The sequence below is a fragment of the Streptomyces sp. GQ60 genome (assembly GCF_059758875.1).
Genome location: NZ_JCAXEG010000025.1, coordinates 1 through 55,935, shown reverse-complemented (window position 1 = coordinate 55,935; position 55,935 = coordinate 1). Strand labels below are relative to the sequence as shown.

Genomic DNA, 55,935 nt, shown 5'->3' with positions numbered 1-55,935 from the left:
GCCTTCGGGGAGGCTGAGGACCCAGTCGAGCAGGCCGGCATGGCGCAGCGCCTCGCGGATCTCGGCGTCGGTGGCGGCGGGGCGGGCGGGCCGCAGGTTGTTGCGGACGGAGGTGTGGAAGACGTGCGCGTCCTGGAGGGAGCCGCTGATGGTGCGCCGCAGGGTGGACTCCGGTACGCGGGAGAGGATTTCGCCGTCGAGGGTGATGCCACCCTTGACGGGGACGACGAGTCGGGCGATCGCCGCGAGCAGCGTCGACTTTCCGGAGCCGCTGGCGCCGATGACGGCGATTCTGCGGCCGGGGGGCAGGTCGAGGCTGACGCCGCGCAGGGCGGGCGGGGCGTCGGGGCGGTAGCGGACGTGGAGGTCGCGGACGGTGAGGTGCGCGGTCTCCGGCGCGGCGTCCGGAGAGGGGGACACCCCGGACGCCGCGGTCGTGAGTGCGAGGTGGAGGGGCGCGCGCCGCACGTCTTTTGAGAAGCCGTCGGTGCTCGCGGAGTCCTTGAGCGGGGCCGGATGCGGGGCCGGATCACGCAGGAGCTCGTGGACGCGGCGGGCGCTGGTCGTCAGGCCCGAGAGCAGCTGGGCGGCCGCCGGCAGCGGCGTCAGCACCTCGAAGGAGGCCAGGGCGAGGAGGGGCAGGGCCACGGCCCATACGGGGGACGCCGAGCCGGCGCACAGGAGGGCCACGAAGAGGGTGGTGGCGCCCTGTACGACGGTCAGGGCGGCGACGGAGACGGCGGAGAGGAGGGCGGCGCCGCGGTCGTGGGCGCGCAGCCGGTGCGCGGTGCGGACGGCTCGGTCGGTCTCCCGGCCGGCCGCGCCGAACACGGCGAGGTCCTCGGCGCCGTCCAGCAGGTCGACGGTGTGTACGGCGAGTTCCGCGCGGAGGTCGGCGCTGCGGCGGTCCGCCCGGGTGGCGGCGAGGGCGGTGAGCGCGGGCAGGAGCACCCCGCCGGCGGCCAGGCCGAGGGCGAGGACGAGGGCGGCGGACGGGGAGACGAACGCGGCGCCGCAGATCGCGGCGGCCGAGACGAGGACGGCGGACAGGGCGGGCAGCGCGACGCGCAGCAGGGCGTCCTGGACGAGGTCGACGTCGGCGACGAGCCGGGAGACGGTGTCGGCGTCCCGTACCGTACGGGCGTCCTCGTGGGCGGGCCGCCGCGCGAGCGAGCCGAACACCCGCCGCCGCAGCACGGCCACGGCGCGCAGCGCGGCGTCGTGCCCGGCGAGCCGCTCCCCGTACCGGAACAGCCCGCGGGTGACGGCGAGCGCCCGTACGGCGACGATGGCGACGGACAGGACCCCCATGGCGGGCTGCTCGGCGGCGCGGGCGATGAGCCAGGCGGCGAGCGTCATCAGAGCGACCCCGGCGAGATCGGCGGCCAGTCCGAGCCCGGCGGCGGGTGCGAGGGTCCGCAGCGGCCCGGCGGTGCGCAGCACGAAGAGCAGCGCCTTGAGAGGCCCGACGGCCGGCGCGCCCGGCGGCGCGGCGCGGTCCGCCGGCGCCGCGCCCGTGGGTACGGCGCCTGCCGGTGCGGGGCCCGGCGCCGGGGCGGTTCCTGCCGGGGCCGACGGCGGCGGGGCGGTGGCGTCGGTCGGGCCGGGGGTCATCGGGGCACCTCGCGTTCCCTGAGGGTTCCGTCGGATACGTGGAAACGGCGGTCGGCGCCGCGCAGGAGGCGCGGGCGGTGCGCGACCACGAGGACCGTGCGGCCCGCGATCAGGCGTTCGCTCGCGGCCAGGACGGCCTCCTCGCTTTCCGCGTCGAGTCCGGCCGTCGGCTCGTCGAGCAGGACGAGGGGCGCGTCGCGCAGGAACGCCCGGGCGAGCGCGACGCGTTGGCGCTGGCCCGCGGAGAGTCCCGTACCGCGGGCGCCGAGGCGGGTCGCGTAGCCGTCGGGCAGGGCGCTGATGAAGCCGTCCGCGGCGGCCGCCCGGGCGGCCCGTTCGACCTCCTCGTCCGTGGCCCCGGGGTCGCCGAGCCTGATGTTGTCCGCGACCGTCCGGTCGAAGAGGTACGGCCGCTGCGGCACCCAGCCGATCCGGCGCCGCCAGTCGTCCCAGCCGTCCGGGTCCAGTTCGGCCAGGTCCCGGCCGCCGGCGAGGATCCGGCCCTCGTCCGGCCGCACGAGCCCGAGGAGCAGGGCGAGCAGCGTGGACTTGCCGGCGCCGCTGGGGCCCGTGAGCGCGACCCGCTCGCCGGGGGCGATGACGAACGAGACCTTGGACAGGACGGGCCGGGGGCGTCCGGGGAGGCGGAGCGTGACCCCTTCGAAGGCGATGGGCCGCTCGGCCGGGGCGGTCCGGGTGGCTGCCGGGAGCGCCGCCGCGCGTGCGGACGCGGGGACCGGGGCGGGCCGGCCGGCGGCCGCGGGCGGCTCGGCGGCGTCCAGTTCGGCCAGCGCCTCCCTGGCCACCGTCATGCCCTCCGTCGCCGCGTGGAAGCGGTTGCCCAGGGACCGCAGGGGGAGGTAGGCCTCGGGGGCCAGGAGGAGGACGGTCAACGCCGTGGTGAGGTCCAGGGAGCCGCCCAGGAGGCGGAGGCCCACCGGGACCGCGATCAGGGCCACCGACAGGGTGGCGACCGTGTCCAGGACCAGCGTGGACAGGAACGCGATGCGCAGCGTGCCCATCGTGGCCTTGCGGTGCTGCTCGGCGACCTCGCCGACGATGGCCTCCTGGGCCTCCGCCCGGCCGAACGTGCGCAGGGTCGTCAGCCCGCGCAGGGCGTCCAGGAAGTGCCCGCCGAGCCGGGCCAGCGCCGCCCACTGACGCTCCGTGGCGTCCCTGGTGTGCAGGCCGACCAGTGCGCCGAAGACGGGGATGAGGGGGAGGGTGATGAGGAGGATCACCCCGCTGAGCGGGTCGTGCAGCGCCATCGTGACGACGATCGTGGTCGGTACGAGCGCGGCGGCGAGCATCTGCGGCAGGTAGCCGACGAGGTACGGGTCGAGGGCGTCGAGGCCCCGGGTGACCAGGGTGCTGGTCTCTCCCGTGCGCCGGTCCGCGGCCTGGTAGGAGACCCTGCGCGCGGCTGCCGCCAGCAGCCCTGTCCGCAGCCGGAGCTTGATCTCCGCGGCGGCCCGCTGCGCGGCGGTGGCCTGGAGCCATCCGGCGGCGCCGCGGAGGGCGACGGCCGCCGCGACGCACAGCGCGGTGGCGAGCGTCGGCCCGGCGGAGGAGAAGGCCTCGCCCAGGAGCACGGCGAGGGCGAGGGCCTGGCCGATGACTCCGGCGGCGCCGAGGGCGACGGCGGTGAGGACCAGCAGTCCGGCGGACCGGGTGTTCCCGGCCAGCCCGAGCAGGCGGGCGCGTACGTCCCGGTCGGTCGGCTGCTGACGCGGTGAAGCCGCCGGGCGTTCGGCCCGGCGGCTCGCCTCCGTACGGACGCGTCCCATCAGAAGTACGCCGGGGAGCGGTCGTCGGCCTTGGCCCGGAAGGCCCACCACTGCATGGCCTGGAAGGCGAGCAGTACGGGGAAGACCAGCAGCACCACGGGCCCGACGACGCTGAGCGTGGACGGATCGGCGGCGGCCTCCGCGACCGAGACGTGCTCCGCGGAGCCCGCACTGCTCACGACGGCCTGCGGGTAGTGCGCGACGGCGAGCAGCAGCACCGGGGACAGGGCGGCGAAACCGCTGACGGCCGGGGCCTTCCAGCCCCCGCCGGCGATCAGGCGCGGGGCCAGCCACAGCGCCGCGACGCCGACGGCGAGGACGAGTGCGGCGGAGACCGGGTTGAGGAGCCCGTCGCGGGAGGTGCCGAACGCGGTGGCCGCGACCGCGGTGAGCACGGCGAGGACGATCGCGACGGGCGCCAGCTTCGCGGCGAGCTCCGCGGCCCGGCCGGAGACCGGCCCTTCGGTGCGTACGGCGAGGAACACCGCGGCGTGCAGGGCGAAGACGGCGACGGCGGTCAGCGCGGCCAGGATCGGCAGCGGCTGGAACAGCACGCCCAGGTCGACGCGGAGTTCACCGTTCTGGACCGGTACCGCGCCGAGCACGGCGCCGCCCAGCGCGCCCCACATGAGGGCGAGGACCAGGCAGGCGACGTGGACGAGGGCGTCCCAGCGGCGCCGCCAGCCGGCGCCGGACAGGCGGCGCCGGAACTGCATGGCGGCCTCCCGTACGAGCAGGCTCGCGACGGCGAAGACGATGACCGGGTACATCCCGGCGATGACGGTGGATTCCAGGCCGGGGAACCCGCCGAGCATGATGCCGCCCGCCGCGACCAGCCAGACCTCGTTGCCGAGGAAGAAGGGTCCGGTCGCCGCGGCGACCGTGTGCCGGTCGCGGTCGTCCTTGGCGAGCCAGCGGCCGATGATTCCGGTGCCGATGGTGATGCCGTCCAGGGCGAGGTAGCCCGCGACGAGCAGCCCCAGCAGCGCGTACCAGATGTTGTGCCACACGTTGAGACTCCCAGCGCTGTCAGAAGGTCGGGGCGGAGTTCTCGGAGACCCGTTCCGCGCCGGCGCCGGAGCCGGAAGCGACGGGCACGGACTTGTCGCCGGGGATGAGGCCGAGCTGCGCTCCGTCGGGGCCGCGCCGGGCGAAGCGCAGGAGCAGCGCCCAGTCGGTGAAGAGCAGGATGACGACGAGGGTGCCGAAGACCAGCAGCGAGGTGAGGACGGTGCCGGAGGTGAGCCCCGGGGTGAGCGCGTCCTCGGTCTTGAGGAGTCCGTAGACGGCCCAGGGTTGGCGGCCGACCTCCCGGAAGATCCAGCCCGAGATCATGGAGACGTACGGGAGGATCAGGCCCGCGGTCAGGAACCAGAGCAGCACCTTGCGGCGCATCAGGTTCCGCTTGATCATGAACGGGATGGCGAGGACCGCCACCAGCATCATGAACAGCGCCGGGATGATCATCACGAACTCGGCGGTCTGCGCGAAGCCCGGCGGGTAGTAGTTGTCGGGGCCGAACTTCTGGGTGAAGGTCTCCACCAGCGCCTGGGCCCGTTCGGAGCGCGTCCCGTACTTGGTCGGCGTCTGCCTGACCGAGTAGCCGATCTGCAGTCCGCCGAGCGCGGCGGTCGCCAGGGCGAGGACGGGGATGGGCGGCAGGGCGAGCTTCATCGAGGACCAGAAGAACTGCTCGTGGCCGGTCTTCCTGCGCAGGTGCCAGGCGCTGACGGCGACGATGAAGAAGGATCCGGTGAGCATCGCGGCGGCCACGATGTGGAGCGAGGCGGAGAAGGCGTTGTTGTTGGAGAGCAGGGCCCCGAAGTCGGTGAGGACCGCCTTGCCGTCCTTCATCGCGTAGCCGACGGGGTGCTGAAGGAATCCGTTGGCGGTGAGCACGAAGAACACCGAGGAGTACGCGGTGAGCGCCACCAGCCACAGCATCGCGGTGTGCAGCTTGCGCCCCATCCGGTTCCAGCCGAAGATCCACAGGCCCAGGAAGGTCGACTCGGCGAAGAACGCCACCAGGGTCTCGATCGCGAGCGGCGCGCCGAAGACGTTGCCGACGAAATGCGTCAGCCCGCTCCAGCTGAGCCCGAACTGGAACTCCATCACTATGCCGGTGCCGATGCCCAGCGCGTAGTTGATGACGTAGAGCTGTCCCCAGAACCGGGTCTGCCTGCGGTGTTCTTCCTTGCCTGTGATCGCCCAGCGTGTCTGCATCACCACGAGGTAGGCGACAAGCCCGAGCGTCAGGGAGACGAACAGGAAGTGCGCGATCGCGGTGATGGCGAACTGGAGCCGTGCGAGTTCTAGCACGTCCACGATGGTTCCCCTCGGTCGGCTGTGCAGCCGTCTGTCTGTTGGTCGCTGTGGTCAGGAATGGAAAGACGGCCTTTCCACTTCAGCCGAGGACAGTGGAGTACCGCTCGGTCCTCGGTGGAGGCGCGGTGGAGCCGGGGCACGGGAACCGGTGGCTGCGGCCGCCCGCCCTCATCGGGCGGCCGCAGCGCTTCTCGGGAATGGCGGCAGGAACCGGTGGCCCGGCTCAGGAGTGGCTGGCGTAGGCGAGCTCGTCGTGCTCGATCGCCATCTCGTCCGTGTAGACGAGGTCGAGGTAACGCTCTCCCCGGTCGGCCAGCAGCGTCAGGATCCGGCTGGGCCTCGGCAGCTCCGGCAGGAGCTCCTCGATGGCCGCCACCACGGAACCGGAGGATCCGCCGGCGAAGATCGCCTCGTGTCTCAGCAGCCGGTGGCAGCCGTGGATGGCGGCCGCGTCGTCGATGTGCACGACCTGGTCGATCTCGCCGGGGGTGAGGAGTTCGGGGACCCGGCTGGAGCCGACTCCCGGGAGCATCCGCGGGCCCGGCGGGGCGCCGAAGATGACCGAGCCGACGGCGTCGACGGCCACCACCTTCAGGCCCGGCCATTCGCGGCGCAGTCCGCGGGCGAGACCGTGCAGGGTGCCGGTGGTGCTGACGGCGGCGACGAGGACGTCCACGGGTTCCGGGCAGTCCTCGATGACCTCGCGCGCGGTGGTGACGGCGTGCGTCTCCCAGTTGAGCTCGTTGGCGTACTGGTTGATCCAGACCGCGTCCGAGTCGTCGGCCAGCAGGTCCTGCACCCGGGCCAGCCGGGTGTGCAGGTAGCCGCCCGCGTGGTCGGGCTCGCTGACCATCTCGATCTCGGCGCCGTACTGGCGCAGGATGCGCAGGTTGGTGCGGGAGGCGTTGGGGTCGACGACGGCCGTGAACCGCAGCCCGTAGCGGATGGCCACCATGGCCAGCGCGACGCCGAAGTTGCCCGAGGTGCTCTCGACGATCCGGGTGCCGCGGCGGATCATGCCGTCCCGGATGCCCCGTTCGACGATGTAGCGCGCGGATCGGTCCTTGACGCTGCCGCCCGGGTTGAGCATTTCGAGCTTGGCGAGGACCTCTATGCCGGGCTGCGGGAAGAGTCGGCCGAGCCGGACCAGCGGGGTTCCGCCGATGCAGTCGGTGATGGAGTTGTGGATCACGCCGGCTCCCGGGGTGCGGAGGAGTGGTCGGGTGCGGTGGCACCGAACAGGCCGCGGCAGAACTCGAGTCCGTGGATCTCGGTCGGGACCTCGGCGGCGGCACTCAGCTCCCACTGGTCGCGGGTGAGTCGCCAGCGGGTGAGCACCGTGGGCTTGCCCTGGCGCTCGGTGAGTTCGATGCCGTCCGGCTGGTAGCCGAACTTCTTGTTGACTGCGATCGCGGCGGCGCCGTCCTCGTAGACGGCCGAGGTGGCGTGTCCCGCGCCCAGGCCCTCGAAGGCCAGGCGCAGCGCCGCCGCGCGCATCTCGGTGCCCAGGCCCCGGCCTTGGAAGCCGCGGGCCAGCCAGCTCTCGGAGGCGACCTCGCGCAGCTGGGGGAACCGCCTGGCCTGGAGGCCCTGGACCCCGACGGGCCGGCCGTCGAGGAAGGCGACGAGACCGAGGTTCCAGTAGTCGGGACGGCTGAGCGCGAGCCCCTTCCAGAGGTATTGCAGGACGCGGCCGGCGACGACCTGCTGGGGCACGTCGCTCCAGCCGCCCTGGAAGGGCACGGTGCCGCGGTCGTGGATGCCGTGCTCGGCGACGGTTTCGGCGAGTGCGCGCAGGTCGCTCTCGTCGGCCACTCGGAACTCCAGCCTCGGGGTGGTCAGCCGCAGCCGGAGCTGCGGAATCCAGGCCGCGATCGCCGTACGGTCGTTTCCGGGCTTGCTCCCGGGTGTGGTGTCAGGGGTGTTCTCTGCCATGAGGGGATGCTCCGCAGGCGGTCTCAACGGGCGGTGGAAGACGTCTCGACCGTCGGACGGTCGGCCACCAGCCGGACGGTGGGGGGCTGGACGGACACGGGTCGTCCGGGTGCGCGCTCTTCGGGTACGGCCTCCGGGGCGGCCTGCCGGCCCCGCGCGCCCCGGGTGAACCGCACGACGCCGGTCACCAGGCCCGTCAGGATGACCACGGGCCATAGCGCGTCGGGGATGGCCCCGACCACTGCGCCCAGGCCCAGCAGGAGGAAGGCCCCGGCACGCAGCCGGCGTATCCGAGCCGGTCCCTTGAAGGGCACCGCCATCAGCGCTGCGGCGACGAGGACCAGGGCGCCGGCTACCGGGGCGAGGCCCTCGAGCGCGGCCATGGCCTCGCCGAACGAGCCGTTCATGGCGGCCAGCGGTGGCACGATCCAGAAGAAGCCGAGCCCGGTGATCGCGAGCAGTCCGCCGGCCTGCGAAGCCGGTCCGTACCGGCGCCCGCGCATGCCCCGCTCGGCGAGGTCGATGGCGTTGAACGGGCCGTACAGCACCGGCCGGAAGCCGAGCACCAGCGTCGGCAGGACGGCCAGCTCCAGTCCGCCGTAGCCGATCAGGCCCGCGAAGAGCACGGAGAACTCGGTGTAGAGCGCGACGCCCAGGGCGGCCGCGTCCGGGAGCACGCCGATCGGGTAGATCAGCATCGGCAGGAGCAGCAGCGCACCGCCCGGCCAGCCCGACAGGCCGCGGGAGATGCCCTGGGTGAGCCGGGGCTTGAGCAGGGCGAGAGCGGCCGTGAAGGCGACGGCGATGCCGACCGCGGTGGTGAGCGAGACCAGGTTCTCGCCGGTGCCCCGCTCGGCGGCCTTGGTGGTGACCAGATGGGTCAGCGCCGCGGCCCCCGCGAGGACGCGGACGATCCGGCCCGCCGTACCCGCGTCCCGGCCCAGGACGGGCCCGCCCCTGCGGGCGGTCCGCGCCCCGGAGGGGGCGGCGGCCATCAGAGCTCCACCCGCACGCCGTAGCGGCGCAGCCAGTCGTTGAGGCCGAGCAGCATTTCGACGTTGGCGCGGGCGACCCAGGCGCGCATACCGCTGTCGAGCACCGACGGGTCCTCGATGAGGGCCTTGATGCCGGCCGCGTTGGCGAGCGGACCGGCCGGCGCGGTCGGGTCGGCGAGCAGCGCCGCCATGCCCTCGCACAGGGCGTGGCCGTAGGCCGGGTCCTGGGTGACCGGGTAGGGGCTCTTGGCCCGGTTGATGACGTCGTCCGGGAGCAGGTCGGCGACGGAGGCGCGCAGCAGGGACTTCTCGCGGCCGTCGAAGCTCTTGAGCGCCCACGGCACGTTGTAGGCGTACTGCACCAGCCGCCAGTCGCAGAACGGCATCCGGGTGCCGAGCCCGGCCACGGCGCCCAGGGACTCGTCGTGGCTGAGCAGGGTCTCCAGCCAGCGGGTGAGGTGGAAGTAGGTGATCTCCCGCATCCGCAGGGTCAGGCCGTCCTCGCCTTCGAGGCGCGGGACCTCGGCCATGCTGGCGTCGTAGGCGCCGCCGCAGTAGCCGTTGAGGTCGAGCTTCTCCAGCAGGGCCGGGTCGAGGAGGTCGCCGCCGAGGCCGTGCTTGCCGCCGCCGAAACGGGCCATGGCCACCCACGGCAGGGTCGGCGATTCGACGAGTTCCTTGTTGTGCACCCAGGCGAAGCCGCCGAAGACGGCGTCGGCGATCTCGCCGGAGAGCACCGAGCCGACGTGCTCGCGGACGGCGCCGGTGAGCAGGTACAGCGAGGTGTTCATGTTGCCGAGCGGGCTCGGCACGTCCTTGGCGCGCAGGACGGCGGCCCGGACGGCGGGGTCGATGATGTCCGCGGTGTCGAGCACCAGGTCGGTGTGCTCGGTGCCGAGGTGGCGGACGACGGACTGGACGAACGGTGCGTCGGGGCTGCCCCAGATCTCGTCCTCCTTGAACTCCCCGGCGTTGTCGAAGGAGACCGTGAAGGTGCGGACCGGGCCTTCGCCGCGCTCGGCGAGCGCCTCGTGGGCGAGCGCGGTGACCGCGCTGGAGTCGATGCCTCCGGAGAGCAGGACGCCGGGGACGGCGCCCGCGCCGAGGTTGCGGCGGACCGAGTCGGCCAGCAGCTTGCGGATGTGGGCGACGGTCTGCGCCTGGTCGTGCGTGTGCTCTTCGGCGGTGAGCTGCCAGTAGCGGTACGAGGTCTCGCCCTCGCGGTTCAGCCGCAGCACGTGGGCGGCCGGAACCTGGCGGAAGCCCTTGAGGATGCCGTGGCCGGCGGTGCCCGCGTAGGAGAACAGCTCGCGCAGGCCGTCGGCCGTGATGACCGGGTCGACGCCGGGGTGCGCGAGGATCGCCTTGCGCTCGGTGCCGAACAGCACGCCGTCGCCGTGCCGGTAGTAGAACAGCTGCTGGTTGCCCATGCGGTCGCGGGCCACCACCAGTTCTCGGGTGCGCGCGTCCCACACGACGACGGCGAAGGCGCCGTCGAGGTGCTCGGCGAAACGCTCGCCCCATCGCAGGTACGCGCGGCCGGCGAGTTCCGCGTCGGTCGCGGGCCCGGTCACGCCGAGCTCGGCCCGCACTACCTCGGGCTCCAGCAATATGCCGGTGACGGCGGCGGTGACGACCGTGCGTCCGTCTTCTTCGAACACCCAGGGCTGCTCCGGGGCGCCGTTGCCGGCTACGTCGGACCAGCGGGTCCCGATCGCGGCGGTCTCGGACACCCAGAGGCGCTCCCCGAGCGGGCCGCGCTGGGCGAGGGCCGCGGTCATGGCGACCAGGGTCGGCCGTTCCCGCCGCAGGTCGCGCTCGTAGTCGATCCATCCTGCTATTCCGGACACCGCAGGGACTCCCTTCGACAGTGGAGCCCCAGGCTGACCGGGTCACCTCAAGGTTCCCTGGACAGCCTCTCCAGTAGCGGCGCCGACCATCGGTCAGCCGGATCCGTACCGGGTCCCGGTTTGGAACCTGAAGGGAGCGCTGCCGTGGGCAAGGAGCCCGAGGAGCTGACGGACGTTCTGATCGTGGGCGGAGGGATCACCGGACTGAGCTGTGCGCTGTTCCTCCGGCACCACGGGGTGCGGGCCGTGCTGGTGGAACGGCACGCCTCGACCTCGATCCACCCCCGGGCCTGGGGGTGGTACCCGCGGACCCTGGAGGCGTTCAGGTCCGCGGGCCTGGAGGAGACGGTGCTGGAGGCCGCCGCGGGGTACGCGGGACACCGGCGCCAGGCGACCGTGGAGTCGCTCAGGGGCAAGGAGCTGAAGGCGGTGATGCTGCCGGAGCCCGGCGACCTGAGCTCCCTGACCCCGTCGCGGCAGATCTCGCTGGGCCAGGACCGCATGGAGCCGCTGGTGCGCGAGGCGGCGGACCGCGCCGGCGCGGATCTGCGCTACGGGACCGAGCTGGTCTCCTTCGAGCGGCCCGAGGGGCCGGGAGGGCCGGTCGTCGCCACCCTGAAGGACCGTGCGACGGACGAGGTGCGCCGGCTCGGGGCCCGCTGGCTGGTGGCCGCGGACGGCGGGCGCAGCCCGGTCCGCGAGGCGCTGGGGATCGGGCGCACCGGCCGCGGCACCCTCCAGCACCAGGTGAGCATCCTGTTCCGCGCGGACCTCGAAGGACCGCTGGACGGACGCCGGTTCTCCATCTGCCAGATCGAGAACGACGAGATGAACGGGGCCGTCCTGGGCCACGACGACACCCTGGGACGCGGCACCCTGATCCTCCAGTACCACCCCGAGAACGGGGTGACGCCGGACGATTTCACCACCGAGGAGAGCGTGCGGCTGGTCCGTTCCGCGATCGGCGACCCCGAGGCCGACGTCGACATCATCGGCGTGCTGCCCTGGGAGCTGGCGGCCCTGTCGGCCGAGCGGTTCAGGGACGGCTCCGCGTTCCTGATCGGGGACGCCGCGCACGTCGTCCCGCCGATCGGCGGCTACGGCGCCAACACCGGTGTCCACGACGCGCACAACCTGGCGTGGAAGCTGGCGGCGGTGCTGCGCGGCGAGGCGGGCGAGGGCCTCCTGGACACGTACGACGCCGAGCGCAGGCCCGTCGCGGAGGCGACGATCGCGCAGGCGCAGCTGCGGCTGATGGTGCGCTCCGGGCGGGCGACGGAGGAGCAGCGCAAGGCCACGGTGGAAGTGCTGACCGTGATGCTCGGGCACGCCTATCCGTCGGTGGCGCCCGAGGCGGGCCTGCCGCAGTTCCGGGAGCCGGAGAAGCTGAGCGGCGAGCCCGGCACCCGGGCCCCGCACGTGCCGGTGCTGCTGCGCGCGGGCGGCGCGGCGGGCGGGTCGGGCGCGGAGCGCAGCGGTTCGGTGCTGGACGCGTACGGCTCCTCGTTCGTCCTGCTCACCGGGGCGGACGACGCCGGCTGGCGGGCGGCCGCCGATCGGGCGGCGGAGCGGACCGGGGTGCCGCTGGCCACGGCCGGTTTCGGCACGGAGCTCGAGGACCTCTCCGACCGCGGCTGGTACGAGCGGTACGGGGTGACGGCGGACGGGGCGGTACTGGTCCGCCCCGACGGGTTCGTGGCCTGGCGCTCGCCCGGCGTCCCCGAGGGGGCGCGGGAGCGTGCGGAGGCCGTGGCGCTGGCGCTGCGCACGGCGGTGGCGCGGGTCGGCTGAGACCCGCGGGGCACACCACGTGGGGCCGCTGATCCGGAAGGATCAGCGGCCCCACGTGGTGTGCCTGCTGCGTGAATGCTGTGCGGCGGATGCCTCGGAAGGGCTAGGTCACGTTGAAGTTGGCCATCATCGCCATGTCCTCGTGTTCGAGGTTGTGGCAGTGGAAGACGAACTTGCCGGCGTAGTCGTCGAAGCGCACGACGAGGCTGAGCTTCTCGTTCGGCTGCATCCGCGCCGTGTCCTTCCAGCCCACGTCCTCCGGCTGGACCGTGGTCGAGCTTCCGCGCTTCCAGACCTGGAAGGGCGAGAGGTGCAGATGGATCGGGTGGTGGGTGGTGGAGGTGAACTCCCAGATCTCGATGTCCCCGCGCCGCACGTCGGCCCAGCTGCGGTCGGTGCTGAACGGGAAACCGTTGATCTTGTAGACGTTCTGGGAGTCGCGGGCCAGCTGGAAGGACCGGGTACGCACGGCCTTCGTCGGGTCGAGCCGCTGGATGGTGGAGAGCGTCGCGGGGACGCTCGTGGTGTCGGTGATCTTGGCGCCGACGACGAACTGCATGATCTCGTTGGTCGTCCCGCTGTCGCCCAGGCTGTTCATGAGGGTGACCTTGGTGCCCGGCGCGTACTTGGCGAAGTCGACGATCACGTCGAAGCGCTCGCCCGGGACCATGTAGATCGAGTCCATTTCCCGCGGCTTGTCGAGCAGACCGCCGTCGCTGCCGATCAGCGTGAACGCGTCGGAGCCGGAGGGCTCCGGGCTCAGCTTGACGCGGTAGCGGCGGGAGTTGGAGGCGTTGAGCAGCCGCAGCCGGTACCGGGCGCCCTGGACCTCCAGCTTCGGCCACGGCACGCCGTTGACGAGGATGACATCGCCGGTCATGCCGTTGTGCGCGGCGCCGACGACGCCCGGGGTGGTCGTGAGCGTCGGGTCCACGGAGGGGTAGGACAGCGTGCCGTCCGCGTTGAACGCCCTGTCCATGATCATGACGGGGAGGTCGCGGGTGCCCTTGGGCAGCGGCAGGGCCTCCTCCTCGTCGTCCCGGACTATGTAGAAGCCGGCCAGGCCGCGCCATACCTGCGGTCCCGTGAAGTCCATCCGGTGGTCGTGGTACCAGAGGGTGGAGGCCCGCTGGGCGTTCGGGTACGTGTAGTCCCGGGTGCCGTTGGTGGTCTCGCCCTCCATCACCATGCCGGCCGCCGTGTGATGGCCGGCGCCCGTGTGCGCGGTCCAGCCCGCGGTGGGCAGGATGAGGTCGGTCGGATAGCCGTCGCTCTCGGCGGGCGTCTTCCCGCCGTGCAGGTGGGTGACGATGGGCACCGGCAGGTCGTTCCGGGTCCGCACCACGGCGGTACGGCCCTTGCGGACACTGAACGTCGGCCCGGGGAAGGTCCCGTTGTAGCTGAAGATAGGCGTCTGCACACCGGGCAGGATCTGCGCGGTGGTGGCGTACGCCCGTACGTCGAAGTAGTCGGTGGTGCCTTCCGACGAGGTCGGCTGGATCACCTGGGGCGTCCTGAACGGCAGGGTGAAGTGGGCCGGGATCGCCGCCGCCGACGAGGACTCGAGGGTCTCGCCCTCGCCGCCGTCGCTGTCACGGCCGATGACGAAGGGGAGCGCGAGTCCGGCGGAGGTGACGCCGACGGCGCCCAGGAACCCGCGTCGTGAGAGAGGAGACATGGAACCTTCCTAATCGATGACGGTGAGGGAGCGGTCCAGCGTGGTCAGGAGCCGGTTACCGCCCGATCCGACGACGAACGGGTCCTCTACGTGAACGCCGCCCAGGCCGAACTCGTAGTAAGGCGTCTCCGAGTTGACGACGGTTCCCTCTTCGATCACGTCCGTGTTCCCCGGCGTGATGAGGACGGGTTCGTAGATCTCCGCGCCGATGCCGTGCCCGACGTGCTGACGGCGGTAGTGCGGCACCCCGGCGGCGCGGACGGCGTCGACGGTGAGGTCGAACAGTTCCCCTCCGGTCATCCCGGGCTTGGCGCCCTCCAGGGCGGCCTGCTCGCCGGCCAGCATGGCCGCGTACACCGAGACCAGCCGCGCCGAGGGCTCGCCGAAGCTGAAGGTCCGCGCGATGTCGGACCAGTAGCCGCGGTGCGTGCAGCCCACGTCGAACCAGATGGACTCGCCGTGGCGCAGCGGGGCGTCGGAGGGCCGGGTCTGGCCCAGGACGGCCTCCCGGCCGAACTTGATCAGGGTGAAGCGGGGACGGCCGCCCGCACGGGCGACCGCCGTCTCGAACTCCCTGACCATGTCCCGCTCGGTGACGCCCTCCGCGGCGATGCCGGTCGCCGCCCGGATGCCCGCCTCCGCGATCGCCGCGGATTCGGCGATCCGCTGCAGCTCGGACTCGGTCTTGACCTTGCGCACCTGCTGGAGCAGGGCGCCCGCCGGGCTGACGGTGCTGCCCCGCAGTTCCTCGCCGAGCCGGTCGAGGAAGCCGAGCGGGGCCGCGTTCTCGTCGATCCCGATCCTGGCCCCGGCCAGGCCCGCGCCGGTGAGGACGCCCGCGAGGGCGGCCAGGGCGTTCGCCGGCGGTTCGGCGTCGTGCCCGACCTCCTTGAACCGCGTTTCCCGCTCGGTGAGCTCGACGCCCTCGGGCAGCTCGCGGAAGAAGGTGCCGTAGCCGACGACCCCGCTGAGCGCGGTCGTCGCGTCGAGGAACTGGTCCACGTCGCTGCGCGAGCTGAGGTAGTACGGCGCGTCCGGGCGCTCGCGCGTCACGACGGCGAGCGCCCGGCTGCTGTACGGGTGGTTCTGGCCGCCGACGCTGGAGATCCCGGTCAGGTACAGGACGTTCTCGGCGGACGTCGCGACGAGCGCGTCGAGCCCGGCCTCGTCCATGTGGCGGGCCAGCCGCTCCACGCGCGAGGTCACAGCGCCAGCCTCACCCGGTAGTGGTCCAGCCAGTTGTTGAGCTGGAGCATCAGCTCGATGTCCGCGCGGGCCATCCGGTCCTTGGTGAGCCGCTCCAGGCTGGCCGCGATCACGGAAGCCGCCTCGACGTCCATGATCTGGCGCACCGGCGCCTGCGGGTCGGCGAGCACCGCCTTGATGGCGCGCTGGAGCCCCGCGGGGTAGTCGGGGTGGTTGGAGACCGGGGACGCGCTGCGGTGCCGGTCGAGGACCGACTCGGGCATCAGGTCGGCGACGGCCGCCCGCAGGATGCCCTTCTCGATGCCGCGGCGGTTGTGCATCTCGTTGGGGATGTTGTACGCGTACTGCACCAGCTCGGGGTGGTTGATCGGCGTACGGAGCTGGAGTCCCGCGGCGGAGTACGAGCCCGCGTCGATGCCGAAGCGGGTGTTCATCAGGTAGGCCACGCGCCGCATGTGGCGCTGCCACTCGTCCTCTTCCGGCAGGTATTCGACCTCGGCGACGGCGGTCGCGTAGACGTCCTTGTAGTACGTCTGGAAGTCGAGCGCGGCCAGCGCCTCCTGGTTGAACAGCCCGGTGCCGAAGCCGTTGGCGGCGCCGTGCTTCTGGGCGAGCGCGAGCCACGGGAAGGTGCCGGAAACCACGAGGTCCTTGTGCGTGTACCAGGTGGCGCCCTGGAAGTACTTGTCGCCGCCGTAGCCGGCGAAGACGACCTTGCAGCCCTCCTGCGCGGCGCGCTGCACCGTCAGGTACTGGGCGGTGTCCATGTCGTACTGGCGGGTCGGGAAGTCCTTCGACTTCAGCATGCCCAGCCGGACGATCGGGTCGAGGATGTCGCCGGTGTCGAGCTCGACGAGGGTGTGGTTCGCGCCGATGTGGCCGGCGACCTCCTCGGCGAACGGGGTGTCGTGGGTGCTGCGCATGACGTCGGCCTGGAAGTCGCTGCGCTGGAAGCCGATGGTGAAGGTGCGCAGCGCGCCCTTGCCGGCGCGCCCCAGCGAATCGGCGGCGAGGCCCGCGACGGCGGAGGAGTCGATGCCGCCGGAGAGCATCACCAGCAGCTGCGAGGGGTCGTCGGTGAGGTTGTCCTCGACGCTGCGCGTGAGGATCTCGCGGACCTTGGCGACCGTGGTGTCGTAGTCGTCGGTGTGCGGCTGGGTGCTGATGCCCCAGAACTTGCCGCGCTGCCAGCCGCCGCGCCCGAAGCGGGCTATCTCGGCGGCGCCGATCCGGTCGAAGCCGGAGAAGATGCCGCCGTGCGGCAGGGCCTGGGAGACCGCCTCGCGCAGACCGGCCGCGTCGACGACCGGGTCCACCTCCGGGTGGGCCAGCAGCACCTTGCGCTCGGAGCCGAACACCACGCCGGTGGCGGTGCGGGTCCAGTACAGCGGCTGGCCGCCGAGGTGGTCGCGGGAGAGGACCACTTCCTCGGTGCGGCCGTCCCAGATCGCCACCGCCCAGGAGCCGTTCAGACGGGCCAGGAAGTCCGCGCCCCACTCCCGGTAGGCGTACGCCACCAGGGCGGCGGGGCCGGTGTCCCCGGGCAGCGCGATGCCGGCCGTGGCCAGCTCCGCGCGGATGGCCGCGGTGCCGGTCGGCCAGCCCGTGACGACGGCGACGATCTCGTGCTCGCCCGCGCGCACGACGTACGGCTGCTCGTCCTTGACGCCGTCCACGGTGAGCAGGCGGGCACCGAGCGCGGCGTGCTGCCCGACCCACACGGCCTCGCCGTCCGGTCCGCGCTGCGCCAACGTGGAAGCGAGCGCCGTGACAACCGGCCGGTGTCGGCGCAGGTCCCTGTCGAAGTCGATCCAGCCAACGAGACCGGACACGTTGCCACCTCTCCTCATGTGTCGGTTCTGGTACGTGGCCAGCATCCTGCGGCACAGTCGCGCGGCGACCGCGCGGCACTTGAGGGACGGTCGATCCCGCGGGCCGCGGGCGGGGCCCGAACGATCCTCGAGCGGTCTTGTGTGCCCGGACCCGAGAGTGCGCCGAGGCGTGCACGACCCGCAACCCCGCACCCGTACCCGTACCCAGAGAAGGGCGACATCCGTGTCCGGACCCCCGACAGGCGCGAACAGCGCTGTACCGCGCAGCTCCTGGCTCGCGCTCGGTGCGGTACTGCTCGCAGGATTCCTGCACACCTTCGACATGACCGTGGTGAGCATCGCGGCGCCTTCCATCCAGGACGGGCTCGGCGCCTCGGACTCGGCCGTGCAGTGGATGCTCGCCGGGTACAGCCTGGCCTTCGCCCTGCTGCTGGTCACCGCGGGCCGGCTCGGCGATGCCTACGGGCGGCGGCCGCTGGTGCTGTGGGGCATCGTCGCCTTCACCGCCGCCTCCGCGCTGTGCGCGGCGGCCCCGGGCACCGGCACGCTCATCGCGGCCCGTGTGGTGCAGGGGCTCTCCGCGGCGCTCCTCGCCCCGCAGATCGCCCCGGTGATCATGCTGCTGTTCCCGAAGGAACGGCGCGGCCCGGCCTTCGGCGTGCAGGCCGCCGTCATCGCGGCGGCAACCTGCGGCGGTCCCGTGGTGGGCGGACTGCTCGCGCACGCGGATCTGTTCGGCCTCGGCTGGCGTGCGGTGTTCCTCGTCAACCTGCCCGTCGGCGTGCTCGCGCTGGTGCTCGCGGCGCGCTGGCTGCCCGTGGAGCGGGCGGCGAAGGGTGCGCGGCTGGACCTGGTGGGGATGGCCGTGGCCACCGCCGGTCTGCTCCTGCTGCTCGTCCCGCTGGTGCAGGGGCGGGAGGCCGGCTGGCCACTGTGGCTGATCCCGCTGTTCGTCGCGGGTGCGGTGCTGCTGGGGCTGCTCGCGCCGCTGCAGCGGCGGGCGCAGCGGGCCGGGCGTACGCCGCTGCTCGCGCCCGAGCTGTTCCGGGGGCGTGCGTTTCCGGCCGGTGCGGCGGTGAACTTCCTGGTCATGGGCGCGGTCGCGTCCTTCTTCCTGGTGTTCGTGGTGCACCTGCAGGACGGACTCGGCTTCAGCGCGAAGGAAGCGGGGTTCACCCTGCTGCCGTTCGCGCTGTCCGCGGCCTTCGCCTCCGGGGCCTCCGTCCCGCTGACCGGCAAGCTGGGCCGCCCGATGCTGGAGTTCGGCGCGCTGCTGATGGCGTCGGGCACGGGCGTGCTGATCTGGCTGACCGTCACGCGGGGCACGGATCTGCGCCCGCTGCACGTCCTGCCGGGGCTGGTCCTGTGCGGCGCGGGCATGGGCCTGCTGAGCCCTCCGCTGTACAACATCACGCTGTCCGCCATGTCCCGCGGCGGGATCGGCTCGGCGAGCGGGGTGTTCTCCACGTTCGGCCAGGTCGGCAGTGCCACCGGTGTCGCGCTCGTCGGCACGGTCTTCTACGGGATCGCGGGCGGGGCGGGGTACTCGCGGTCCGCGATCGCCTGGGCGCTGGCGGCCCAGCTGACCATGTACGTCCTGGCCCTGGCGCTCCTGCGCTTCGCCCTCCCCCGCCCCCGCCCGGCCGGCCGGGCCGCGGGCCCGGACGCGTCCTTCGACCGCCCGTCGGAATCGAAGGAGACGGCGCTGCGGTAGTGCCGCGCGGCCCGTGCGCGGCCCCGCGAACCACGAAGACAGAGGCGCGTGCCGGTCGTCCTGACACGACCGGCACGCGCCTCTGTCTTTGGGGTTCGCCGCGGGAGTCTTGCCCGGGCAGGCCGGGCTACGCCCCCGCCGGGACCCCGTCGCGGCTCGAGAACTGGACCACCGTCGTCAGCAGGCTGCGCTGGAAGGTCGCCACGAAGCCCTCCGGGGTCTGCGTCTGCCGCGGGCGGCTCAGATACGGCTTGATCTTCGCCTCGAAGTCGAGCACGCCCGGCTGCATCGCCATGTGACGTGCGACCGCGTCCAGTTCGCCCGTGTACTCGATGACGCGCACCAGCGTGTCCCCGCGCAGGAACACCGCCGTCGCCAGCAGGGTGCCGGCCTGCTGCCCGGACTCGTCCTTGACCTGGTTTCCCTTCACCCTCTTGAAGTCCTGGAAGATCGCCGTGAGCTCCTTCTCGTAGCCCGGCTTGATGTCGTACGTGATCGCCGCGAATGCCATGGCAAGGTCCTCCGCCGTCGTGAGTCGGTCCGCGGCAGGGGACCCGCCTCGACTCGCGGCTGGCTCGAACTCGCCCCACCAGCACGGCTGGAGGGGAAGCCGAGCCGCCCTCCAGTTCGCGGTGAGACCTTTCCTCGCAACCACCGACCCCTTCGGGAGGGACCACCGTGCATCGCACTCTGATCGTCGCCAAGCTGCGGCCGGAGAAGACGGACGACATCGCGAAGATCTTCGGCGAGTCGGACGAATCCGAGCTGCCGCACATGATCGGCGTCTCCCGCCGCACTCTCTTCAAGTTCCACGGCCTGTACTTCCACCTGGTCGAGGCGGACGAGGACATCAACGCGAACCTCTACCGGGCCCGCAGCCACCCGCTCTACGACGACATCAACACCCGTCTCGCGGAGTGCGTCGAGCCGTACGACCCGAACTGGAAAGAGCCGAAGGACGCGATGGCAGACCCCTTCTACATCTGGACCAAGACCGAAGGACGGATCAAGTGACCACCGCCATTTCCCGCACCGTGAAGGTGGCTTCCGACGAGGTCGAGGCCAACACCAAGCGCGGCGGTGATATCCGTGTCACCCTCAGCCCCAAGACCGTGGGCTGCACCTCCGGCTTCGGCGGGGTCATGACCCTCGATCCGGCCGACTGGATCACCGAGCACTACCACCCGTACTCCGAGGAGTTCCTGCACGTCATCGACGGCACGCTGGAGATGACGCTCGACGGGCAGAAGATCACCCTCGGCGCCGGCGAGTCGCTGCTGGTCCCGATCGGCGTGCGCCACCGCCTGGTCAACGTGGGCGAGACCACGGCCCGCTGCGCCTTCCACCTCTCGCCGCTCGCGCCGAGCCCCGAGTACGGCCACGTCGACACCGAGGTCGCCCAGCGTCCCGAGCAGGCCAACCCGGATGTCGGCGGTGCCAAGTGACCCGACGGGCCGTCATCACCGGCATCGGCACGGTCGTGCCGGGCGGGGTGGGCCGTGAGGCGTTCTGGGGAACGCTGTCCGGGGGACGCACCGCCACCCGGCGGATCTCCCTGTTCGACGCGGGCGCGTTCCGCTCGCAGGTCGCGGCCGAGGTCGACTTCGACCCGGCCGCCTCGGGGCTGACCCCGCGCCAGATCCGCCGGATGGACCGCGCCGCGCAGTTCGCCGTCGTCTCCGCCCGGGAGGCGGTGGCGGACAGCGGGATCGAGCTCTCCGCGCTGGCCCCCGAGCGGCTCACCGTCTCCATCGGCTCGGCCGTGGGCTGCACGATGGGCCTGGAGGAGGAGTACGTCACCCTCTCCGACAGCGGCCGCAAGTGGCTCGTCGACCACGAGTACGGCGTCCCGCACCTGTACGGCTACATGATCCCCTCCACCTTGGCGGCCGAGGTCGCCTGGGAGGTCGGGGCCGAGGGCCCGGTCGCGCTGGTCTCCACGGGCTGCACCTCGGGCCTGGACTCCATCGGGCACGCCGTCCAGCTCATCGAGGAGGGCTCGGCGGACGTCGCCATCGCCGGCGCCACCGACGCGCCGATCTCGCCGATCACCTCGGCCTGTTTCGACGCGATCAAGGCGACCACGGCGAACAACGACGACCCGGCGCACGCGTCGCGACCCTTCGACGGGACGCGCGACGGCTTCGTGCTCGCCGAGGGCTCCGCCGTCATGGTCATCGAGGAGCGCGAGGCGGCCATCGCCCGCGGCGCCCGCATCTACGCCGAGATCGTCGGCTTCGCCGGACGCAGCAACGCGTACCACATGACCGGTCTCAAGCCCGACGGGCGGGAGATGGCCGAGGCCATCAGCGTGGCCCTGAACCAGGCCAAGATCGACCCGACGGCCGTGGGCTACATCAACGCCCACGGCTCCGGCACCCTGCAGAACGACCGGCACGAGACCGCCGCGTTCAAGCGGAGCCTGGGCAACCACGCCTACGACATCCCGGTCAGCTCCATCAAGTCGATGGTCGGCCACTCGCTGGGCGCCATCGGCTCCATCGAGGTCGCGGCCAGCGCCCTGGCGCTCGAACGGCAGGTGGTCCCGCCGACCGCCAACCTGACGACCAAGGACCCGCTCTGCGATCTGGACTACGTCCCGATCACGGCCCGCGACCACTCCATGGACGTCGTTCTCAGCGTCGGCAGCGGCTTCGGCGGCTTCCAGACGGCCATGCTGCTCGCGCGCCCCGGCTCCGCCGCGGCCGCGGCCGGAAGGAGCTGATGATGGCCCCCTCCCCCGACCACCGCCCCCCGGTGATCACCGGCCTCGGGATCTTCGCTCCCACCGGCGTCGGCGTCGAGGCCCACTGGGCCTCGGTGCTCGCCGGCAAATCGGGGATCGGGCGCATCGGCCGGTTCGACCCGTCGAGCTACCCGGTCCAGCACGCCGGACAGGTACCGGGCTTCACCGCCCAGGAGTCCGTCAAGCCGAACCGGCTCATCTCGCAGACCGACCACTGGACCCATCTCGCGCTGGCCGCCTCCGAGGCGGCGCTCGAGGACTCGGGCGCCGACCTGGAGGCCATCCCCGAGTACGAGATGGCCGTCGTCACCTCCTCGTCCTCCGGCGGCACGGAGTTCGGGCAGAAGGAGATGACCGCGCTCTACCAGAACGACCCGAGCTGGGTCGGCGCCTACCAGTCGATCGCCTGGTTCTACGCGGCGACCACCGGCCAGGTGTCCATCAAGCACAAGATGCGCGGACCGTGCGGGGTCCTCGCGGGCGAGCAGGCCGGCGGGCTCGACGCCATCGGCCAGGCCCGGCGCCTGACCCGCAAGGGCTCCCGGCTCGTGGTCACCGGCGGTACGGACGCCTCGCTGTGCCCGTACGCCCTGACCGCGCAGCTGACCAACGGGAAGCTCTCCACGGTCCCCGACCCCGAGCGCGCCTACGTGCCGTTCGACGCGGAGGCTTCCGGGTACCTGCCCGGCGAGGGAGGCGCGATCCTCGTGCTGGAGAGCGCCGAGGCCGCCGACGAGCGGGGCGCGCGCACCTACGGGCGGGTCCTGGGCTACGCCTCGGGCTTCGACCCGGCGCCCGAGTCCGAGCGGCCGCGCGCGCTGCGCCGTACCGCCGAGGCCGCCATCGCCGACGCCGGGCTCACCCCGGCCGACATCGACGTCGTCTTCGCCGATGCCGCGGGCGTTCCCGCGGACGACCGCGACGAGGCGCGGACCATCACCGAGATCTTCGGCCCCCGGGGCGTCCCGGTCACCGCGCCGAAGACGCTCACCGGCCGGCTGTACGGCGGAGGCGCGCCACTCGACGTCGCCACCGCCCTGCTGTCGCTGCGCGAGGGCGTGATCCCCCACACCCCCCACATCCGCGCGCTCGCACCCGGCTTCGAGATCGACCTGGTCACCGGCGCCCCCCGGGAGCAGTCCCTGCGCCACGCACTGGTCCTGGCCCGCGGTCACGGAGGTTTCACCTCCGCTCTCGTCCTCGGTCGCTGACCCCGCCGCACTTCCCCCCACACCGCCGACACGGCTGAAGACACGAACCGAGCCGACACCCAGAGGAGCACGGACACCGTGGCTGGACACACCGACAACTTCATCGTCATCGACGCCCCCATGGACGTCGTCTGGGACATCACCAACGACGTCCCGAACTGGCCGAACCTGTTCAGCGAGTACGCCACCGCCGAGGTCATCGAGGAGGAGGACGACACCGTCGTCTTCCGCCTCACCATGCACCCCGACGAGGACGGCAACGTCTGGAGCTGGGTCTCGCGCCGCACCCGCGACGCCGCGGCCCGCACGGTTTCGGCCCAGCGGGTGGAGACCGGGCCGTTCGACTACATGCACATCAAGTGGGAGTACACGCAGGAGCCCTCGGGCGGTGTGCGGATGCGCTGGATCCAGGACTTCCACATGAAGCCCGGGGCCCCGGCCACGGACGACGCCATGACGGAGTACCTGAACCTCAACACCAAGATCCAGATGGAACTCATCAAGAACCGGGTCGAGGCGCAGGCCCGCACCCTCGTTCGCTGAGCGGCCCGCGGTGCTGACCTTCGTCGCTCCGCTGGTCCTGCTGGTCAACGGGCTGGCCGCCGGAGTCCTCTTCGGCACCCAGCTCGGCGGATTCCCGTACCTGGCCTCGCTGCCCGCCGACCGCTACGTCAACGCGCACGCGTTCTTCGGGACCCGCTACGACCCGGCGATGCCCATCTGCCTGCTGGGCACGATCGCCGGTGACGTGGTGCTGGCGATCGGCGCACCGCAGGACGGGGCCCGGACCCTGTTCGCCGTGGCCGCGCTCCTCGCGCTGTTCACGGCCGCCATCTCCGTCGTCAAGAACGTCCCGGTCAACCGGTGGATGCGCACCCTCGACCCGGACGACCTGCCCAGTGACTTCGCCGAGCGCGACCCCCGCAAGGTGTGGGGCGCGTGGAACCGCCGGCGCAGCTGGCTGACCATCGCCGCGCTCGCCGTCAACTGCACGGCACTGGGCTTCCTTCTCTGAGCGGCCGCCCGGCCGCGCCACCGCTTTCCCTCGAACCGCAACTTCACGGAGGAACACCCATGGACCTCGAACTCCGGGGCAAGAAGGCCCTGGTCACCGGCGGCACCCGCGGTGTCGGTCGCGGCGTCGTACTGGCGCTCGCCAAGGCCGGTGTCGACGTCATCACCTGCTACCAGCGCGACAGCGACTTCGTCACCTCCCTGGAGAGCGAGCTGAAGGAGATCGGCGGCAACCACCACGTGCTGCGCGCCGACCTCTCCCAGCCCGAGGAGATCGCGGGCCTGCTCGAGCAGGTCGGCGAGCTGACCGGCGGCCGCCTCGACCTCCTGGTCAACAACGCCGGCGCGATCAGCCACGTCCCGTACAAGGACCTGCCGCTCGACGAGTGGAACCGGATCCTCGCCACCAACATCACCGGCGCCCACCTGGTCATCCAGAACGCGCTGCCGCTGCTCGGCGAGGGCTCCTCGGTCGTCTCGATCGGCTCCCGCGCCGTCGACGCCGGCATCCCGCTGCGCGCGCACTACACCACGACGAAGGCCGCGCTCGTGGGCCTGAACCGCTCGCTGGCCAAGGAGTTCGGCTCGCAGGGCATCCGCTTCAACGTGGTCGCGCTCGGTGTCATCGAGACCGAGAACTTCTTCGCGATGCCGCCGGAGCAGCAGAAGCTGATGTCGGAGCGGTACGGCGCGAAGACCGCGCTCGGCCGGCTCGGCACCCCCGACGAGGTGGCCGGCGCCATCCTGTGGCTCGCCAGCGACCTGTCCCGCTACGTCACCGGCAACACGATCGGTGTCGACGGAGGTATCTCCTGATGGCCTTCCGCGTGATGCTCCGCATGGAGATCGAGCCCGGCAAGGAAGCCGATTTCGAGAAGGCCTGGCACGAGGGCACCGAGGCGGTCACCGGTCACCCGGCGAACCTCGGCCAGTCCCTCGCCCGCGAGGACGCCCGCACGGCCGGCGACAAGACCATCTTCGTGATCATCAGCGACTGGACGGACGAGCCGCGCTTCCGCGAGTTCGAGGACAGCCCCGCGCACCTCGAACACCGGGCGACCCTGCACCCCTTCCGCAAGGGCGGCTCCTTCCACGTCATGGAGGTGCTCACCACCATCGAGGGCAAGGCGGCCGCCGATGCCCGGTGAGGTGAGGGTCCTGGTGTACCAGGCGGCCTACGACGAGGAGCAGCTGGCCGCCGTACGGGACGCCTACCACCTGGTCAGCAAGCGGCTCGCGGCGGTCCCCGGCATGCTCGGCAACGAGCTGCTGCGGTCCCCGAGCGATCCGACCGCGCTCGTCGTGGTCAGCCGCTGGGAGTCCATGGCGGCCTTCCAGGTCTGGGAGGAGGGGGCGGACCACCGCGAGGACACCACCCCGCTGCGACCGTTCCGCGACACCCGCACGGGCACCCCCTTCGCCCTCTACGAGGTCGACGCGGCGTACTGACGGCCCCAGGACCCGCCCTCGATGCCGCTCGCCCCGGACTCCCGAACCGGCAGCCCGGCCCCGGAAACGAAAGAGAACTTCCCATGACCAAGCGACAGTTGGCCTTCATCGGCCTGGGCAACATGGGCGGCGGCATGGCCGGCCGCCTGGTGGAGTCCGGGTACGCCCTGACCGTCTACAACCGGACCGCCTCCAAGGCGGCCGGACTCGTCGAGGCGGGGGCGAAGCTCGCCGACGCCCCCGAGCGCGCCGCCGCCGGCCACGACCTCGTCGTGCTGAGCCTCTCCGACGAGAAGGCGGTCGAGGAGATCCTGTTCGGCCGGGTGGTACCCGTACTGGCCCCCGGCACCATCATCGTCGACACCTCGACCGTCTCGCCGGGCTACGCCCGCGAGGCCGCCGACCGCCTGGCGACCAAGGGCCTGAGCCGCGTCGAGGCCTGTGTCGTCGGCAACCCGCTCCAGGCCCGCAAGGGCCAGCTGCGCGTGTACGTCTCCGGCGACCCGGCGGACCTCTACGACGCCCGCCCGGTCCTGGAGGCGATAGGCAGCGAGGTCACGCATGTCGGCGCCCCCGGCAACGCGGCCGCCATGAAACTGATCCTCAACCTGCTGCTCGGCGCCCAGGTCGCCTCGCTCGCCGAAGCCGTCGCCTACGGCACCTCCGCCGGACTCGACCGCGACCAGCTCATCGGCGTCGTGTCGCAGAGCGGATTCAGCTCCATGGTCATGCGCTTCCGCGCCGACCTGATGCTCAAGCGCAGCTACGAACCGGCCTTCTTCCGGTCGGAGCTGATGGAGAAGGACATCCGCATCGCCCTGGAGGCGGCCGCCGAGTACGGCACCCGGATGCCCGTCCTGGACCTCGTACGCGAGCAGTTCGCCTCGATCGTGGCGGCGGGCGACGGCGACAAGGACGCGTCCGTGCTCGTGGAACACCAACCGCAGCAGGGAGTGTGAGGCTGTGCTGAGTACCACCCGGAGCACGCTCCGGAACGCCGATGTCCTCGTGGTCGGCGGGGGGCTCGCAGGGTTGTCCACCGCCGTCTTCCTCGCCCAGCAGGGGGTGGACTGCCTGCTCATCGAGCGGCAGCCCGAGCTCTCCGGGCATCCGCGCGCCCGCGGGGTCCATCCGCGGGCCATGGAGCTGATGCGCTCGGCCGGTGTCGAGCAGGAGATCAGGGCCACCCCCTCGGCCCGCCTGCTCGCCGAGAACTCCGGTGTGGTGACGGCCCGTTCACTGGCCGGGCCGGAACTCGGCACGCTCGACGAGAAGTACGTCATGGACGTGCGGGCCGACATCGGCCTGCTGTCGCCGACCGGCTGGGCCCTGTGCCATCAGGGCGAGCTGGAGGACGTCCTGCGGGGACGCGCCGAACGGCTCGGCGTGGCCCTGCGGTTCAACACCGAGCTGCTCTCCCTCGACCAGGAGGGACCCGAGGGCGAGGAGGTCACCGCGTACGTCAGGGACCGCACCACCGGCGTCGAGCGGGAGATCAAGTCCCGCTACCTCGTCGCGGCGGACGGCGCGCACAGCGTGGTCCGGCAGTCCCTGGGGATCCCCTTCGACGGGGAGGTGCTCGGCCATTACGTGAACGTGCACTTCCGCGCCGACCTGACCGAGCAGCTCGCCGGCCGCCGGTTCCTGATGTGCTACACGTTCAACGAGCAGGTCCGGGGCGCGCTGATGCCCCTCAACAACGCCGACGAGTGGCTGCTGCACATCGTCCACGACCCGGAGTCGGAGCCGCTGGCGTCCTTCACCGCGCAGCGGTGCGCGGCGCTGGTCCGCGCGGCGGCCGGGGTCCCCGACCTCGCACCCGAGATCCTCTCCGTCTCCCCCTGGGAGAGCGCGGCCCGCACGGCCTCCTCGTTCCGCGGTGGCCGGGTCTTCCTGGCCGGGGACGCGGCGCACGTGATGCCGCCCAGCGGCGGTTTCGGTTCCAGTACGGGCATCCAGGACGCGCACAACCTGGCCTGGAAGCTCTCCGCCGTCATCGACGGCTGGGCGGACCCGGCCCTGTTGGACAGCTACGACGAGGAACGCCGCCCGGTCTCCGCCGCGACGGTCGAGCAGGCGGTGCTGCGCTCGAAGGACCGGGTGCGCCTGGACGGCCGCGAACGGGAGCCCGCCCACCCCGACATCGTCGAGGACCCCATGGTCTGGCTGTCCTGGCGGTACAGCTCCTCCGCGGTGACGCACTGGGACGAGGGCATGCTGTCGGGGCACGGAGTGTGGTCCGCGGAGAACTACGGCCGGCCGGGCAGCCGGGCCCCGCACCTGCGCCTGCTGAAGGGCGGCTCGGAGATCTCCGCCCTGGACCTGTTCGGGGACCAGATGGTGCTGCTCACGGGCGCCGACAACCGCCCGTGGCTGGACGCGGCCCGCACGGTCTCGCACGAACTGGGCGTACGGCTGGCGGTGTACGGAGTCGGCTCGGAACTGACCGACCTGGACGACCGCTGGCCGGAGCTGTACGGGGTGACCGCCCAGGGCGCGGTCCTGGTACGGCCCGACGGGGTGGTCGCCTGGCGTTGCGGCGACGCCCCGGTGTTCACCCGCAACACACTGCGCTCCGCCCTGGAGCGCCTGCTGGGAAGGCATGAGGAGAGATGACCCACCGAGTGATCCTGCGCATGGAGATCTTCCCCGAGCTGGTCCGGGACTTCGAGCAGACCTGGTCGGAGATCGGCGAGTCGATCTCCCGCGAGCCGGCGAACCTCGGCCAGACGCTGGTGCGCGACACGGAGGAGGAGGGCGTCTACTGGGTCCTCACGGACTGGGAGGACGAACCGCGCTTCCGTGCCTTCGAGTTGAGCGCCCGCCATGTCGTCCACCGCCAGCGTCTGAAGCCGTACCGCAAGGGCGGCGGCATGAACGTGACGGAGATAGTCCGCCACATCGCCCCCGCCTCGGCAGCCTGACGGCGGTCGTGTCCGGAGTGCCGGCGCCGCGCGGCGTCGGCACTCCGGCGTCTTCCGGCTCGGTGCCCGGCAGCTTCGGGCGGCTGCTCCTGCCGGACCTTCGCGGTGTCGCGAGTCGCCACATGGGCACCGCACTGTTCGGCGTGGGCCCTATCCGGGCGGGGACCTCGAAACCGTTGACTGTGCCGAGCCCCCGCGCGAAGAGGCAGGGCTGCCACAGCCGCACCGGCCTGCTGTGGCGATCGCGTCACCCGGCCCGCACACGCCGACACCGGGAGGCCGGCCCCCTAGGTACGGGGGCCGGCCTCCCGGCGGTGCGCCGAGCGGCGCGGCGGGACGCAGCCGGTCAGAGTGTTGCCACCCCGGCCGACGTGACGAGCAGCGCCAGGACCGCCAGGGCCGTCCGCAGGTGGTGGTAGCGGCGCCACAGCGGGCGCGGGTCCTCCCAGTCCGAGGGGATCGCGGACTCGTCGGTGATCGACTTGACCCGGCGGTTGATCGGCACGTTGCAGAGGTGGGAAACCCCCGAAACCCCCAGTAGCAGCACGGCCGCGGCCCCGAAGAGCAGCCGCGCCGAGCCGTCCGCCAGCACCGCCAGCACACCGTTCACCAGGGTGCTGGCGAGCACGATGACCGGCATCGTGGGATCCCAGTTCCGGCCCAGCAGCTTGTGTGCGTAGATGTACGTACCGGCCGGCATCGCGAAGAGCGCCGGGACGATGCTCAGCGCGACGGCGAACAGCACTCCCGCGGTGACGCCGCTGCCGAGCAGGGCCGCCACACCCAGCACCTCGGTCATGACGCCGGGGCACCCACGGGGTGGGTGTCCACGGTCAGCTGCTGGACACTGCGCATGATCGCGTTGCGGAAGTACTCCGCGAAGGCCCCCGGCGAGGCGGTGTCCCGCTGCTCCGCGAGGAACGGCGCCAGCTTCCCCTCCAGGATGTGGACGCCCTTCTGCGTGGCCATGTGCCGGCCGACCGCCGCGAAGTCGCCCTCGTAGTGGATGACCCGGACGATGTTCTCGTCCTTGACGAACACCGCGGTGCCGAGCAGCCGGCCCTCCGTCTCCCCGGTCTCCCCCGCGAAATCGGGTGTGTCGACCCGCTCGAACGCCGCGAAGATCTCCGCGATCTCGTCCTCGTGGCCGGGCTTCACCTTGTACGTGATGGCTGCGTAGGGCATCAGATTCCTCCGTCGACTTCGATCGTGGTGCCGGTGACGTACGAGGCCGAGTCCCCGGCGAGGTAGAGCACCGCCCCCGCCACGTCCTCCGGCTGCCCGAGGCGCCCCAGGGCCGTCAGCGCCGTGAGCTTGGCGGCGAGCTGCGGAGGCAGTCCGCCGCCCGGCTCCGTCTCGGTGACTCCGGGCGCGACCAGGTTGACCCTGATCCCGCGCGGCCCGAGCTCCTTGGCGAGCGCGCGCGTGAAGCCGACCAGGGCGGCCTTGGAGGTGCTGTAGTGGACGCCGAGCGGCCGGCCCCGCAGGGCCACCGAGGCGCCGATGTTCACGATCGCACCGCCCTCGCCCGTGTCCCCCATGGTCTCCAGCACCGCCTGCGTGACCAGGTACGCCGACGTGGCGTTGTGGTCCAGCACCCGGTGCCACTCCGCCTCGGAGAGCTTGGCGAAGGGAACGTGCCCGTCGACCCCGAGGTTGTTGACCAGCACGTCGACCCCGCCGAGCCGCTCACCGGCCGTCGCGGCCAGCGCCGTGGCGCCTTCGCGCGTGGTCAGATCGGCCTGGACGAGCTCGAACTCCGCGCCGAGCTCATCGAGTTCGGCGCCCAGCGCCTTGGCCTGCTCGCCGTCGTTGCGGTACGAGACGACGAGCCGGGCACCGGACCGGGCGAAGGCGAGAGCCGTCGCCCGGCCGATGCCGCGGGTGCCGCCGGTGACGACGACCCGCTTGCCGGCGAAACCGGCAGGACCCGCGAGACCGTCGGTCACCGTACGGCCCCGGCCCGCGGAGCCGTACGGATCAGGTTGAGCAGCAGCCGGGGGGTCTCCGCCTCCGCGACCGCGTCGTCGTTCAGCACGATGCCGTACGTACGGTTGATCACGCTCGTGACCTGCAGCAGGGCTAGGGAGTCGTAGCCGAAGTCGAGGAACGGGGTGTCCAGGGCCTCGTCGCCCTCGAACGCCATTCCCTCCTCCGGCGCTCCGACGCACTCGAGCAGCAGCTCACCGAGTTCGGACAGGGTTATGTCGCTCACGATGATTCCTCTCAGGAGAATCAGTTGGCCCTCGCCAGCAGCGGAATTCCCGAGGCGCCGGACAGCGTCCGGGTCCCCTCCAGGTCGAGCTGCGGCGAAGAGTCGAGGACCGCTCGGTGCAGGTACTCGATGCTGTGTGAGGGGTCGAGCCCCAGACTCTGGTTGAGGGAGGCGCGCAGCTGCCGGTAGACGACCAGGGAGTCACTGCGCCGCCCGGCCCGGTACAGCGCGAGCATCAGCTGCTCGTGCAGGGCCTCGTGCAGGGGGTGCCGGGCGGTGAGCCCGGACAGTTCGCCGATGAGTTCATGGTGGCGGCCCAGCCTCAAATCCGCCTCGATTCGGCGGTGAAGCACGCTCATGCGCGACTCGTCCAGGCGGGTGGCCTCGACTTCGAGGTACACCCCGCACTGGACGTCGGCCAGCGCCCGCCCGTGCCACAGGGAGAGGGCGCGTCCGAAGTACGCGGAGGCCTGCTGCCAGTCCCCGTGGTCGAGGGCGCGGTGGCCCGCGGAGGACAGCGCGTCGAACTCCTGCGCGTCGATGAGCCCGCCCTGGGTGTCCAGCCGGTAGCCGCCCGGCTCGGTGACCAGGACGCTCTTGGCCCCGCGGGGCAGTCCGGCACCGGCCGGCTCCTCGGACAGCGCGGCGCCGATGAGGTGGCGGATCTGAAGGATGTAGGTCTGCAGGGTGGTCTGCACACTGCGCGGCGGGCTCTCTCCCCATACCTCCTCCACCAGCGAGGCCACCGAGACGACCTCGTCGGCCTGGAGGGCGAGCAGCGCGAAGACCTTGCGCGGCTTGACGGCGGTCAGGTGAAGGGGAACACCGGACTGAGTGGCTCGGAATGGACCGAGCACGCTGATGTCCATACCTTGAACAGCTCCTCGTGGTTGGGGGTGGGGATCGCCTCGGTGATGCGTCTCGGTGAGGGGCCGCACGGCTGCGCCCCGGTGAGCGGCTCAGCTCGCCGCGGCCGGAAGCGGCGGAGCTTCGGCGAGCACCGATTCGGGGTGCAGCGCCTCCCCGACGAGACGGGGCAGTTCCTCGCCGCGTACGAAGAAGTGGTGGGCACCGGGCAGGGTCCACATGCGGAACCCCGCTGTCGTGCAGTGGGCCCAGGCGCTGACCTCGGCCGGGGAGACCAGCGGGTCCTCCGATCCCGCGAAGGCCCTGACGGGGCAGGGCAACGGAACGACCGGCGCGGACCGCAGACTGCGGGCCAGCAGCAGATCGGCCCGCAGGGTGTCCAGGGTGAGTCTGAGCCAGCCGGGCCGCGCGAGCAGCTCCCGCGGCAGGCTGTCCTCGTCCCCGAGGGCCCTGATCAGCTCTTCGTCCGGGGCCTCGGGCCGCAGGGCGCGGGCGCCGTCGAGCAGGGCGGAGGGCAGCTGGGGTGCGGGGCTGGCGCCGGCCAGCAGCATCAGTGGCGGGCGCCGGCCGGTGCGCACGAGGTGGGTGGCGAACCGGTACGCGACCATCGCGCCCAGGCTGTGCCCGTAGAAGGCGTAGGGTTCCGGCTCGTCCAGGAGCTCCCCGAGGTCTTCGGTGAGCGACTGGACCAGTTGGTCGCCGTCGGTGATGCGGGGCTCCCGCACCCGGGACTCCCGGCCGGGTAGCCGTACCGGCAGTACGGAGACTTCGGGCCCGACGGCCCGCTTCCACCCGGCGAAGGTCATGGCGCCGGCGCCCGCGTGGTGGAAGCAGAACAGCCGGATTCCAGCCGGACCGGCCGGCGGACGGACCGCGAGGAAACGAGGCATCCGGGCTCCCCTTCCGAAACTCACCGGTCCGCGGTTGACATCTGGCCAACTGCGGGATCAGAGAGTCACCGCCGGTCCTCGCCCCCCGCTCAACTGGCGCTGGAGCGGGGGTCAGTGAGGACTGGAAGCAGGGGCAGCACTCCGGAGGATCGGCGCCGGGCTTCGAATCCGGGGTCGTAGAGGGCGGCGCTGACCGTGTAGGAGTCGGCCGCCTGCCAGCTGTGGAAGGACCATTCCCAGCCGGTTCCCGGCGTCCCGTCGGGCCGGAGCATCCGTACCGCCTGGTCGTGCCGGCCGAAGCCGAACTCGGTGAAGCGGAAGCGCAGCCCCTGGCCGATGGCCTTGCTGTAGGCCTCCTTGAGGGTCCACAGGCGCACCAGCTCCCGGTTGCGCTGCTCCAGCGGCACCTCCTCCAGCGCTTCCAGCTCGTACGGGGTGCAGACCTGCCGTTCCGTGCCGAGGCCGAGCATCCTGCGGTCCGTGAACTCGGTGTCCACGCCGATCCGGCCGAACCGGGTCAGGCCCACGACGAGCAGGTCATCGGTATGGCTGAGGCTGACGTCGAGCTGGTCGATCCCGCGCAGGTGCGGGCGTCCGCCGATCTTGTACGCGAGTTCCAGCTCGCTGGGCCGCGTGCCCAGTACGGCGCTGGCCGCCGATTTCACCAGCAGCCTGGAGGCGACGAACCGGGACCGGTTCTGGGCATGGGTCATCCGCCGCATCCGTCGGTGGTCGGAGCCGAGGTCGGCGGCCAGAGCGGGCGCGTCCAGGTCCCGCGGCAGCCAGTCCCCGACGGCCGCGTAGACGACACAGCTGCCGCGGGTGGCCACCTCGCTGCACACCGGCTGCCAGGAGTCCGCGGGCCCCCGCTGCCGCAGCGGACGCATCACCGAATGCGCGGGGCCGTCCGCCGGGCGGTCCATCACGCCACCGTGAGCCGTGTGGGGCGCCCGACGCGGCGGGCGGGGTCGGCGACGGGCCGGCTGGGCCGCGGGGAAAGCGGACTCCCCGGCACCCGTCCGATCTCATCCCACACCGCTTGCGCCACCGCTGAGTTGCTCATCGTCGTACCTCCAGGGTTGTACGTCAGCTGCCGATCGCGGTCGCGTACAAGTCGTAGCTGCGGGCGTCGTCGAAGCGGTGCAGAAGCTCGGTGAGCAGGCGCTCCTCGCCGAGCGGCAGGATGCGGGCCGCGGACTGGTCGAGCCGGCCGGCGATCCGGGTCAGCGCCATCGCGACCCACGCGGGGTCCGCGAGGAACCCCCCGGTCTCGCGCTGGTGGCGCCAGACGCCGAGGCAGGCCGAGCCCGCGGCGATCAGCGCGTACCGGTCGGCCATGGCGTACGCGCGGGGGCTCACGGGACGGCCCCTCGGGCGGGCGGTCAGCGCCGCGCAGGAGTCCAGGAGCTCGCGCACCTGCTCGGTGAGCGCCGCGGTGGCGCCGGCGAGCGCCTCTCCCAGCTGTCCGCCGACGGCTGCCGCGTATCGCGCCGAATGCGCCAGTGAGGCGAGCAGCGAATCGCCCTCGGGGACGGGGACGTCCGCCTCCTGCCAGTAGGGGGGGAGGTCGGCGTCGAACGGCCGGAACAGGGCGGCGGGCGCCTCCGCTCCGCAGGACGCGGGCAGCTCCGGCAACCGCAGCAGCTGGGCGATGATCACCGCCCGGCTGGCGGCGGTGCCCGCGCTGCCGAGGCCGATCATCGGCAGATCGCGGGCCGCCTTCTGGAACATCCCGTAACTCCCGCTCCGGGTGTAGGACTCGGCGCCGAGCACGATCGACAGGTCGTAGGCGGCCTCGTTGAGCACGGTCGGAAGGAGGTACTTGGCGACCGCCCCCAACAGCCGGCTCTCGCCGGGCAGCAGATGCACCGAACGGGTGGCCACCAGCGAGACGCAGTCGCAGATCAGCAGATCCGTGAAGGCGTCCACCAGGGCGGTGCGGGTCCGGGCCGTGTGCAGCGAGGCCCGGCTGCGGGAGCGGTGCGAGCGCGCGAAGGCCGTCGTCGTGCGCAGCGCGGTGTCGGCGCAGCCCAGCGCCATGGAAAGGCCGGTGCTGCGAGTCAGCGGGAAGGCCCGTTCCGCGAGCCGCGAGCCCGCGCCGGCCGCCCCGATCACCATCCCGCGGTCGACGTGGTACCCGTCGAACTCCAGTCCCTGGACCGCGCAGCCCCGGATGCCGACGGTCCGGCGCCGGGGCGTAAGACCCAGGTTCGCGCCGCCCGGGCTGTCGGGGCCCGGTAGCAGGAAGGCGGTCAGCTCCCCCTCCTCGGCGCCCGGGGTGTGCGCGAACAACACCAGCGACTGGGCGGAGGCCGCGCCGTTGAGGGCCTCCTTGCGGCCGGACAGCAGATAGCCGTCGCCGTCCGGCCGCGCGGTGAGCCGATTGGCCAGGAAATCGTTGCCCTGGGCCGGCTCCGGGTAGGCGCACGCCATCCGGCCGCCGCCCAGCAGCAGTTCCGCGGTGTCCCGGCGCTGGTCCCGCGTACCGTCCGCCCAGATGATGACGGACGCCATGTAGGAGTTCAGTCCGTAGCCGAGACCCAGTGCCGCGTCCCGCCGGAACACCGCGCGCAGCACCCGGGACAGGGCGTCGAGCCGGTCGAGCCTGCCCCCGAGCTCCCTGGGTACGAACTCGGCGTTGAGGCCGAACCGGTCGAGCAGCCGCTCGGCGGCCGGCAGCAGCCGGCCGCGCTCGTCGGCGGCGAGGAACTGTTCCGCGCCCATCGGGTTCCCCGGGTCGTCAAGATCACCGAAGTCTTGTTCGAGTTGCGCGATGCGTCCCTGAACGGCGGCCTCCGAGGAGTCCGCCCTGTTCGCCACCGTCGTCATGGCTGCTCTCCGTCCTCGTGTGCGGCCCGCGGGTTCCTGCTTAACCGGCACGGCTCAAGAGGCCCTCAAGGTCTCCCGGTCAGGCTGAAACCGATCGCCGCTGCCGGGCACCACCGGCTCGCCCATCGGATGGGGGACAACGGTTCCGTCGTGGCCGTACTGAAGGTGGTATTGACCGGCCGGCAACCACAGGGTTCCGTAGATCACCAGGGCGTTCCACAACGGCCTCAGCAGCCGCCTGCGCACCAGGCCGGCGAACGTGCGGGGGTGCGTGGCGGTCTGCGTGGCGGTGTGCGTGCTCGAATCGGACATGGTCGTTACTTCCCTTCTGAACAGCGGGAGGGCACGGTCGTCCCGACGGCTCGGCGGAGCCTTGAGGAACCCTCGCGCGCGCTCGCGTTCGAGCGGGACTCAAGTGGGGTGTGCTGAGATGCAGAGTCGATCCACGTGCAGGAAAGCAGGAGGGGGTCCGGCCGATGTCCCAGCGTGAGCGCGGCCCGCAGGTGACGGTCATCGAGCGCCTGACGACTCCCCTCGATCCCGCCGAGTTCGAGCGGGAGCTGGTCGCGTACGCCCGCCGCCGGGAAGGCCACAAGGGCTTCGAGGCCCTGGTGACGGCCGAGTCCATCACGCGTCCCGGTACGTATCTGCACCTCGACCGGTGGAACTCCCTGGACCGGATGCTCCAGGTGTCGCACGAGGGCGGCGAGTCGGCCGCCCGGCTGACCGGCCTCGGTTCCGGTACGGCCGTGCAGAGCGAACTCATGGTCAGCGCGGGCCGGATGACCGCCCGCGGCAAGCTCGTGGACGCCGCGTGCGTCGTCTTCGTACACGCCGTGTTGGAGGGCGAAGCGGAGCAGTTCGAGCTGGACTTCGGCGCCCTGGTCGGGCAGTGCGTACCGGATGCGGGTTTCGGGGGCAGCTATCTGCTGCGCTCCGCAGCTGATCCACGCGCGTATACCGGAATGCTGTGGTGGCTGGATCCCGAAGGGTGCGAGCAGGTGCGGTCCGGAGCCGGCTACCTGGACCGTCTGACGAAGCTCTCGGCCTCGGCGCGGATCACCGAGGAGCCGGCCCGGCTGCTCTGGGCCGCCTGAGCGGCGGCTCGAGCGGATGCCTTGCCGCACTCCGCCCGTACTCCAGCCGCGCTCCTGTCGCGCTCCTGTCGCACACGCACCCGACTGCGAGTGCCCTGCGAGCGCGAAGGCGCAGCATCGTACGCATGGATGAGTCCAACGATGCGCAGATCCGTTTCGCCGTTCTGCGAGGACGGCCGGACGCCGTGGAACTCGCCGCGCTGACCGCCGTACTGTGCGCCCGGCTGCGGGCCCCCGGTGCGGACCAGGCCGGAGAGGACGGGACCACGACGCCCACCGCGCCCTGGGGCGGCACGAGCCGCCGCCGCCCGCGCGTCGGGTGGGCCACCCACACCTGATCCCCCGGACCCCTCGCGCAACCGGGCAACCGGAGAACCGGAGAACCGGTCGGAGGGTCCCAGTGACGGTCGAGCGTCCTGAGCGAGGGTCGAGCGGCCTTCGAGACGGCGCACCTACGTTCCTGCTCCGGGCGGAGCGGGCACCGAGGCGCAGCGTGCTTGCCGCGCCCACATGACATTGCCAGGGGGACCCGGAAATGGCCGACTATTACCACAATTTCACCGAACTGATGCTCGACAGGGCCCGGCAGGCGCCCGACCGTGACGCGTTGCTCCTCCTTCCGGAGAGCGACGAGCGCGGCCGCCCCGCCTCGGTGTCGTACCGGGCACTGGACGCCGCCGCCCGCCAGCTCGCCGGCTGGCTTCAGGAGCGCGGCGCCGCCGGAGAGCGGGTGCTGCTGCTGCACGCCTCCCGCCGCCAGTTCACCGTCTCCTTCCTGGCCTGCTTGTACTCGGGCGCCATCGCCGTCCCGGTCCCCGTGTCCGGGGGCCGCAGCCACCACGAGGAGCGGGTCGCCGGGATCGTCAAGGAGTCCGCCCCCTGCGCGGTCCTCACCGATGCCGCGCTGGCCCCCGACGTCTCCCGGCTGCTGGCCCTCCAGGGTCACGGCCACGTCCTGTGCCTCGCCGCCGACGCGGTGCCCGGACACGCCGAATGGCGGCTGCCGGACCTCGGCCGGCACACGGTGGCCTATCTCCAGTACACCTCGGGATCCACCGGCAGCCCGCGCGGAGTGGTCGTCACCCACGGGAACCTGCTGTCCAACCAGGAAACGCTGGGCCGGCTGCTGGGCACGGGCCCCGGCGCCCGCATCGGCGGCTGGCTGCCGCTGCACCACGACATGGGCCTGGTCGGACAGTTGCTGCACCCGCTGTGGCTCGGCGGCACCTCGGTGCTGCTGACGCCCGAGGCCTTCGTCAAACGCCCCGTCCGCTGGCTGGAAGCCATCAGCCGGTACGGCATCGAGGTCAGCGGCGCCCCCGACTTCGCGTACGAGCTGTGCGTCCGCCGGATCACCGACGAGCAGCTCGCCGGGCTCGACCTGTCCCGCTGGCGGGTCGCCGTCTCCGGCGGGGAGCCGGTGGGCTCCGGGACCCGCCGCGCCTTCACCGAGCGCTTCGCCTGCACCGGGCTCCGCCCCGGGACGATGCGTGCGGCGTACGGCCTCGCGGAAGCCACGCTGCTCGTCACGGGGGGCCCCGCCGCGGACTCCGCCGCGGACGAGGAACTCACGGTGGACGCCGAGTCACTGGAACAGCACAAGCTGCGCGGGCCGCGCCCCGGCAAGCCGGTCCGCGCCCTGGTCTCCTGTGGCACGCCCGACACGACCACGACCACGACGGCGGCGACCGGGGCGACCGGGGCGACGACGGTGAGGATCGTCGATCCCGAGACGCTCGAAGAGCTCCCGGACGGCGAGATCGGCGAGATCTGGGTCGCCGGACCCGGAGTCGCACAGGGCTACTGGCGCGACCGCGCGGCCACGGCGGAGCGCTTCGAGGCCTCGACGGGCGGCGTGGGCAACCACCTGCGGACAGGGGACCTGGGTGTCCTGCACAACGGAAGTCTCCATGTGACCGGCAGGCTGCGGGACATGATCGTGGTCGCCGGACGCAATCTGTACCCGCAGGATCTCGAGAACGCGGTGCAGCGGATCAGCACCCTGTTCGGCACGGGTACGGCGTTCGCCATACCCGCCGAACGCGAACGCGTCGTCGTGGTGCAGGAGCTGCGCACACGCGAGCGCTACGCACTCGACCTCGAGGCGGTCGCCAAGGAAGTGCAGCGCTGCCTCGCCAAGGAGTTCGACATCGCGGTGGGCGGGGTGGTGCTGGTGCGTCCCGGCACGGTTCGGCGAACCACCAGCGGGAAGGTGGAGCGCGCTGCGATGCGCCGGCTGTTCCTCAGCGGCGGCATCCAGCCCCTGTACCAGCATCTCGACAAGGAACTGATGGCACCGGCCGGGTCGTCGCGCTAGTCGCGGCCAGTACGGCCATCGAGTCGGAAGGGAGCTGGACGTGAACGCGGATGCACCGGGCGAACCCGACGAGCGGGTTTTCGCGACGTGGCTCGCCGAGCGGATCGGCGGGTACGCACGACGGGAAGTCCCTCAGGACGAGCCGCTGTCCGAATGGGGGCTCGACTCGGTCGGCCTGCTCGGACTGTACGGCGACATCGAGGAGAGGTTCGGCCCGCTGCTGGAACCCGCGGACATCTGGGCCCATCCCACCATCCGCGATCTGGCCCGCTTCCTCGCGATACGGGACGGCATGGGGCGGCGCCGCGGACAGGTGCGCGCCGCGTTCGTGTTCACCGGGCAGGGCTCCCAGCACCCGCGGATGACCGCCGCACTGTACGAGCACCTGTCGGGCTACCGGCATCACCTCGCGGTGGCCGACGCGGCGATCCGCCCCTACCTCGGCAGGTCCGTCACCGAGCTGATCCTCGACGGCGATCCGCGGGTGCACCAGACGGCGCTGACCCAGCCGGCGCTGTTCGCGGTCGAGTACGCGCTGGCGATGACGCTGCTGGAGGAGGAGCAGGTCCGCCCGGTCGCCGTACTGGGCCACGGCATCGGCGAGATGGCCGCGGCCACCGTCTCCGGCGCGCTGACGCTGCAGGACGCGGCCCGGCTGGTGTGCTTCCGAGGCTTGTACATGCAGTACCTGCCCACCGGGGGCGGGATGATGGCGACCTGCGCCGATCCCTTCGAGGCCGCCGAGGCCAGCGCGAGCGAGCCCGGCGTGTCCATCGGAGCCTTCAACGCGGCGCGGGCGACCGTGCTGTCCGGCGAGATCGAGGGGTTGGAGCGGGTACGGGAGCGGCTGGCTTCGGTCGGGATCGCGAGCGCCTTCCTCCAGGTGACCCACGCCTTCCACTCCCCTCTGATGGAACCGGTGGCCCCGCGCTTCGAGGCCGCCGCCCGGCATCTGGTGGGTGCCCGGCCCAACGTGCCGTACTACTCCACGGTGTACGGGCGCAGGATCGAGGAACCGCTGGACGCCGCGTACTGGACGGCGCAGATCACCTCTCCGGTGCGGTTCGTCGACGCGGCGCGGCAGATGTTCGCCCAGCAGGCCCCGAGCCATGTCGTGGAGATCGGCCCCAAGGCGGTTCTGACGCCGTTCCTCCGGCGGATGGCCGGTTCGAGGGGGGCCCGGTGTCTGGCGGTCTGCCGCGGACCCGAGACGAACGCGGTGGACCTGGCCGGGGTCCTTTCCGCGCTCAACGCGGGCCCGCTGGGCCTGGGATGAGCGCGACGGGCACGCTACGGGATCCAGCCCGCCTCCTCCGCGATCCGGATGGCATCGATTCTGTTGCGGGCACGGAGCTTGTCCACGATGGCCGTCAGATAGTTCCGTACGGTGCCCTGGGTCAGGAAGAGCTGTACGGCCATCTCGGCCGTGTCCGCACCGCGGGCCGCCAGCCTGAGCACCTGGGTCTCCCTGGGTGAGAGCGGGTTGTCCGGTGCCTCCCAGGCGCTGAGGGCGAGATCGGGGTCGATGACCCGCTGCCCCGCGGCGACGGCCCGTACGGACTGCGCCAGCCGGGCCGGCGGTGAGTCCTTCAGCAGGAACCCCGAGACCCGGGCCGACATCGCCCGGCGCAGGGTGCCGGGCCTGCCGAGGCTGGTCAGGATGAGCGTGCGGCAGTCCGGCAGCTTCTCGTGCAGCTCGGCAGCGGCCGTCAGCCCGTCGGTGCCGGGCAGGTCGATGTCGATGATGGCGACGTCGGGCCGCGTTTCCAGCGCGGACGGCACGATGAGGTCGCCCCGGTCGACCGACGCGACCACTTGGAAGTCGGCCTCCATTTCCAGCAGTGCGACCAGTGCGCCGCGGACCATGTGCACGTCCTCGGCGAGAAGAATCTTCAGAGTCAGCATCGGTTGTTCCCCCGTTCAATCCTTGCCGCCTCAGGCTGCGGGTCGCCCCGCGCCCTGGGCCGCGGCCGGCGTGATGCCGATGCCGGGGCCCCCCTTCCTCTGTGGCTCCGGGACCTCGGCCTGATCGGCCGTGACCGGCCTGAGCGGTGCCTCGGCCGTCAGACGGAACCGGCCGCCGGGGGCGGGACCCGCGGTCAGCCGGCCGCCTATGGCGGTCAGCCGGGTGTCGAGATTCCCCAGCCCACTGCCCCGGTGTGCGGAGTCCGACGGGCAGCTCTCGCCCACGCCGTCGTTGTCGAGCACCAGCCGCACCGTCTCCTCCACGATCTCTGCTCGGATGGTGCAGCTCTGTGCCTTGCTGTGCCTGAGGATATTAGTAACTCCCTCGCGCAGGGCGGTGGCGAGAACAGTGTCCACGAGAGGGTGAAGCCGACCGCAGTCGACGTCCACCACCGCGTCGACATCGGCCGCGGCCATCACCTCGGCCACCGACTCCGCCTCGGTCGCCAGGGACATGGACCGGTAGCCGCTGGCGACGAGTCGTACGTCGGCCAGCGCCTGCCGGGAGACCCCGAGCACCGAAATGACCTCGGTGGTCGCCCGCTCCGGGTTGGCGACGACGAGGCGCTGGATCAGCTCGCACTTGAGCGAGATCGCGGAGAGGCTGTAGCCGAGCAGGTCGTGCAGGTCACGCGCGAACCTCAGCCGTTCCTGGGTGACGGCCATCCGAGCCATCTCCGCCCGGGCCTCGTGCACGTCCCGGACCAGGTCCTGGAGCCGGGTGAGGCCGTAGATGACCAGTCCGGTGAGCGCGGTGGCGATCACGAAGTAGGCGACGTCGAGCGGTTCCTGTCCCTTCGCGATCGTCCACACCAGCATCCCCAGCGGCAGCAGGGAGAAGGCGGGCCACGCGTACCGGCCGGGGAGCAGAAGCAGGATGGTGCCCCCGAGCGGGGCGGCCATACTGCCCCATCCGATGTCCATCCAGGCCAGAGGAATGCAGGTCAGGACGAGTTGCACGCCGAGGGCGAGCGCCCGGCGGGCTGGAGACCAGCGTCGGGCGTTCGCCGTCGTGAGCGTCAGCTGGACGGCGAAGAGCGCGATGACGATGACGATGCCGGGTATGAACAGATGCGGGCGGCCGCGGAGTTCGTGCTCGACATTGAGGACGGAGATGATTCCGTAGCCGGTCAGAACGGCGACGACGACCGATTGGGCCAGTCGCGGCGCCAGTGACCCCCGGGAATCCGGATGACTGGGCTCCGGAAGAACCCCCTCCATTCCGTCCTTGCGCGCATACCGAAAACGGCCCGTCATATGGCTCTCCTCGGCATGAAGTTTCGAGAGGGTCAGAAATTGACTATATGACGAGCGGGGCCGGTCCGGTGCCACTCGCAGACGGCTCGGGATCTACGCGGGGAGCGGAATCGGGTTCAGTTCGTCATACGAGCACGGCCTGGGCATATGACCGAGACTCACGGGTACGTCGTAGAGGCGCCCCGGCGCGAATCTGGCGTAGAAGGGACGCATTGCCGGAACGATCACCTTGACAACGGGTATCCCGGTGTCGGGCCGCGTCTGGTCCAGGACCAGCAGCTCCATCCCGTGCCCGGCCACTAGGCCCCTGATCTGCTCGATGTCGTCGAGGAGGTCCTCGTTGCCGCCGGCGTACGGCCACGAGCGGGGTGTTCTCGGCGACTGCGCGGGATCCGGCAGCAGCTGCGACCGCCCCTCTTCGCCCACCCGTTCGAGGGCGGTCGGCGAGGGCGAGGGCGTGGACGGGGGCAGCATCTGGACCATCTCGGTCATGGCCCTGCGCAGCGCCGACCTGGGGTCGAAGTGCGCCCCGAACCCGAACACGTGACCGCCCCCCGCATCGCCGGTGAGCCTGGAGACCGCCACCACGACGGGGATGCCCAGATCCGAGGTGAGGTCGAGCGCCCAGACCTCCCGGCCCGCGCGGCCCAGCGTCTCGCGCATGAACGTCAGCCACGGCTCGTCGAAGGAGCCGAGGTCGAGTGCGGGCATCCGGAGCCGGTTGTACCACCACAGGGCGACGGCATCGCGCTCGACCAGTTCGAGGAAGCCCTGCACCACGGCGTCCTCGACGCTGCTGCCCGCGGCGTTTCCGTTCGAGTCCGCCCACAGTCCGTCGCGGGAACCGGCCGGCGAGGAGTCGAAGTACAGGGTGGAGGTGGGCAGCAGCCGCTGGGTGCGCGAGGAGAGCGACCACACCGGCGACCACTCGGTCGGCGCCGCGGGGTCGAAGGGCCGGCTCACGTGGTGGAAGGGTGCCTGGCGGGCGTTCCACCGGTCGCGGTCGGCGTACTGCCGCTCGTCGAAGAGCTGGTAGCCGTTGGGATGGACGGCCGCCCCGCCGAGACCCGCGAGGGAGTCGATCACCACCAGCTCGTCGCCCTGCCGGGAGCCGCTGTACCGTTCCACCGCCTCGCACAGCGCGCTGACCCGCGCCTCGTTCGCGGTCACGCCCTTGCCGCCGCTGCGGGCCCGCAGGACCTGTCTCGCCCCGGCGAGCGAGTGCCCGCGCAGCGCGAGGTTGTGCCCGGAGTCGTACGCGTGCAGGCCATCGGGTAATCCGGTGAGCGGGCGGATGTCGGTGACGATGCCGGTGACGGGACCGATCAGCCGGCCGTGCCGGTGCAACATCTGGCCCACGGAGAGCGCCCGGTCGTTGGTGCCGCCGTCCGCGGACTTCAGCCGGGACCTCAGCTCGACCGGTCGGCTCGCCCGCGAGGCCACGACCGAGGGGTCTCCGCAGGACGGGCACTGCGGACGGCGCTGCACCGCGTGGTGGGTGGTGCGCAGGGTGAGGCTGTCCAGGACGCAGACCGCGCCCTGCTCTTCGTACCGAAGTCCCGCGATCCACTTCGACGCCTCCAGTACGGCGCTCTGCATGCCGAGGGATCCGACGGCCGCGAGCGACGGGGCCGGCCGGGGCGCGGGGCCGTCCAGCCCGAGGGCCCGTTGTACGGGCAGCTCGCTGCGGCGGTGCTCGGCGAGCCGGTGCGCCAGGCAGGACCAGCACGCCCCGGGGCCGTGCGGATCGAAGACGGGTCCTGTCCACGGTTCGGCGCCGAAGGGCCTGGCCAGCAGCCAGGCCCGGCCCTGCCGGCGCAGCCTCGCGGCGAGGGCGGGCAGTTCGGGAGCCGAGTAGTCCTCACAGACGACCAGCGTGAAGGGGGCGTCGGCGTGCTCGCCCACCGGGTTGAGCCCGGAGGTCCTGCAGGCCGCGTGGGCGGCCGCGCCGTCCGCCCCGCCGACCGCGATCACCGCGATCGGCGCCCGGCTGACCTCGGCCGCGGCGGCGAACCCGTCGAGCCCCGCCCGGTCCCAGTAGGCCTGCGCGGAGATGCTGTCGGCGCAGGCGAGTTCGGCGGCCTGCCGGTAGCCGACCAGATTGGCCTGGGCGAGTCGGCGTACGACCCGTCCGACCTCGGCGACGGGCATCGCGGCCGAGGCCTCCTTCAGCAGTTGCGGCAGTGTGCGGGTGCCGTCGAGGAGCGGTACGAGAGCCTCGATGCCGCTGCCCCGCAGGGTGGTGACGCCCTTGTCGGACAGGAGGAACACGGCCTCGCCCGGAACGGTCTCGGCCCGGACGTGGCGCTTGAACGCCACGAAGGGGCCTCTGGCGGAGTGCTCCACCGCGTTCACGCAGCGACCCGCAGCGCGGGGCGGGCGCCGGCGTCGAGGCTGATGCCCGTGTCGATGCGGGCGCTTGAGCAGAAGCACCGCTCGGCGGACGCGCCGAGGCCGAAGGCGTCCGCGGAACCGCTCAGGTCGTCGATGAACAAGGTGTCCTCGCCCGCCCAGCCCCCCCTTTCCACGGGCAGTTCGAACTCCATCAGGACCGCGACGGGGTCGCTGTCGAAGCGTGCACCGAGCTCCGGCTCGAGTCCGGTCCTGGCTGCGAGTTCCGCGAAACGGAAGAGTTCCTCAGCAACGTTCATGACTTTCCCCCTGTGACGAACGATGTTGTTTCGGCGTCTGCGTCGAGAGTCTGGGGGGAACCCTCATGCAACCGGCAGTGTGACGCTCACCGGACACACATGACATTTTCATGAATCGGCTCATGTGTGGCTCACTGGGCCACGACCACCCCCTAGTGCGAGTCTGCTGAACCTGACTCCAAAAGGGTCGTCGCAGGGTTTGGCCGGCGGCCGTGGCCCGACAAGGGGGAGCACGCAAATGGAGATCAAAGTACTCGGGTCGCTCGCCGTCCACGAGCGCGGCGTCTCGGTGGTTCCGAGCGCCGCGAAGCCCAGGCAGCTGCTCGCGCTGCTCGCCCTCCACGCCGAGCGGGTCGTCACCGTACCCACGCTGATGGAGGAGATCTGGGGCGAGGACATCCCCCGCAGCGCGGCCACCACCTTGCAGACGTACATCCTCCAGTTGCGCCGGAAGATCGGCGCCGCACTGGACGGGGATCCCCTGGTAGACGCCAAGGACGTCCTCGTCACCCAGTTCGGCGGGTACCTGCTCCAGGTGGCTCCGGGCCAGGTCGACGCCCACGAGTTCGAAAGGCTCGCCGGCCACGGCCGGGCCGCCTACGACGTCGGCGACTACCACGCCACGTCCGACCTGCTCGGCCGCGCGCTCGCGCTGTGGCAGGGCCCGGCGCTGGTCGACGTACGGGCGGGGTCCGTGCTCGAACTCGAGGTGCTGCGGCTGAACGAGGAGCGCACGACCGCCCTCGAGCGGCGCATCGAGGCGGACATCCAGCTCGGCCGCCATACCGAGGTGATCCCGGAGCTCCGGGTGCTGGCGGCCCGCCATCCGCTCCACGAGGGCTTCTGCGGACAGCTGATGCGCGCCCTGCACCGGGCGGGCGGGGGCTGGCGTGCTCTCGAGGCGTACCAGAGGCTGCGGGGGTCTTTGGTGCGCGAACTGGGGCTCGAACCGTCCGCGCCGCTCCAGCAGCTGCACCAGGCCGTGCTCTCGGGCGATCTGGACCGGCTCGACCCGGTCGTCGCCGCCTACCCCGGATTCTCCAGCCCGTGGCGGCGGCCGGCTGCCGAACTCGACTGGGCGATGTCGGGGCCGCCCGGCTGGCAGCGCGTGCCCGGGGCCGGTGGCACCCGAACGTGACGTACGCGCAGGGCGGTGGTTGACCGATGTCGACCGTGGCGGTTCCTGGAACACGCCCTGGTGCGGCCGAGTGGCAGCCACCGTCGGCGGCGCCGGTCGAGCGAGGCTCCAGCGGGCCTGGTCACGGCTTTTGAGGGGTCGTTCCTAGCTTGGGCCGATGACGACCTTCGACGAACTGCTGACCACGCTCGCTCCCGCTCCGAGCCTGCACCGGTCCACCGCAGAACTCAACCGGCTGAGGGACGAAGTACGCCGCGGTCCGGATCCCGAGGCGACGAAGCGGCAGCACGCCAAGGGCAAACTGACCCCCTACGAACGGCTCGATCTCCTTTTCGACGAAGGCACGTTCACGGAGATCGAGCCGCTCCGCCGGCACCGGGCCACCGGTTTCGGCCTCCAGCACCGCAGGCCCCACGGCGACGGCGTCGTCATCGGCTGGGGCCAGGTGCACGGCAAAACGGTGTTCGCGTACGCCCACGACTTCCGGGTCTTCGGCGGCGCGCTCGGCGAGGCCCACGCCGCCAAGATCCACAAGGTGATGGACCTCGCCGAGACGGCCGGCGCGCCCCTGGTCTCCCTCAACGACGGCGCCGGTGCCCGCATCCAGGAGGGCGTCTCGGCGCTGGCCGGATACGGCGGCATCTTCCGCCGCAACACCCGCGCCTCAGGGGTGATCCCGCAGATCAGCGTCATGCTCGGCCCGTGCGCCGGCGGCGCGGCGTACTCCCCGGCGCTCACGGACTTCGTGTTCATGGTCCGCGAGACCTCTCAGATGTTCATCACGGGCCCGGACGTGGTCCGCGCGGTGACCGGCGAGCAGATCACCCAGAACGGCCTCGGCGGCGCCGACGTGCACGCCTCCGTCTCCGGCGTCGCCGGATTCGCGTACGACACGGAGGAGGAGTGCCTCGAGGACGTCCGCTACCTGCTCTCGATGCTCCCGCAGAACAACCGCGAGCTGCCCCCGGTGGTCAGTGGCGACGACCCGGCCGACCGCCGTACCGACGCTCTCGCCGACATCGTCCCGGCAGACCCGGGGCAGGCGTACGACATGCGCAAGGTGATCGAGGAGATCGTCGACGACGGCGAGTTCTTCGAGGTGCAGGAGGCCTGGGCGCAGAACGTCGTGTGTGCCTTCGCCCGGCTCGACGGACACGTGGTGGGCATCGTCGCCAACCAGCCGTCCGCCCTGGCCGGCGTCCTGGACATCCACGGCTCCGAGAAGGCCGCGCGGTTCGTCCAGACCTGCGACGCCTTCAACGTCCCGCTGCTGACGCTCGTGGACGTGCCCGGCTTCCTGCCGGGCGTCGACCAGGAGCACAACGGGATCATCCGGCACGGCGCGAAGCTGCTGTACGCGTACTGCAACGCGACGGTCCCGCGGATCTCCCTGGTCGTGCGCAAGGCCTACGGCGGCGCGTACATCGTCATGGACTCCCGGTCCATCGGTGCCGACCTGGCCTTCGCGTGGCCGATCAACGAGATCGCGGTGATGGGTGCGGAGGGCGCGGCGAACGTGGTGTTCCGCAAGGAGATCGCCTCCTCCGACGATCCCGAGGCGACACGGGAACGTCTGGTCAAGCAGTACAAGGCCGAACTCATGCATCCGTACTACGCCGCGGAGCGCGGGCTCGTGGACGACGTCATCGATCCGGGCGAGACCCGTCGGGTCCTGATCCGCTCCCTGGCGATGCTGCGGGCCAAGCACGCCCCGCTGCCGGAGCGCAAGCACGGCAACCAGCCGGTGTGAGCCCGCGGCCGGGCCCGGGAGGGGTCACTCCGGGAGCGGGGTCCGCAGGCCGTCCAGCCAGGATTGCCAGGCGGGGGCGCGCAGCGGGGCGCCGGCCGGGAGCGCGCCGCCCGTCCAGTCGGTGACGGGGCGCAGGCCGTGGAGGGCGTTGGCCACCCAGACCTCGCGTCCGGCCAGCGCGGACAGCCGGCGCCGGACGGGCCGTACGGTCACGCCGGTGCGCGCCGCCCGGTCGAGCAGCAGCGAGGCGGTGACCCCGGGGAGGACGGGGAGCTCGGCGGGCGGGTGGCACAGGACGTCGTCCTCCCACCACAGGAGCGAGGAGTTGGCCGCTTCGAGCACCACCCCGTCGGCGGTGATCAGGAGCGCCTCGTCGGCGTCCGCGGCCGTGGCCCCGGAGCGGACCGCGGCCAGGGCGCCCAGGTCCGGTCCCTTGTGCCGGGGCGCCCGGCGCGGGTCACGGACGGCCAGCCCCCAGACCCTGGCCGTCGTGGAGCGCGCGGGGGCGGGGCGCAGCCGGTACAGCAGGCGGTGGCCGCCGGGCAGGACCGTGTCCGGGGACGCGTCCGCGGGCGCGGGCGCCAGCTCGACGCGCGGGAACCAGTGGCCGTCCTCCCGGGGCAGCAGGACCGCCATGGCGGTCCAGAAGGTGTCCAGGAGCGCCCCGGGGACGCCGGCGGTCTCGGCGCAGGTGGCGGTGAAGCGGCGGCGGTGCCGGTCCAGGGCGCGGACCCGGCCGTCGGCGACCAGCCAGGAGTCCGCGGCGAGGAGCGTGCCCGGTCCGTCCGTTGCGGGGATCTCGCGGAGGGCGCCGGACGGGGTGAGCGCGTAGAGGCGGTCGGCGCGGCCCGGGGCGGTCGGGGCGGTCGGGGCGGTCGGGGCGGTCAACGGATGTGCTCCTGGTTCACGACGGCGGTACGGATGGCGAGGCCTCCTCCGGTGGTTCACAGTGGCGGATTCGCCACCCCGGCCCATCGTCTCGGATCACGACGGGCTCCTGCCAGTGCGCCTCGTCCGGGGGTGGAACGGATGGACGGTGAAGGTGCCGTGGTGATCCACCGGAGCGTGCGGGTTCACCTCAGGGGGCGCCGAGAGGACGGACTCGGCATACGGAACCGGCAGAAGAACCCGATGCCGAATTCCGGACGGGCGGCGCGATCGGGAAAGGCCGTCTCGACTTCGAGGGAGCGCATCCCCGGGATCTCGATTTTCCGCGGCGGAACTCGTGAGACGACTGACATTCACGTTCACCACCGGCACGCCACGGGAAGTCGGTGCTCAGTCAGATGTATCCCGCTCCGCGCACCCGTCCGCACCGGGTGACCGAGGAGCAGGAATAGACGGTTCCGCCCGTGCGCAATTCCGGTGCCGTACTTTCCCTACGGGGCTTCGGAGCCCCGAGTGGCCTTTCCCCTTACCCGGAACCACTGTGCGGGGCAGAGCTGACCGGCAATGCGGCGGACATCTCGACGGAGACGGGTCCCTTCGTGATCGGCGCTGTCGGGTCGGACGCGGGCCCGCTGCGGAACGACACGGCGGAAGCCGGTTCGAGCACCCGCTTCCGCGTCCCCGCCACACCGGCGCCGAGCCCGCCGCACGCATCGGCGAACGGCTGGATCACGCCGGTCCGTACCGCGGGCGCGGACGGGCTGGGGGTGCGCAGGGCGAGGAGGGTGGCGGGCCAGGCGAGCAGGACCATCGCGGTGACACCGGCGATGAACCAGCCGGAGGCCCCGTGTTCGCCGAGGTAGGTGGCGAGCGCCGGGGCGATGCCGCCGAGGACCGCCGAGGTCACCGCGTTGGGCAGGCCCATGCCCAGAGCGCGGTTCTCGGCGGGGAAGAGCTCGGAGAGGATGCCGGGGAGCGTGGTGGTGGCGCAGACGAGGTAGACGGTGCCGCTGAGGTAGGCGAACAGCAGCCTCGCGAAAGTGCCGTCGATGGTGAGGAAGCTGTACGAGCCGGTGACGGCGAAGAGGACGGTCGCGCCGAGCAGGAAGCGGCGGGGGCCGACCTTGTCGGCGAGCAGGCCGATGGGCACGTTGATCACCATCAGGATGGCCGTCGCGCAGACGACGACCCCGAACATGGTGCCGGGCCCGCTCAGGCGCTGTCCCATGGCCGGGATCACGGAGGTCCAGGTGCCGCCGATGGTGCCCATGCCCGCGATGAACAGGACGGACATCAGCACCTGGCGCCGGTAGGTGACCAGTACCCGGCGCAGCGAGCCCCGGGTGGCCCGGGAGCTGACCTCCCGCTGGAAGACCTCGGTCTCGGCGAGCCCGCGGCGCAGGAACAGCAGGACGATGCCGAAGACGCCGCCGACGAGGAAGGGGACGCGCCAGCCCCAGGCGGCCATGGCGTCGGCGCCGAGGACGCCGGTCAGGAGGCCGCCGAGCATCGCCGCGGTGAAGGCGCCCGCGGCGGTGGTCAGGGAGAAGAGGCTGCCGTAGAGCGACTTGCGCTGGGGCGGGGCCACTTCCATGAGGTAGGCGGCCGCCGCGGGCCATTCACCGCCGGAGGAGATGCCCTGGGCCACGCGGGCGAGCAGCAGGATGACGGGGGCGAGGATGCCGACCAGGCCGTAGGTCGGTGCGATGCCGATGAGGAACGAGCCGGCGGTCATGAGGCCGATGGCGAGCATCAGGGCGGGTCGCCGGCCGCGCCGGTCGGCGAGGCGGCCGAGCAGGATGCCGCCGAGCGGACGGACGAGGACGCCCACTCCGAGGACGGCGAACGCACCGATCAGGGAGGTGACCGGGTTGCTGGAGGGGAAGAAGTGGGGGGCGAGGAGCGGGGCGAAGAGGCCGTAGCCCAGCCAGTCGAAGGACTCGACGAAGTTGCCGACGACGGTGGCGGTGACGGCGCGGCGGTGGGTCCGCCGGGTGGCGCGGGCCTCGGGGGACGCGGTTGTGGACATGGTCGTCAGGCCTCTCGGACCGCGCCGGCGTAGCCGTGGGCGGTGATCCGGCGGCCCGCTTCCTCGTAGTAGCCGGGCTCGGCCGGAACGGCGGTGGCGAGGCAGCTGACGTACCGGTTGTACATGCAGAAGGCCGCGGCGATGAGCACGGTGTCGTGGAGGTGGCCGTCGGTGGCGCCTGCCGCGCGGGCGGCGGCGATCGCTTCGTCGGAGACGGGCGCGGCCTGGGCCTGGACCTCGGCCGCGACCCGCAGCAGGGCGCGCAGCAGCGGGGACAGCGGGGCGGTGTCCACGTCGTGCTGGACCGCCTTGACGAGGTCGGCGCCGCCTTCGAGCTGGGCGGCGGCGGCCGCGCCGTGGGTGTCGGAGCAGAAGCGGGTGCGGTTGAGCTCCGAGACGTACGTCGCGATCAGCTCGCGCTCGCCGCGCGCCAGCGGGGACGGCCCCCGCAGCAGGGTGTCGGCGACGGCGTTGAGCGGGGCGGCCGATCCGGGACGGTCGGCCATCAGCCCCCTGATGCCGGGGAGGTCGCTGACGATCGTGATGTGCGGCACCGGGTGCGTCCTTTGCTGGAGGGTGGCTCGCGGGTCGGTGCCATCGTTGGCGCGGGTGGCACGAGCGTGCCAACTCCTGCTGTGCGGGATTCGGTTCGTGCGCACTTCGCCGGCCGCGGGCGGCTGCCGGAGCCCCAGGCCGCCCCGCGCCCACGGCGCGGGCGGCCGGGCCGCGGGAGAGCACGGCACAAGGTGCGGTTGTCCTGCCCCGGCCGACAGCCTCGTGAAGGGGGACCGTCCCGGCACGCCCCGCTGTCGACATCCGGAAGGAACCATGAAGACCACGCGTACCGCCGCCTTCGTGACCGCGGCCGCCACGGCCGTCGCCATCGCCCTGATCCCGCAGCCCGCGTCGTCCGCGGGCCCGGTCGACTGCACGTACGCCAAGAGCGGTCTGGTGCCGCTGAACGACCTGGGTACCGGGACCTACCAGGGGCTGATGGGCGGCCTGTACCCGGGCGGCAGCAACACCCGCCCGGCCGCGCACAACACCGCGGGCGAGAACATCGCGAACAAGGACGTGCTGCCGCGCAACGCGGCCGGGCAGGTCGACCTGGTCAACGGCAAGGTGGTGCTGATCTCCATCGGCATGTCGAACACCACGCAGGAGTTCCAGAAGTTCATCCAGACCGCCGGCGGGTACGCCAACCTGAACTCGAAGCTCGTCATCGTCGACGGCGCCCAGGGCGGCAAGGACGCCACCGCGTGGGCGGACCCGGCGAACGCCACCTGGTCGGTGCTCGCCTCCCGGCTCTCCACCGCCGGGGTGACCCCCGCGCAGGTACAGGCGGTGTGGCTGAAGGAGCAGCTGGTCGGGGACAACATCGGCGCCTTCCCGGCCGGGGCCGCCGCCCTGGCCGACACGCTCGGCACGATCGCGCGCAACGCCCGTGCGAACTACCCGAACCTGGCTCTGGGCTACGTGGCCAGCCGGATCTACACCTACAACCCGGCGCGCAGCGCGGGCGCGTACCAGCAGGGCTGGGCCGTCAAGAAGCTGATCCAGAACCAGATCAACGGCGCCTCGAACCTCACCTACGGGCAGGGCGGCGTAGCACCGTGGCTGTCCTGGGGCCCGTACCTGTGGGCGGACGGCCTGGGCGCGGACGGCGTGGCCGGCGGCACCCCGGGGCGCAGTGACGGCCTGGAGTGGGCGTGCTCCGACCTGGTGTCCGACCGTGTGCACCCCAGCGCGACCGGTCAGCAGAAGGTCGCCGACCTGATGCTCGACCAGTTCAGTACGGACTCGACGACCACCCCCTGGTTCAACAACTAACCGGAGAAGGAGTACGTACCGTGCCGCACATCGAGATTCCGGCCCCGGTGCCGGGGATCCGCGGTCTGATGGCCAGCAAGCCCGCCTCCGGGCGGCGGCTGAGCGAGCTCGCCGAGCAGCTGCTGCGGGGCGAGTCCCCGCTGAGCGTGGGTGAGCGGGAGCTGATCGCCGCCTTCGTGTCCTTCCGCAACCAGACCCGCTACTGCACGGGTTCGCACACGGCGGCTGCCGCGCACGCGCTGGGCGGTGACTACGAGCTGGTGGAGGCCGTCAAGCGGGACCCGTCGAGTGCGCCGGTCAGCGAACGGATGCGGGCCCTGCTGGCGATCGCCGGCAAGGTGCGGGGCGACGCGCGCGAGGTGGGCGCGGAGGACGTCGAGGCGGCCCGGGCCGCCGGGGCGGACGACGAGGCGATCCACGACACGGTGCTCATCGCGGCCGCCTTCTGCATGTTCAACCGGTACGTGGACGGGCTGGGCGCGATCACGCCGGACGACCCGGCGGTGTACGACGAGATCGGCGCGTTCCTGACGGCGCACGGGTACCTGCCTCCGGCGGAGTAGGGGGCCCGGAGCGCTGCGTTCACGCGGCGGTTGAACGCCCGGGCGGCGGGGCGGCGCCGCCCGGCCCGGCCCGGGGTTCGGTGAACTCACCTCCGCACAGAAGGAGTTGGCACGACTTCGGGGGCTGGTCACGATGAAGTACCGACCAGTCCGTTCAGAATTGGATGCTCCAGTGCCGCACATCGAGATCACCAACGACCTGCCCGGCATCAGCGGTCTCATGGTGCAGCGCCCCGACACGGCCGGGCCGCTCAACGCGGTGGCCAATGCGCTGCTGCGCGGCGAGTCCCCGCTGAGCCGGGGCGAGCGCGAGCTGATCGCCGCGTACGTCTCGGAGCTCAACCGCACCCGCTTCTGCGCCGACTCGCACAGCGCGTTCGCCGCCGCGCAGCTGGAGGGCGGGCAGCAGCTGGTGGCGCAGGTGCTCGCCGACCCGCAGTCCGCGCCGATCAGCCCGCTGCTGCGGGCCCTGCTGCGGATCGCGGCGGAGGTGCAGGAGCTGGCGCAGCCGGTTTCCGACGAGGCCGTCACCGCCGCCCGCAAGGAGGGCGCGGGCGACGGCGAGATCCACGACACGGTGCTGATCGCTGCGGCGTTCTGCATGTTCAACCGCTATGTGAACTGCCTGGCCACCGACCTGCCCGCCGACGGCTCGCACTACACCGCCGTCGCCGACCGCATCGTCGCGCACGGATACGGCTCGGCCCGCTGACACGCAATCCCGGTCCGGAGGAGGACGCAATGGTGTGGTCCACGGCAGAGATGCCCGACCAGAGCGACAGGACGGCCCTGATCACCGGGGCCTCGGGCGACATCGGGCTGGAGACGGCCCGGGCGCTCGCCGGCCGCGGCGCGCGGGTCGTCCTGGCCTGCCGCGACATGGAGCGGGGCCTTGCCGCGGCAGCCCGCGTCGGCGGCCGTACGGAAGTGGTCCGGGTCGATCTGGCCTCGCTGGAGTCGGTCCGGGAAGCAGCGCTGGAGGTGCGGCGCCGGTTCGACCGGCTCGACCTCCTCGTCAACAACGCCGGCGTGATGTTCCCCGCGTACCGGCGTACGGAGGACGGCTTCGAGCCGCACTTCGGCGTCAACCACCTGGGGCACTTCGCGCTGACGGGCCTGCTGCTGGGGCTCATGCGGGACGTGCCGGGTTCGCGGGTGGTGACGGTCGCGAGCCTCGCCCACCGGGTGGCCGGTCACGGGCCGGGTCCGGACGACGTGCACGCGGCGGGCGGACACCGCTCGGTCGCCGCGTACGGCCGTTCCAAACTCGCCAATCTGATGTTCGCCCGGGAACTGCAGTGCCGACTGGCCGACGCGGGGGCCGAGACCGTCTCGGTGGCCGCCCACCCGGGTCTGTCGGCGACCGGGCTGTGGCACGACGAAGCACCGGCGTGGCTGCGGCCGGTGAGCACGGCCGCCCTGCGGTGGCTGGGACAGCCCGCCGCGGGGGCCGCACTGCCGACGCTGCGGGCCGCTACCGATCCCCTCGTGCGGGGCGGCGACTACTTCGGCCCGGGTGGCGTCTCCGAGTGCCACGGCGGGGCGGTGCCGGCGCGATCGAGCCGGGCCTCTCGCGATGTGATCGCGCAGATCAGGCTGTGGGAGATGTCCGAGGAGCTGACCGGGGTCCGTTACGCGCGCGATGCCGCGCGCAGGGCAGAGCGGCAGCCCGTCGTGGAGGTGGCCCGATGAGCGTGGTGACAGGAGAGGAATCCGTCGCGGCCTCGGTCGGCGAGGGCATCGCCGAGGGCGGCGGACCGTTCCGGGAGGCGGCCGCCTGGGCGTGGGCGTGGCGCAGTTTCGACTTGTCCCTGCCCGATGTCAGCGGGGCCGCGTGGCAGACCGATCCCGCCGCTCCGGCTCCGAAGCTGCCAGAACCACCCCTGGCCGTACGGTCGTTGACACGAACCTTGCGGTGAGCGGCCCTGCCGGGGCGCGCGACCTGGCTGGGTGGAAACGAGGCGGGGGATGAAAGGGACGAGGTGGCCTCGGGTCCGTCCGAGGCCGCTCACGCCGACCTAGTCTGCCCTCACCGACCGTCACGCCTCAGTGGAAAGGCCACCCCCATGACTCAGGTCGCGCATCGACCTGCCCCGGCACCCGACACCGGTGAGCGCAGCAACGCAGGGACCGGACCGTCACGGACGCCCTCCTTCTTCTTCAACGGCCACGCCCCGCGCCGCCGCGCGCTGGTCCTCCTGACCGCGGCCCTGTTCGGCTTCGCGCTGACCGTCGTCTGGTCGGCGAAGTTCGTCGACAAGACCATCGGCGACACCGTCGCGGACTCGCTGCTCGGCCACGCGGCCAAGGGCACCCCGATCACCGGGGTGCTGGCCGGTATCGCCTTCGCGCTCGCCACGGGCGTCGCGGGCACCTTCACCGCCTGCAACGTCGCCGTCTTCAGCGCGCTCGCACCGCTGGCCGGCACGGCCACGACCCGGCGGGGGCGGATGGCCGCGGCGCTGCGGCCGCTGGGCTTCCTCGCTGCCGGCGCCGTGGTGGTCTCCGCGCTCTACGGTGTCGTCGTCGCGCTGGTGGGCACCGGAATGCCGCAGTTCCAGACGAGCGTCGCCGGCGGCGGGGCCGGCTTCTCTCCGCGCCTGGTGCAGGCGATGGTGGTGTACGGGCTGATCGGGCTCGTCATGACCTACCTCGGCCTGGCCGCGCTCGGCATGGTCCGCGACCCGCTGGCCCGGCTGAGCGTGCGCTTCCCGAACGCCCCGATGGTGGTCATGGGAGGGCTGATCGGCGCGTTCCTGATCGGCCGCCCGTTCTCGCTGTTCCGCCAGCTGTTCCAGGACGCGGCCGAGAGCCACAACGTGCTCTACGGGGCCTTGGTGTTCAGCCTGCAGACCCTCGGCAACATCGTCATCGTGGCGGTGCTGTTCCTGCTGGTCAGCGGTTTCCTCGGCGAGCGGCTGCACCGCTGGATGACCGCGAAGCCCAGCCGGGCGTCCGCGGTCATGGCCGCCGCGTTCATCGCCGCCGGCATTTTCATGATCCTTTACTGGGACGTGCGGATGCTCGCGCGCCGGGATCTGATCTGGTACCCGATGGCTCCCTGGGCTGCCTGAGGCAGCCGGGGGCCGTCGGCCCGGGAGGAGCGTCTCGGCGCTCCTCCCGGGCCGTTCGCCGTTTCAGCGGTGATCGACGATCGCGGCGAACAGCTCCGCGGCCGCGTACGCCACGTCGGAGGCGCCCGGCCCGGACTCCTCGAGCACCGGGACGAGGAGGGCCAGGGCGGTGGCGAAGCGGGCCCCGTTCTCCCGCGTCATCGTCAGGGCGCCCTCCCAGAGGGCGTCACGGACGTGCCGGGAGGTCAGGGCGTGGGCACCGGTGCCGGCCGAGAGGTGCAGGATGCCGGCGACGCGCCGTTCCAGCGGCGTCGGCGTCCAGTCGCCGAGGCGCAGGTCGGTGAGGAGGTTTTCGACCTGGCGGCCGGCCTGCTCGGTGGCCGGACGCTCCAGGAGGAGCGTGCCGGCGGACGGGGTGGCGGAGTGCGTCATGGGTGTTCCTCGGTTCGGGTAACGAAGGGGATCAGAGGCCGGATCAGAGGCCGGCGGCGGTGCGCAGGGCGT

55 protein-coding genes (1 of these 55 only partly in view) are annotated in these 55,935 nt (G+C 72.1%); 26 read left to right on the top strand and 29 right to left on the bottom strand.

Annotated features, from left to right (window positions below; translation table 11 throughout):
• From cydC to asnB (AC6CKD_RS34720), 8 genes are all read right to left on the bottom strand, one after another.
• Positions 1-1,614, bottom strand: the 5' portion of a protein-coding gene (cydC, locus tag AC6CKD_RS34755; RefSeq protein ID WP_498332942.1) for a thiol reductant ABC exporter subunit CydC. The gene continues 339 nt to the left of window position 1, outside the view; only the first 1,614 of its 1,953 coding nucleotides appear in the window; its start codon is at positions 1,612-1,614; its stop codon lies off the left edge, out of view.
• A complete protein-coding gene (gene cydD / locus AC6CKD_RS34750) occupies positions 1,611-3,401 on the bottom strand; it encodes a thiol reductant ABC exporter subunit CydD (RefSeq protein ID WP_498332940.1) in 1,791 nt (596 codons plus the stop codon). The genes cydC and cydD overlap by 4 nt, the downstream gene beginning before the upstream one ends.
• Positions 3,401-4,411 carry a cytochrome d ubiquinol oxidase subunit II gene (locus AC6CKD_RS34745; protein WP_498332938.1) on the bottom strand — a complete coding sequence of 337 codons (1,011 nt, stop codon included), beginning with the start codon at positions 4,409-4,411 and terminating at the stop codon, positions 3,401-3,403. The genes cydD and AC6CKD_RS34745 overlap by 1 nt, the downstream gene beginning before the upstream one ends.
• Before the next feature lie 19 nt (positions 4,412-4,430).
• On the bottom strand, positions 4,431-5,726 hold the full coding sequence (locus tag AC6CKD_RS34740; protein ID WP_498332936.1) for a cytochrome ubiquinol oxidase subunit I: 1,296 nt from the start codon (positions 5,724-5,726) through the stop codon (positions 4,431-4,433).
• A 223-nt stretch (positions 5,727-5,949) separates the two neighbouring features.
• On the bottom strand, positions 5,950-6,918 hold the full coding sequence (sbnA, locus tag AC6CKD_RS34735; protein WP_498332935.1) for a 2,3-diaminopropionate biosynthesis protein SbnA: 969 nt from the start codon (positions 6,916-6,918) through the stop codon (positions 5,950-5,952).
• Positions 6,915-7,661, bottom strand: coding sequence for a GNAT family N-acetyltransferase (locus AC6CKD_RS34730; protein ID WP_498332933.1), 747 nt, complete (start codon positions 7,659-7,661; stop codon positions 6,915-6,917). The genes sbnA and AC6CKD_RS34730 overlap by 4 nt, the downstream gene beginning before the upstream one ends.
• 23 nt (positions 7,662-7,684) lie before the next feature.
• Positions 7,685-8,656, bottom strand: coding sequence for a DUF6410 domain-containing protein (locus AC6CKD_RS34725; RefSeq protein WP_498332931.1), 972 nt, complete (start codon positions 8,654-8,656; stop codon positions 7,685-7,687).
• Positions 8,656-10,506: an asparagine synthase (glutamine-hydrolyzing) gene (gene asnB / locus AC6CKD_RS34720; protein ID WP_498332929.1), complete on the bottom strand. Its 1,851-nt coding sequence runs from the start codon at positions 10,504-10,506 to the stop codon at positions 8,656-8,658. The genes AC6CKD_RS34725 and asnB (AC6CKD_RS34720) overlap by 1 nt, the downstream gene beginning before the upstream one ends.
• 144 nt (positions 10,507-10,650) lie before the next feature.
• Between asnB (AC6CKD_RS34720) and AC6CKD_RS34715 the strand changes: the two genes are divergently transcribed.
• Complete coding sequence (locus AC6CKD_RS34715; protein WP_498332928.1) at positions 10,651-12,297, top strand: FAD-dependent oxidoreductase; 1,647 nt, start codon at positions 10,651-10,653, stop codon at positions 12,295-12,297.
• 103 nt (positions 12,298-12,400) lie between these two features.
• Here the strand turns inward: AC6CKD_RS34715 and AC6CKD_RS34710 are convergent, their stop codons facing one another.
• Genes AC6CKD_RS34710 through asnB (AC6CKD_RS34700) form a run of 3 tightly spaced genes read right to left on the bottom strand, consistent with a single transcriptional unit; the run spans position 12,401 to position 17,013 of the window.
• The gene (locus tag AC6CKD_RS34710) at positions 12,401-13,975 is read right to left on the bottom strand and encodes a multicopper oxidase family protein (protein ID WP_498332926.1); all 1,575 of its coding nucleotides are present in this window, start codon (positions 13,973-13,975) and stop codon (positions 12,401-12,403) included.
• Positions 13,976-13,984: 9 nt separating this feature from the next.
• Complete coding sequence (locus tag AC6CKD_RS34705) at positions 13,985-15,181, bottom strand: M24 family metallopeptidase (RefSeq protein WP_498332924.1); 1,197 nt, start codon at positions 15,179-15,181, stop codon at positions 13,985-13,987.
• Positions 15,178-17,013: an asparagine synthase (glutamine-hydrolyzing) gene (gene asnB, locus AC6CKD_RS34700; RefSeq protein ID WP_498332922.1), complete on the bottom strand. Its 1,836-nt coding sequence runs from the start codon at positions 17,011-17,013 to the stop codon at positions 15,178-15,180. Before asnB (AC6CKD_RS34700) ends, AC6CKD_RS34705 begins: the two co-directional genes overlap by 4 nt.
• 223 nt (positions 17,014-17,236) lie before the next feature.
• Between asnB (AC6CKD_RS34700) and AC6CKD_RS34695 the strand changes: the two genes are divergently transcribed.
• A complete protein-coding gene (locus AC6CKD_RS34695) occupies positions 17,237-18,727 on the top strand; it encodes an MFS transporter (RefSeq protein ID WP_498332920.1) in 1,491 nt (496 codons plus the stop codon).
• A gap of 127 nt (positions 18,728-18,854) precedes the next feature.
• Here AC6CKD_RS34695 and AC6CKD_RS34690 read toward each other — a convergent pair whose 3' ends face one another.
• On the bottom strand, positions 18,855-19,238 hold the full coding sequence (locus AC6CKD_RS34690; RefSeq protein ID WP_498332918.1) for a SchA/CurD-like domain-containing protein: 384 nt from the start codon (positions 19,236-19,238) through the stop codon (positions 18,855-18,857).
• Between the two features lie 167 nt (positions 19,239-19,405).
• Here AC6CKD_RS34690 and AC6CKD_RS34685 point away from each other — a divergent pair, with 167 nt between their 5' ends.
• From AC6CKD_RS34685 to AC6CKD_RS34630, 12 genes are all read left to right on the top strand, one after another.
• A complete protein-coding gene (locus AC6CKD_RS34685; RefSeq protein ID WP_498332916.1) occupies positions 19,406-19,741 on the top strand; it encodes a TcmI family type II polyketide cyclase in 336 nt (111 codons plus the stop codon).
• Positions 19,738-20,172: a cupin domain-containing protein gene (locus AC6CKD_RS34680; protein WP_498332915.1), complete on the top strand. Its 435-nt coding sequence runs from the start codon at positions 19,738-19,740 to the stop codon at positions 20,170-20,172. Before AC6CKD_RS34685 ends, AC6CKD_RS34680 begins: the two co-directional genes overlap by 4 nt.
• Positions 20,169-21,452, top strand: coding sequence for a beta-ketoacyl-[acyl-carrier-protein] synthase family protein (locus AC6CKD_RS34675; RefSeq protein WP_498332914.1), 1,284 nt, complete (start codon positions 20,169-20,171; stop codon positions 21,450-21,452). The genes AC6CKD_RS34680 and AC6CKD_RS34675 overlap by 4 nt, the downstream gene beginning before the upstream one ends.
• Before the next feature lie 2 nt (positions 21,453-21,454).
• Positions 21,455-22,684: a ketosynthase chain-length factor gene (locus tag AC6CKD_RS34670; RefSeq protein WP_498332968.1), complete on the top strand. Its 1,230-nt coding sequence runs from the start codon at positions 21,455-21,457 to the stop codon at positions 22,682-22,684.
• Positions 22,685-22,762: 78 nt separating this feature from the next.
• Positions 22,763-23,227: an SRPBCC family protein gene (locus tag AC6CKD_RS34665; protein WP_498332913.1), complete on the top strand. Its 465-nt coding sequence runs from the start codon at positions 22,763-22,765 to the stop codon at positions 23,225-23,227.
• A 10-nt stretch (positions 23,228-23,237) separates the two neighbouring features.
• Positions 23,238-23,699 carry an anthrone oxygenase family protein gene (locus tag AC6CKD_RS34660; RefSeq protein WP_498332911.1) on the top strand — a complete coding sequence of 154 codons (462 nt, stop codon included), beginning with the start codon at positions 23,238-23,240 and terminating at the stop codon, positions 23,697-23,699.
• Positions 23,700-23,758: 59 nt separating this feature from the next.
• On the top strand, positions 23,759-24,514 hold the full coding sequence (locus tag AC6CKD_RS34655) for an SDR family NAD(P)-dependent oxidoreductase (RefSeq protein ID WP_498332907.1): 756 nt from the start codon (positions 23,759-23,761) through the stop codon (positions 24,512-24,514).
• On the top strand, positions 24,514-24,846 hold the full coding sequence (locus AC6CKD_RS34650; protein WP_453388338.1) for an antibiotic biosynthesis monooxygenase family protein: 333 nt from the start codon (positions 24,514-24,516) through the stop codon (positions 24,844-24,846). Before AC6CKD_RS34655 ends, AC6CKD_RS34650 begins: the two co-directional genes overlap by 1 nt.
• Entirely contained in the window at positions 24,836-25,147 is a 312-nt protein-coding gene (locus tag AC6CKD_RS34645; protein WP_498332900.1) for an antibiotic biosynthesis monooxygenase family protein, read from the top strand. Before AC6CKD_RS34650 ends, AC6CKD_RS34645 begins: the two co-directional genes overlap by 11 nt.
• 83 nt (positions 25,148-25,230) lie before the next feature.
• Complete coding sequence (locus tag AC6CKD_RS34640; RefSeq protein WP_498332895.1) at positions 25,231-26,106, top strand: NAD(P)-dependent oxidoreductase; 876 nt, start codon at positions 25,231-25,233, stop codon at positions 26,104-26,106.
• 4 nt (positions 26,107-26,110) lie between these two features.
• Positions 26,111-27,763 (top strand): FAD-dependent oxidoreductase, encoded by a 1,653-nt coding sequence (locus AC6CKD_RS34635; RefSeq protein WP_498332891.1) that lies wholly within the window; start codon positions 26,111-26,113, stop codon positions 27,761-27,763.
• Positions 27,760-28,071: an antibiotic biosynthesis monooxygenase family protein gene (locus AC6CKD_RS34630; RefSeq protein ID WP_498332887.1), complete on the top strand. Its 312-nt coding sequence runs from the start codon at positions 27,760-27,762 to the stop codon at positions 28,069-28,071. Before AC6CKD_RS34635 ends, AC6CKD_RS34630 begins: the two co-directional genes overlap by 4 nt.
• Before the next feature lie 346 nt (positions 28,072-28,417).
• Here the strand turns inward: AC6CKD_RS34630 and AC6CKD_RS34625 are convergent, their stop codons facing one another.
• From AC6CKD_RS34625 to AC6CKD_RS34585, 9 genes are all read right to left on the bottom strand, one after another.
• Positions 28,418-28,870 (bottom strand): anthrone oxygenase family protein, encoded by a 453-nt coding sequence (locus AC6CKD_RS34625; RefSeq protein ID WP_498332885.1) that lies wholly within the window; start codon positions 28,868-28,870, stop codon positions 28,418-28,420.
• Positions 28,867-29,256, bottom strand: a complete 390-nt coding sequence (locus AC6CKD_RS34620) for a SchA/CurD-like domain-containing protein (protein ID WP_498332883.1) — start codon at positions 29,254-29,256, stop codon at positions 28,867-28,869. The genes AC6CKD_RS34625 and AC6CKD_RS34620 overlap by 4 nt, the downstream gene beginning before the upstream one ends.
• Positions 29,256-30,020, bottom strand: coding sequence for an SDR family NAD(P)-dependent oxidoreductase (locus AC6CKD_RS34615; protein WP_498332879.1), 765 nt, complete (start codon positions 30,018-30,020; stop codon positions 29,256-29,258). The genes AC6CKD_RS34620 and AC6CKD_RS34615 overlap by 1 nt, the downstream gene beginning before the upstream one ends.
• Complete coding sequence (locus AC6CKD_RS34610) at positions 30,017-30,286, bottom strand: acyl carrier protein (RefSeq protein WP_498332876.1); 270 nt, start codon at positions 30,284-30,286, stop codon at positions 30,017-30,019. Before AC6CKD_RS34610 ends, AC6CKD_RS34615 begins: the two co-directional genes overlap by 4 nt.
• Before the next feature lie 20 nt (positions 30,287-30,306).
• Complete coding sequence (locus AC6CKD_RS34605; protein ID WP_498332874.1) at positions 30,307-31,155, bottom strand: AfsR/SARP family transcriptional regulator; 849 nt, start codon at positions 31,153-31,155, stop codon at positions 30,307-30,309.
• A 90-nt stretch (positions 31,156-31,245) separates the two neighbouring features.
• Positions 31,246-32,043, bottom strand: coding sequence for a thioesterase II family protein (locus tag AC6CKD_RS34600; RefSeq protein ID WP_498332872.1), 798 nt, complete (start codon positions 32,041-32,043; stop codon positions 31,246-31,248).
• Positions 32,044-32,132: 89 nt separating this feature from the next.
• A complete protein-coding gene (locus AC6CKD_RS34595; protein ID WP_498332870.1) occupies positions 32,133-32,966 on the bottom strand; it encodes a 4'-phosphopantetheinyl transferase family protein in 834 nt (277 codons plus the stop codon).
• Positions 32,967-33,129: 163 nt separating this feature from the next.
• Positions 33,130-34,872, bottom strand: a complete 1,743-nt coding sequence (locus AC6CKD_RS34590; protein ID WP_498332868.1) for an acyl-CoA dehydrogenase family protein — start codon at positions 34,870-34,872, stop codon at positions 33,130-33,132.
• A 54-nt stretch (positions 34,873-34,926) separates the two neighbouring features.
• Complete coding sequence (locus AC6CKD_RS34585) at positions 34,927-35,184, bottom strand: hypothetical protein (RefSeq protein ID WP_498332866.1); 258 nt, start codon at positions 35,182-35,184, stop codon at positions 34,927-34,929.
• Between the two features lie 164 nt (positions 35,185-35,348).
• Here AC6CKD_RS34585 and AC6CKD_RS34580 point away from each other — a divergent pair, with 164 nt between their 5' ends.
• From AC6CKD_RS34580 to AC6CKD_RS34565, 4 genes are all read left to right on the top strand, one after another.
• The gene (locus AC6CKD_RS34580) at positions 35,349-35,969 is read left to right on the top strand and encodes a hypothetical protein (RefSeq protein WP_498332865.1); all 621 of its coding nucleotides are present in this window, start codon (positions 35,349-35,351) and stop codon (positions 35,967-35,969) included.
• 125 nt (positions 35,970-36,094) lie between these two features.
• Positions 36,095-36,307: an acyl-CoA carboxylase subunit epsilon gene (locus AC6CKD_RS34575; RefSeq protein WP_498332863.1), complete on the top strand. Its 213-nt coding sequence runs from the start codon at positions 36,095-36,097 to the stop codon at positions 36,305-36,307.
• A 197-nt stretch (positions 36,308-36,504) separates the two neighbouring features.
• Positions 36,505-38,286 (top strand): fatty acyl-AMP ligase, encoded by a 1,782-nt coding sequence (locus AC6CKD_RS34570; protein WP_498332861.1) that lies wholly within the window; start codon positions 36,505-36,507, stop codon positions 38,284-38,286.
• Between the two features lie 40 nt (positions 38,287-38,326).
• Positions 38,327-39,562, top strand: a complete 1,236-nt coding sequence (locus AC6CKD_RS34565) for an acyltransferase domain-containing protein (RefSeq protein WP_498332860.1) — start codon at positions 38,327-38,329, stop codon at positions 39,560-39,562.
• A 14-nt stretch (positions 39,563-39,576) separates the two neighbouring features.
• Here the strand turns inward: AC6CKD_RS34565 and AC6CKD_RS34560 are convergent, their stop codons facing one another.
• From AC6CKD_RS34560 to AC6CKD_RS34545, 4 genes are all read right to left on the bottom strand, one after another.
• A complete protein-coding gene (locus AC6CKD_RS34560; RefSeq protein WP_498332858.1) occupies positions 39,577-40,191 on the bottom strand; it encodes a response regulator transcription factor in 615 nt (204 codons plus the stop codon).
• Positions 40,192-40,221: 30 nt separating this feature from the next.
• Positions 40,222-41,508 (bottom strand): sensor histidine kinase, encoded by a 1,287-nt coding sequence (locus AC6CKD_RS34555; protein WP_498332856.1) that lies wholly within the window; start codon positions 41,506-41,508, stop codon positions 40,222-40,224.
• Between the two features lie 93 nt (positions 41,509-41,601).
• Positions 41,602-43,863: a TOMM precursor leader peptide-binding protein gene (locus tag AC6CKD_RS34550; protein ID WP_498332853.1), complete on the bottom strand. Its 2,262-nt coding sequence runs from the start codon at positions 43,861-43,863 to the stop codon at positions 41,602-41,604.
• Positions 43,860-44,159: a hypothetical protein gene (locus AC6CKD_RS34545; RefSeq protein WP_498332851.1), complete on the bottom strand. Its 300-nt coding sequence runs from the start codon at positions 44,157-44,159 to the stop codon at positions 43,860-43,862. Before AC6CKD_RS34545 ends, AC6CKD_RS34550 begins: the two co-directional genes overlap by 4 nt.
• Before the next feature lie 238 nt (positions 44,160-44,397).
• Between AC6CKD_RS34545 and AC6CKD_RS34540 the strand changes: the two genes are divergently transcribed.
• Together AC6CKD_RS34540 and AC6CKD_RS34535 are read left to right on the top strand one after the other, a co-directional pair.
• Positions 44,398-45,297 (top strand): AfsR/SARP family transcriptional regulator, encoded by a 900-nt coding sequence (locus AC6CKD_RS34540; protein ID WP_498332849.1) that lies wholly within the window; start codon positions 44,398-44,400, stop codon positions 45,295-45,297.
• A 157-nt stretch (positions 45,298-45,454) separates the two neighbouring features.
• Positions 45,455-47,047 (top strand): acyl-CoA carboxylase subunit beta, encoded by a 1,593-nt coding sequence (locus AC6CKD_RS34535; protein WP_498332847.1) that lies wholly within the window; start codon positions 45,455-45,457, stop codon positions 47,045-47,047.
• Between the two features lie 24 nt (positions 47,048-47,071).
• Here the strand turns inward: AC6CKD_RS34535 and AC6CKD_RS34530 are convergent, their stop codons facing one another.
• The 3 genes from AC6CKD_RS34530 to AC6CKD_RS34520 form a co-directional block, all read right to left on the bottom strand.
• Positions 47,072-47,935, bottom strand: a complete 864-nt coding sequence (locus AC6CKD_RS34530) for an aminotransferase class IV (protein WP_498332845.1) — start codon at positions 47,933-47,935, stop codon at positions 47,072-47,074.
• Positions 47,936-48,461: 526 nt separating this feature from the next.
• Positions 48,462-49,964 (bottom strand): MFS transporter, encoded by a 1,503-nt coding sequence (locus tag AC6CKD_RS34525; RefSeq protein WP_498332843.1) that lies wholly within the window; start codon positions 49,962-49,964, stop codon positions 48,462-48,464.
• Positions 49,965-49,969: 5 nt separating this feature from the next.
• Positions 49,970-50,518, bottom strand: a complete 549-nt coding sequence (locus AC6CKD_RS34520; RefSeq protein WP_498332841.1) for a carboxymuconolactone decarboxylase family protein — start codon at positions 50,516-50,518, stop codon at positions 49,970-49,972.
• 274 nt (positions 50,519-50,792) lie between these two features.
• Between AC6CKD_RS34520 and AC6CKD_RS34515 the strand changes: the two genes are divergently transcribed.
• The 6 genes from AC6CKD_RS34515 (at position 50,793) to AC6CKD_RS34490 (ending at position 55,431) form a co-directional block, all read left to right on the top strand.
• Positions 50,793-51,794, top strand: a complete 1,002-nt coding sequence (locus AC6CKD_RS34515; RefSeq protein WP_498332839.1) for a hypothetical protein — start codon at positions 50,793-50,795, stop codon at positions 51,792-51,794.
• A gap of 20 nt (positions 51,795-51,814) precedes the next feature.
• Positions 51,815-52,357 carry a carboxymuconolactone decarboxylase family protein gene (locus AC6CKD_RS34510; protein ID WP_498332838.1) on the top strand — a complete coding sequence of 181 codons (543 nt, stop codon included), beginning with the start codon at positions 51,815-51,817 and terminating at the stop codon, positions 52,355-52,357.
• Between the two features lie 172 nt (positions 52,358-52,529).
• A complete protein-coding gene (locus AC6CKD_RS34505) occupies positions 52,530-53,069 on the top strand; it encodes a carboxymuconolactone decarboxylase family protein (protein WP_498332836.1) in 540 nt (179 codons plus the stop codon).
• A 29-nt stretch (positions 53,070-53,098) separates the two neighbouring features.
• The gene (locus tag AC6CKD_RS34500) at positions 53,099-54,049 is read left to right on the top strand and encodes an oxidoreductase (RefSeq protein ID WP_498332834.1); all 951 of its coding nucleotides are present in this window, start codon (positions 53,099-53,101) and stop codon (positions 54,047-54,049) included.
• A complete protein-coding gene (locus AC6CKD_RS34495; protein ID WP_498332832.1) occupies positions 54,046-54,276 on the top strand; it encodes a hypothetical protein in 231 nt (76 codons plus the stop codon). The genes AC6CKD_RS34500 and AC6CKD_RS34495 overlap by 4 nt, the downstream gene beginning before the upstream one ends.
• 147 nt (positions 54,277-54,423) lie before the next feature.
• Positions 54,424-55,431 carry a hypothetical protein gene (locus AC6CKD_RS34490; RefSeq protein WP_498332830.1) on the top strand — a complete coding sequence of 336 codons (1,008 nt, stop codon included), beginning with the start codon at positions 54,424-54,426 and terminating at the stop codon, positions 55,429-55,431.
• A gap of 63 nt (positions 55,432-55,494) precedes the next feature.
• Here the strand turns inward: AC6CKD_RS34490 and AC6CKD_RS34485 are convergent, their stop codons facing one another.
• On the bottom strand, positions 55,495-55,863 hold the full coding sequence (locus tag AC6CKD_RS34485; protein WP_498332828.1) for a hypothetical protein: 369 nt from the start codon (positions 55,861-55,863) through the stop codon (positions 55,495-55,497).
• Positions 55,864-55,935: the final 72 nt, after the last annotated feature.

Coding starts and splice junctions, on each gene's coding strand:
- AC6CKD_RS34495 (WP_498332832.1), top strand. CDS start 54,046: ATGAGCGTGGTGACAGGAGAGGAATCCGTCGCGGCCTCGGTCGGCGAG.
- AC6CKD_RS34600 (WP_498332872.1), bottom strand. CDS start 32,043: ATGCCTCGTTTCCTCGCGGTCCGTCCGCCGGCCGGTCCGGCTGGAATC.
- AC6CKD_RS34645 (WP_498332900.1), top strand. CDS start 24,836: ATGCCCGGTGAGGTGAGGGTCCTGGTGTACCAGGCGGCCTACGACGAG.
- AC6CKD_RS34515 (WP_498332839.1), top strand. CDS start 50,793: ATGAAGACCACGCGTACCGCCGCCTTCGTGACCGCGGCCGCCACGGCC.
- AC6CKD_RS34580 (WP_498332865.1), top strand. CDS start 35,349: ATGTCCCAGCGTGAGCGCGGCCCGCAGGTGACGGTCATCGAGCGCCTG.
- AC6CKD_RS34535 (WP_498332847.1), top strand. CDS start 45,455: ATGACGACCTTCGACGAACTGCTGACCACGCTCGCTCCCGCTCCGAGC.
- AC6CKD_RS34690 (WP_498332918.1), bottom strand. CDS start 19,238: ATGGCATTCGCGGCGATCACGTACGACATCAAGCCGGGCTACGAGAAG.
- cydD (WP_498332940.1), bottom strand. CDS start 3,401: ATGGGACGCGTCCGTACGGAGGCGAGCCGCCGGGCCGAACGCCCGGCG.
- AC6CKD_RS34605 (WP_498332874.1), bottom strand. CDS start 31,155: ATGGACATCAGCGTGCTCGGTCCATTCCGAGCCACTCAGTCCGGTGTT.
- AC6CKD_RS34575 (WP_498332863.1), top strand. CDS start 36,095: ATGGATGAGTCCAACGATGCGCAGATCCGTTTCGCCGTTCTGCGAGGA.
- AC6CKD_RS34640 (WP_498332895.1), top strand. CDS start 25,231: ATGACCAAGCGACAGTTGGCCTTCATCGGCCTGGGCAACATGGGCGGC.
- AC6CKD_RS34625 (WP_498332885.1), bottom strand. CDS start 28,870: ATGACCGAGGTGCTGGGTGTGGCGGCCCTGCTCGGCAGCGGCGTCACC.
- AC6CKD_RS34560 (WP_498332858.1), bottom strand. CDS start 40,191: ATGCTGACTCTGAAGATTCTTCTCGCCGAGGACGTGCACATGGTCCGC.
- AC6CKD_RS34670 (WP_498332968.1), top strand. CDS start 21,455: ATGGCCCCCTCCCCCGACCACCGCCCCCCGGTGATCACCGGCCTCGGG.
- AC6CKD_RS34540 (WP_498332849.1), top strand. CDS start 44,398: ATGGAGATCAAAGTACTCGGGTCGCTCGCCGTCCACGAGCGCGGCGTC.
- AC6CKD_RS34485 (WP_498332828.1), bottom strand. CDS start 55,863: ATGACGCACTCCGCCACCCCGTCCGCCGGCACGCTCCTCCTGGAGCGT.
- AC6CKD_RS34655 (WP_498332907.1), top strand. CDS start 23,759: ATGGACCTCGAACTCCGGGGCAAGAAGGCCCTGGTCACCGGCGGCACC.
- AC6CKD_RS34730 (WP_498332933.1), bottom strand. CDS start 7,661: ATGGCAGAGAACACCCCTGACACCACACCCGGGAGCAAGCCCGGAAAC.
- AC6CKD_RS34570 (WP_498332861.1), top strand. CDS start 36,505: ATGGCCGACTATTACCACAATTTCACCGAACTGATGCTCGACAGGGCC.
- AC6CKD_RS34630 (WP_498332887.1), top strand. CDS start 27,760: ATGACCCACCGAGTGATCCTGCGCATGGAGATCTTCCCCGAGCTGGTC.
- AC6CKD_RS34525 (WP_498332843.1), bottom strand. CDS start 49,964: ATGTCCACAACCGCGTCCCCCGAGGCCCGCGCCACCCGGCGGACCCAC.
- AC6CKD_RS34490 (WP_498332830.1), top strand. CDS start 54,424: ATGACTCAGGTCGCGCATCGACCTGCCCCGGCACCCGACACCGGTGAG.
- AC6CKD_RS34585 (WP_498332866.1), bottom strand. CDS start 35,184: ATGTCCGATTCGAGCACGCACACCGCCACGCAGACCGCCACGCACCCC.
- AC6CKD_RS34620 (WP_498332883.1), bottom strand. CDS start 29,256: ATGCCCTACGCAGCCATCACGTACAAGGTGAAGCCCGGCCACGAGGAC.
- AC6CKD_RS34555 (WP_498332856.1), bottom strand. CDS start 41,508: ATGACGGGCCGTTTTCGGTATGCGCGCAAGGACGGAATGGAGGGGGTT.
- AC6CKD_RS34545 (WP_498332851.1), bottom strand. CDS start 44,159: ATGAACGTTGCTGAGGAACTCTTCCGTTTCGCGGAACTCGCAGCCAGG.
- AC6CKD_RS34500 (WP_498332834.1), top strand. CDS start 53,099: ATGGTGTGGTCCACGGCAGAGATGCCCGACCAGAGCGACAGGACGGCC.
- AC6CKD_RS34710 (WP_498332926.1), bottom strand. CDS start 13,975: ATGTCTCCTCTCTCACGACGCGGGTTCCTGGGCGCCGTCGGCGTCACC.
- AC6CKD_RS34595 (WP_498332870.1), bottom strand. CDS start 32,966: ATGGACCGCCCGGCGGACGGCCCCGCGCATTCGGTGATGCGTCCGCTG.
- AC6CKD_RS34590 (WP_498332868.1), bottom strand. CDS start 34,872: ATGACGACGGTGGCGAACAGGGCGGACTCCTCGGAGGCCGCCGTTCAG.
- AC6CKD_RS34725 (WP_498332931.1), bottom strand. CDS start 8,656: ATGGCCGCCGCCCCCTCCGGGGCGCGGACCGCCCGCAGGGGCGGGCCC.
- AC6CKD_RS34650 (WP_453388338.1), top strand. CDS start 24,514: ATGGCCTTCCGCGTGATGCTCCGCATGGAGATCGAGCCCGGCAAGGAA.